Origin of the sequence: Micromonospora sp. NPDC007230, from assembly GCF_042869115.1 — a bacterium.
GTDB lineage: Bacteria > Actinomycetota > Actinomycetes > Mycobacteriales > Micromonosporaceae > Micromonospora.
Genome location: NZ_JBIAFE010000004.1, coordinates 43,835 through 100,208, shown reverse-complemented (window position 1 = coordinate 100,208; position 56,374 = coordinate 43,835). Strand labels below are relative to the sequence as shown.

Genomic DNA, 56,374 nt, shown 5'->3' with positions numbered 1-56,374 from the left:
GAGCGAGGAACTGCTCGGCCGCTGGCGCCGCAGCCGGGGCGTCGGCGCCGAGGTGTTCATCGCCACCAAGCTCGGCGCGCGGCCCCTGGCCCCGGGGACCAGCTATGTGGACAACCCGGAGGGGCTGTCGGCGAAGGTGATCCGCGAGTCGGCGGAGCGGAGCCGGGAGCGGCTCGGCGTGGACCGGCTCGACCTGCTCTACGCGCACATCGAGGACCGGACGGTGCCCTTGCGGGAGACCGTGGAGGGTTTCGCGGAGCTGGTCGGCGAGGGCAGCGTCGGGCTGCTGGGCGCGAGCAACCACCGCGCCTGGCGGGTGGAGCGGGCCCGGAGCATCGCCGCCGCGGCCGGCCTGCCCGGGTACGAGGTGCTCCAGTATCACCGCAGCTACCTGCCCCCGCGGCTGGACCTGCCCAGCGAGCTGGACCCGGACGGCGACGTCGGCTGGGCCGGCCCCGACCTGGCCAGCTATCTGCGGGCCGAGCCGCAGCTCGCCCTGGTCGCGTACTCGCCGCTGCTCAAGGGCGCGTACGCCCGGCCCGACCGGTTGGGCCTCGAGTACGACCTGCCGAGCACCCCGGCCCGGCTGGCCGCGCTGCGCGCCGTGGCGGCGGAGACCGGCGCCACGGTCAACCAGGTGGTCCTGGCCTGGCTGATGGGCGGGGACATTCCGGCGATCGCCCTGGTCGGCGCGTCCTCGGTGGCGCAACTGGACGAGAGCCTCGCCGCGGTCGACCTGGCGCTGACCGCGGAGCAGCGGGCGAGGCTGGACGCGGCCCGGTGACGGATGCCCACCGATCCACCGTTCGGCCGGGCCAGCCCGGCCGTCCGCGCGGCCCGGCCACCCTCACCGGCACGCCAGGGTCCGCCACCTGTGTGGGGCCGGGGCCGTACCGCCGGGGAAGCCGGCGACATGGGTCTGGCTGACGGGACAGTCAGGCAGCGAGATTGGTTCGTATTGCCGTGGGGTGCGGATCGCGATCGCCGAATACTGTAAGCGGCCGGAGGGCCGGCGCCTCGCGGCGGTAGGCAGCGGCGCCGATGGCGCGCGCACCAACAGGAACGGATACCTCGCATCCCATGAGCACCTACCGGCGGACCCCGGTCGCGGTGGCGCTGCCCGCGTACAACGAGGTGGCCAGGGGGAGGGCACGGGTCGCCCAGACCCGGCCGGTGGACCGGCCCATCGTGACGCCGAACAACCGCTCCAACGACGCCGCCGCCATCGCCGGCCGCGCCGCAACAGAGGTGTGGCACCGGCCCCACCCGATCCCGCACCGCCAGGGCCGGCACCGCCGGCCTGCCCGGGAGCGCCATCGTGGCGCCGGGCGGCGCGACGCGGGGCAGTCGGTGAGGAGAAACGCGGCTGCGGCCCGTGGTAGCGCCAAGGTGCCTGGGCGGCTCATCGTGCTGGTTCCTGCGCACAACGAAGCCCAGGGGATCAGCCAGGCGGTCACCGCGCTGTTGCGGCAGACGTACCAGCCCACACAGGTTGTGGTCATCGCCGACAACTGTCGGGACGAAACGGCGAGACTGGCCGCACAGGCCGGTGCACGCGTCTTCACGACGTACGAGAACCGACACAAAAAAGCGGGCGCGCTGAATCAGGTTCTGGCCCAACTGCTACCGCGGCTGGCGAGTGACGACTTCGTGATGGTGGTGGACGCTGATTCGGTCCTGGACCCGCACTTCCTGACACACGCGGTGGCGAAGCTCAGCGCCGACCGACGGCTGGGTGCCGTAGGCGGCGTGTTCCGGGGCAGCAGCGGCAGCGGGTTCGTCGGCCACCTGCAACGCAACGAGTACATGCGGTACGCCCGGGACCTGGCCCGATTGAACGGAAAGTGCCTGGTGGTCACCGGGACCGCTGCGGTCTTCCGGGCAGGCACCCTGAAGGAAATCTCCGCGGCGAGACTCAGTGGCAAGCTCCCCACGGGCGACGGAGTGGGCGGCGTCTACGACACCACCGTCCTGACCGAGGACAATGAGATGACCTTCGCCCTGCGCCATCTCGGCTACACGGTCCTCTCCCCCAAGGAATGTTCACTGGTCACCGAGGTCATGGGCACCTGGGGCGACCTCTGGAGGCAGCGCCTGCGCTGGAAGCGGGGGGCCGTCGAGAACTGCTTTCAGTACGGGCTCACGCGCGTGACGTGGCGGTACTGGGGCAGGCAGTTGATGACGCTCCTCGGGGTGCTCGTCACGTTCGCGTATCTGGGATCCCTCGTGTACACCGTGGTCGCCTACGGGGGAATCCACATCCAGCCGTTCTGGCTGGCAATTTCCAGCATCTTTGTCGTCGAGCGGGTGGTGACCGTCCGCTATCGCGGCTGGAAGTACATGCTCGCTTCGGCAACGATGTACGAGTTGGTCCTTGACCTCTTTCTGCAATTCGTCCACGCCAAGGCATACGCAGATGCCATTCTGCGCCGAGAAAGGAACTGGTAACCAGAGATGTACAACAACGTGACTGCCCCTGCGGCTGCTGGTGCAGCTACTTCTGGTGGGCTCGCCGTCACCGGAGCCAGCACCGTCTGGGTCGTGCTGGCGGGGTTCGCCATGGTGGCTGTCGGATCCGCGCTGATGCGGATCGCTCCGAAGCTTCGCCGGTCTCGGTGAAGCTACCGCGACACTGACCCGACCGGTCCGGCCGACCCCGGCGGCGCAACGACGCGTCGCCGGGGTCGCCGTCTCTCAGCCGCCGGCGCCGTCACTTCTCGGTCTTGCCGGTCAGGTCGATGCGCCAGTCGTTGGAGCGGATCAGGTGCCCCGGCGGGTATTCGAACTCGGTCTCGCCGACTAGCGTGAAACCGGCCTTGCGGCAGACCGCGTTCGACGCCGGGTTCTCGACCGACGGGTAGGCGTGCGCCCAGCGCCGGCTCCCCGCGGCGCGGGCCGCGTCCAGCGTCGCGAGCACCGCCGCGGTGGCCAGCCCTCTTCCCTGGTACGCCGGCAGCACCGCCCAGCCCAACTCCCAGACCTGCTCGCCGCGCCAGGCGCGCTCCCAGTAACCGACGCTGCCCACCTTGGTCCCGTCCGGCAGCCCGATGGTGAACATGCAACCGGCACCGGTGCCGCTCGACCGCGCGTAGCGGGCGTTGCGGCTCACGACCTGCTCGTCGGTCTCCGGCCCGCCCGTGTGCCGCCGCACCTCCGGCGAGTTGAGCTGCCGCAACAGGTCCAGGTCGCCCTCGATCCACGGCTGGATGCGCACGTCGGCCATGCCGCCCCCTCGTCTCCGGCGCCATTGAAGCAGCCGCCACCGACACTCCGGGCCGCGTTCGGCGGCTCCGCCAGATCCGATCTGGCGGCTGCCGGCCGGCGTCTCGCGCCTGACGGGTGAGGCCCGACGGAGCCGGGGAGGAAGCATGGCGCCGCTACAGCTCGCCGTGATCATCGGCAGTACCCGCGAGGGGCGGATGGGCGACCGGATCGGTCGCTGGTTCGTCGACCAGGCGCGGCAGCGCGACGACGTGGCGGTGTCCGTCGTCGACCTCGCCACGTACGACTTCCCCGCCAGCTATCCGGCTGAGCCGACGGCCACCATGCGGTCGTTCGTCGAGGAGGTGAGCCGGGCGGAGGCGTTCGTCGTGGTCACCCCCGAGTACAACCACAGCTTCCCGGCCTCGTTGAAACAGGCGATCGACTACGCGTACGACGAGTGGCAGGCCAAGGCGGTCGGCTTCGTGTCGTACGGCTGCCGTTCGGTCGGCCTGCACGCGGTCGACCAGCTCCGGACGGTCTTCACCGCCCTGCACGCCGTGACGGTGCGCGACTTCGTCGGTGTCGACCTGCTCGGTGGTGAGTCGACGCCGCAGGTCGAGGACCAGTTGCGCCAGGACGCCCGGGTGCTGCTCGACGAGCTCTGCTGGTGGGGGCTGGCGCTGCGCGACGGCCGGGCGGCGCGCCCGTACGTCTCCTGATTGTCGAAGGAAGGTAGTGATCATGAGTAAACGGAACACCGGTCTGGCTGTCGAGGCCGACGGGCTGGTCCGCTCGTTCGGCGCGACCCGCGCGCTCGACGGTCTGGACCTTCAGGTCCCGGCCGGCACCGTCTACGGGCTGCTCGGCCCGAACGGTGCCGGCAAGACCACGGCGGTGCGGGTGCTGGCGACGCTGTTGCGCCCCGACGGCGGGCGGGCGCGGGTGTTCGGCCACGACGTGGTGACCGAGGCCGACGCGGTGCGCGCCCGGGTCAGCCTGACCGGCCAGTACGCCTCGCTGGACGAGGACCTGACCGGATCGGAGAACCTGGTCCTGCTGGGCCGCCTGCTCGGGCTGCCCAAGCCGGCCGCCCGGGCGCGAGCGGAGAGCCTGCTCGCCGCGTTCGGCCTGACGGAGGCGGCGGGCCGGCAGGTGAAGAAGTACTCGGGCGGGATGCGGCGGCGGATCGACATCGCGGCGAGCATCCTGAGCACCCCGGACCTGCTCTTCCTGGACGAGCCGACGACGGGGCTGGACCCGCGAAGCCGCAACCAGGTGTGGGAGATCGTCCGGGCGGTGGTGGCGCACGGCACGACGGTGCTGCTGACCACGCAATACCTGGACGAGGCCGACCAGCTCGCCGGTCGGATCGCGGTGATCGACCACGGCAAGGTGATCGCCGAGGGCACCCCGGGTGAGCTGAAGTCGTCGGTCGGCTCCGGCACCATCCATCTGCGGCTGCGCGACGCGGGCCAGCGGCCGGAGGCCGAGAAGGTGCTCCAGGCGGCGCTCGGCGTGCCGGTGCAGCTCGAAGCGGATCCGGTGGCCATGACGGCCCGGGTCGGTGAGGAGGGCAGCGACCTCGAGGCCAGCGAGCAGGCCGCCCGGGCGCTCGGGGAGCTGGCCCGCGCCGGCATCGTCGTCGACGACTTCTCCCTCGGCCAGCCGAGCCTGGACGAGGTGTTCCTTGCCCTCACCGACCACCCCGCCGTCGCGGCCGACGAGCGGGACGACCAGCTGGAGGCAGCCCGATGAGCGACACCGCGACCACCACCGGGCGGGCGCCGTCCGTCTACGTGCCGTCCGCCGAGGCGTTGTCGACGGTCCTCGCGCCGGCAGCCCGGCCACCGCGGCCGAATGCCTTGTCGGCGTCGCTCACGTTCGGCTGGCGGGCGCTGCTGAAGATCAAGCACGTGCCGGAGCAACTGTTCGACGTGACCGCGTTCCCGATCATCATGGTGCTGATGTTCACGTACCTGTTCGGCGGCGCCCTCGCCGGCAGCCCGCGGGACTACCTGCAGTTCTTCCTGCCCGGCATCATGGTGACCAGCGTCGTGATGATCACCATGTACACCGGGGTCGGCCTCAACAACGACATCGAGAAGGGCGTGTTCGACCGGATCCGGACGCTGCCGGTCTGGCGGCCGGCCGCGCTGGTCGGCATGATCTTCGGGGACGTGCTGCGCTACATCCTCGCCGCGGTGGTCATCCTCGGCGTCGGGCTGGCGCTCGGCTTCCGGCCCGGCGGCGGGCCGCTCGGCGTGCTGGCGGGCATCGGCCTGCTGGTGGTCTTCTCGTTCGCGTTCTCCTGGGTCTGGACGTTCTTCGGCCTGGTGCTGCGCAGCGAGAAGTCGGTGATGGGGGTCAGCATGATGGTGCTGTTCCCGCTGACCTTTTTGAGCAACGTCTTCGTCAACCCGAGCACCATGCCGGGCTGGCTGCAGGCGTTCGTCAAGGTCAACCCGATCACCCACCTGGTGGCGTCGGTGCGCGCGGCGATGGCCGGCTCGTCCGACGCGGCGAACACCATGTGGCTGCTGCTGTGGAGCGTCGGGTTCGTGGTGGTCTTCGGCTCGCTGACCATGTACCGCTACAACCGCCGCTGATCTTCCGCTCGACGACGGGCGCCCAGGCTTCGGCCGGGGCGCCCGTCGTCCGTCCTTTGGGGAGTGTTCCCGGGTAGCCACGTTTTTGTGGGTACTTGGCGGCGGTCGACGGTGAAGCCAAGCTGGTCATGGGCGGTCGAGGGACCGCCAGGAACCGGAACGGGGCGGAGGCGGCGATGGTTCAGGACGCCGGTTGGGCGTTGGTGAGCTTCGCCAGGCGGCGGTGGCCCCAGTCGGAGAGGGGCGCCAACGCCTCGGAGAGTTCGCGGCCGAAGGTGGTCAGGGTGTCTTCGGTCTTCAGCGGCAGCCCTTCGTGCACCTCCCGGTGCACCAGCCCGTCGGCCTCCATCTCCCGGAGGGCTTGAGTCAGCACCTTCTCGGTGAGGCCGGGCAGGCTCCGGCGTAGCTCTCCGGGGCGGCGCGGGCCGGATTCGAGCAGCCAGAGGAGAATCGTCTTCCACTTGCCGTCGATCACGGCGATCGCGGCGGTCACTCCGCACACGTTCGGGTCCTGGGCACGACTGCGCGTCATCTCCGCCCCATTCGTTACTAGTTATTGGCATTTGCCGATGAGGAGTTGAGGTATGTCCGTGGACGAAAAGTCTGTCACCGTGCTCGGCCTGGGCCCGATGGGACGCTCTCTGGCCGGCGCGTTCCTGGCCGCCGGCCTGCCGACCACGATCTGGAACCGGACCCCGGGCCGAGGCCAGGCGTTGGTCGAGCGGGGCGCGGTCGCCGCCCGATCGGCGCAGGAGGCGGTCGCCGCGAGTGGGCTGACCGTGATCTGCGTGGTGAACTACGACGCCAGCGACGCCATCCTGCGGCAGGAGGCGGTCACCGCTGCGCTCAACGGGCGCACGGTGGTGAACCTGACGGCCGACACGCCGGACCGGGCCCGGGACGCCGCCGACTGGGCGGCCACCCACGGCATCGGCTACCTGGACGGCGCGATCATGACACCAACCACGACCATCGGAACGCCGGCGGGGGTCTTCATCCACAGCGGACCAGAGGCGCTCTACCAGCAGCACCGTCCGGTGCTGGACGCGCTGGGCGGCACCCACACCCACCTCGGCGAGGAGATCGGTCGGGCAGCGGCGTACGACATCGCGCTGCTCGACATCTTCTGGACCGCGATGGCGGGCTACGCGCACGCCCTGGCGGTGGCGAAGGCGGAGGGCGTCACCGCACGTGAGCTGGCGCCGTTCGCCAAGGGCATCGGCGCGATCATCCCGCCGATCTTCGAGCAGTTCGCCGAGGACGTGGCGAACGGGACCTACTCCGGCGAGGGCAACCCGATCACCTCGGCCGCGTCGTCGATGGCCCACATCGTCCACGCCTCCGAGGCCCACGGCATCGACGCCGGTGTGATGCGTGCGGCGGAGGGGATGGCCCGCCGCACGATCGGGCTGGGCCACGGCACGGACGGGTTCAGCCGGATCGCCGAGGTCCTGGGACGCCGCTGACGCGGACCGGGCCCGGGCCGACGCCGACGCCGTCTGGATGGCGGCCGAGGCGGCCCGCGCCAGAGCGCGACATCCCAACCACCCCAGGTCCCGGTTGTGCCGGGCCGGCCCGGCGACCGGGCCTAGAGGCGCCACGGCAGCGGCTGCGGGGGCAGGTAGCGGCAGGAACTGCCGGTGGAGACCGTGTCGCGTAGGTGGGCAGCCAGCGCGGGATGCCGGTCGTCGAGCCGGCGCAGGGTGTCGCGGATCCGGGCGGTGACCGCCTTGCGGGCCCGTTCGGCCTCGTCGCCGAGCCGGCGGCTGCGGCCGGCCAGCCCGGCTGCGGCGCGCAGCTCGTCCAGCAGCGCCGCGCGCTCGGCGTCGAGGGCGGCCACCTTCGCCTCGTCGCCGCGTGCGGCGGACCGGTCGATCTCGTCGTCGAGCCGTTGCAGGTGGCGCCGGTAGCGGGCCTTGGCCTCGTCGTCGAGGACCGGGTCACCACCGAGGCGTCGGGCGGCCACCAGCTCCGGCCCGGCGGCGGGGTCGAGCAGCTCGACGGCGGGCACGTCGATGCCCGGGCGGCTCAGCAGCAGGCGCAGGTCGTGCAGGCCTTTGGCGTCGGGCAGGTGCACCACCGTGCCGGAGTACGCGAGCCGCCACACGGCGCCGTCACGCCGGAACTCGTAGTCGGGAACCGGAGCCGGGCCGGGCGCTGCCCGTGTGGCGGCAACCGTGGCGGATGGCTGGTCGGGGCCGGGTGCCGCCAGCGCGGCGGACCGGTGCTCGGGTCCGGGTGCCGCCGGCACCAGGGCCTGCTCACTGAGGGGCCGGACCTCGGCCGCCGTCACCGGGGCGACGAAGCCGCCCGCGGGTGCGGGCACCTGGCCCGGTCCGGCCGACGCCCGGCCGTCCAGCTCGACGGGTGCCGCCGCCGGGACGCCCAGCCGGTGCAGGACCTGCGCCATGCCGAGCGCTCGCGCCTCGGCCGCGGTGGCGGCGCGCAGCTCGGCGGCGGCCTCCGCGTCGCCCGCGCGACCCCGCCCGGTCAGGGCGTCCACCAGAGCGGCGCGGCTGATCAGCGACCACGGTCGGGCGCCCATCCGGTCGGCGGCGGCGCGGGCCGCCTCGAACCCGGCGATCGCGTCGTCCCAGCGCTCCTGCGCGGCGTCGATGACGGCCAGCCAGTGGTCGACCGGGCCGCTGATGTCGCAGCCGAACAGGGCGGCCATCCACTGGCCGCGGTGCGGCGCGAGCGCCTGCCGGGCCTGCGCGCAGCGGTGCGGGTCGCGGGTCGCGGCGGCGGCCTGCGCGCGCAGGCGCAGCCACAGCGGGGACATCGGCCGGGCGTACGTGGTGCCGGCGGCTTCGATGCTGGCGGTCAGCATCGCGGCTGTCTCGCCGTCGCCGCGCTCGGCGGCGGTGATCGCCCTGACCAGCTCCAGGTGGGAGCGGTCGGTCGGATTCACCCCGTCGAGCAGGGTGTCGATCTCGTCGAACCGGCCCTGCAGCAGCAGCCGCGACCAGCGCAGTTGGTGGTTCATGAACCCGTGGTCGGCGTGCTCCCGTTCACTGAGGTCGGCCAGCTCGGCGAGGAACTCGTCGGCCTGGGCGAAGTTGCCCCGGAAGCCGGCGATGATGCCGCCGTCGATGGCCGCCGCCATCTTGTGGCGGGCGACGTCGCCGTCCCGGCCGGCCGTGACGAAGGCGGTGAGCTCCTGGTGGTAGCGCGGGTCGTTGAGTTCGAGCAGCGCGACCCAGCGCAGCGAGGTCGCCCACAGCTCGGTCTCCCGGTCGCCGGTCCGGCGGGCCACGTCGCGGATCTCGGCGGTGAGCGCGGCCCGGTCGGCGGCAGTGCCGAGCCCCCAGGTGGTGTCGTGGCGGGCCCACAGGCTGAAGGTGAGCGCCTCGTCGTCCTGGCCCCACCGGGCGAGCGTCTCCGTAGCGGTGATGAGGTCGGCGACGACGGTGCTGAGCGGCATGCTGCCGTCGGGTTCGCCGATGAATCGCCGGTACGCCTCGCGCAGCAACTCCTCGGCGTCGGCCAGGCGGCCGGTGAAGGTCTGGTGCCGGTGGACGCTGAGCGCGACCCGGGCCAGCACCGCCGGCTCGTCGAGGGTGAGCGCGAGCGCCGCGGCGTCGGCGAGCAGCCGCCGGGCCTCGTCACCGACGACGTGCAGCAGCAGCTGGGCGAGCTCCACCATGATCTTGACCCGCTGCGCCGGCTGCTCGGTCACCTCCAGGGCGCGGCGGAAGTGCAGCGCCGACTCCTCCACCGCCAGCCGGCCGCCCGCGTCCCGGGCGGCGGCGACGAGCAGGTCGGCGGCCCGGGACGGGTCGAGGTCGGTGCCGGCGAGCCAGGCGTGGCGGGCCAGGTCGGCGGGGATGAGCCGCTCGGCGAGCGCCGCCGAGTGGTCGACGGCCCGGACGACGGTGGCGTGCCGGGCGCGCCGGTCGTCGTCGGGCAGCCCGTCGTAGAGGGTTTCCCGGACCAGGTCGTGGGCGAAGGCGAACCGGCCGCCGCCGCGGGAGATCACGAGCCGGGCGGTCACCGCGCGGTCGAGCAGCCGGTCGACCTGCGCCGCCGGGGTGGGCACGCAGGCGGCGAGGACCTGGCGGTGGAAGTGGCGGCCGAGCACGGCGGCGACGGTGAGCGCCTCGACCACCGGGGCGGGCAGTTGGGCCAGCCGCCGCCGCACGGCCTCCCGGACGCCGGGAGCGATGGTGCTGACCTGGCCGTCGGCGCGCCACAGCCGGGCGGTCTGCTCGACGAAGAACGGGTTGCCGCCGGTGCGCCGGTGCACCTCGTCGACGAGGTCGGCGTCGGGCTCGGAACCCGCCGTGCGGGTCATCAGCGCGGCCACCTCGTCGCGGGACAGGCCGGTGAGGGTGATGGTGGTGGCCTTCGCGGTCAGCGGCATCAGCAGCGGGCGCAGCCGGTGGTCGCCGGACTCGACCTCCGCGTCGCGGTAGGTGCCGATCAGCAGCAGCCGTTCGAACCAGGTGTGCTGGGTGGCGAACTGCAGCAGCCGCATCGACGCGGCATCGGCCCAGTGCAGGTCGTCGAGGACGACCACGACCGGCCGGCGCTGGGAGGCCGCGACCAGGGCGGTGGTCACCGCGTCGTGCAGTGCGAACTCCTCCTGGTCCCCGTCGTCCCCGACGTCGCCGCCACGACCGCCGGGTGTCTCGCCGAGCAGCACCGCGAGCCCGGGCTCCGCGGCCTCCCGGGCCAGGGCCCACTCGTCGGGCGAGCGGCGCAGGCCGCGCAGCACCTGCACCCACGGCCAGTAGCCGGGTGCGCTGTCGGAATCCCAGCAGGCGGCACCGAGCACGAGCGCGCCGCGCCGCCGCGCCTCCTCCGCCGTCGCGGTCACCAGCGTGGTCTTGCCGATGCCGGGCTCGCCGGTGACCAGGACGAGGCCGCCGTGGCTCGCGGTCACCCGGTCGACTTCGGCGCGCAGCAGCCCGGCGGGGTGCTCCCGCCCGATGATCTCCTCGCCGAACCGCGGCTCCATGACGTTCCGACGGTAGCGGAAGCCTCCGACACCGGGAGGACACCCGGAGGATGACCGGGCAGCTTCGCCGCGGCGAATTTTCGTCGGACGGGTGACCCCGCCGACCCGGATGGGGCCGACGGGGTCAGCGCACGTGGCGACTACCGGTGGCAGGACGCCGAGCCGGAGTCGGTGAAGCCGCTGGTGCTGCCGGCGATCGGCACGAATCGCCAGTCGTAGCCGGTGGGCTTGAGGGTCAGCTCCAGCGCCCCGAACGTGTCGCCCTGCGCGACCTCCAGGTTGGGGACCTGGTCAGGGGTGCCGTGGAAGCCGACGCCGCCGGTGCCGACGATGAACTCCCGCGGTGCGTCGGGCCGGGGATTGCCGGCGACGTCCTGCGGCGCGAACCGCTGGTAGCTGTGGTCGTGCCCGTTGAGGATCACGTCCACGGCGTACCGGTCGGCAAGCTCGTAGAGCGAATTGCTGTCGGGGTTGCCGTAGATCCCGCCGCGGAAGGTGCCGGTGTGCACCGGCTTGTGCCAGAGGGCCAGCACGCACATGTTGTGGTGCCGTTGGAGGTCCTGCTCAAGCCAGGCGTACTGGGCCGAGCCGGGAGCGCAGGACACCACGCCGCACTCGCTGTTGAGCGCCACCACGTGCCAGCGGCCGATGTCGTACGAGTAGTAGCCCTTCTCCCGGTCGCCGGCCCGACCGTCCGGCGCGCCCACGCCGTTGAAGTAGTCGAAGTAGCCGTCGGCGCGGGCCCCCGGGTAGTAGGCCTGCCCGTACTCGTGGTTGCCGACGACCGGGTAGGTGATGTCCTTGACCGCGCCCCACGACTTGTCGTAGGAGGCGAGGAACGCGGGGAGGGTGCCGACGTCGTACTGGTTGTCGGCGAGGGTGAGCACGGCGTCGGGGTTCAGCGACCGCACCGTGTCGGCGACGGCGGCCTGCTGGCAGGTCGTGGGGGTGGTGCGGCTGGTCGCCGCGCAGGCGATGTCGCCCGCGGCCACGACGCGGGCCACGTCGGGACCGGCCATGGGGCGGTCGGGCCGGATCTGGCCGCGGTCGTAGGCGCCGGGTGCGATGGTCGGCGGTGGGGTCCGGAACGTGACGTTCTTCGTACTCGCGTTGCCGGCAGCGTCCGTGGCGGTGACGGCAAGGGTGTGCTCGCCGGCCGGGATGTTGCCGGTCGGGAAGGAGTTGGGCACGGGGATGGTGCGACCGTCCAGCTTGGCGGTCACCGAGGCGACGGCAGAGACGCTGTCGGTCGCCGACACGGTGACCTCGATGCGGTCCCCGGTGACGGTAGTGCCGTCCGCGGGAGTGGTGGCGGTGACGACCGGCCCGCTGTTGTCGGTCAGGAACCGGACGACGGTGGCGGTGCCGGCCGAGGTCACGGTGAGGGCGTGCGGTCCGTCGGGCAACGGGCGGGTGTCCACGCTCGCGGCGACGCCGTGCGCCTGAGCGTCGTCAAGGATGATGGCGAAGTCGGCGGTCACCTGCTCCTCGGTCGCGTTGCCGCCCGGGTAGCCGTCGCCGAGGGAAACCTTGCGGGTTGGCGGGACGGCGGGATCAGCGATGTCCGTACCGTCGAGCGTGGTGATTCGCACGTTGCGGACGGTGAAGTCGTCGTGGTTCGCGGTGAGGTCGGTGGGCGAGATCGAGCTGCCGGCGCGGATGGTGAGGGTGTTGGTTCCGGCGGTCAGGTAGCCGGCGGGAATCGGGATCTCGGCCGTGGCGTAGCCCAGGTAGTCCTTGTTGATCAGGGTCACGATCTTGCCGTTCACCCAGACCGAGTTCAGCAGTTTCTGGGATCCGCTCTGGATGCCCTCCCCCTCGAAGCGCAGGGTGGCGGGCAGGCTCGACACCCCGGTGGTGCTGAGCGGGCTGCCGTCCAGGTGCAGCGAGGGCGGGGGTGAGCCGGTGGCGTAGACGGTGGTGACGCCGCGGATGACGTCGCCGTCGTGGACGGAGGTGGCGGGCGTCGTGCCCGCTGCGTACGCCGGTCCGCCTAACGCGCCGAGGAGCAGTCCGGTGATGGCGAAGGCCGCCAACGCCCGGCCGTGGGGGCGTTGCAGGATCATGTGTCCCTCCAAGCTTCGATCCGGCAGGCCGTGCGCGTACGGGCACAGCCCCGGGCCTGGTCAGGCTAGGAATCGTGGCGATCTTGGAGGTGAACTCGGCGACAACACCGGTGGACGACCTGGATGCACGTCATCGGCAGCGCGGAGCTCGCCGCCGCCTGCTCGCCGCAGACCTGGTGGACGAGCTGCGGTTGATGGTCGACCCGGTACGCCTCGGCGGCGGCAAGCGGATCTGGCCGTCCGACGGGACGTCGCAGTCGTACGCCCTGACCCGCTGCACCCCGACCAGCACCGGGTCGCTGCTGCTGCACTGCGAGCGCGCCGCGGGCGGGCAGGACTAGCGGCGGGCGGAGCGGGTACGCCGCCCGCATGGGTAGCCACAAGCAGAACAAGCATGATCCGGGCGGCGAGTCGGCGCGCGCCGGGCGGAATCCGGGCAGCGGGGCACGGGGCCGGCAGGGCTCTGAGGTGGAGCACTCGCCGGACCGGCGGCACCTGCGGGCCGCGACCGGAACATCGGGCACGGAACGCGACCACGGCCGGGCGAGGGTCGAGGGCGGCGAGCGGGTCCAACGCCAGGGGACGCGCTGAGGCGGTGGCCGTCGGCCGCTGCCCGCCACATCGGGGAGTTGATGTCGAGGTGCCCAAGTTCCTGTTGCAGTCGACCTTCACCGCCGACGGGATCAAGGGGTTGGTTCACGACGGTGGTACGGGGCGCGCCGAGGTCGCCCGGAACACGATCGAGGCCATGGGCGGGAAGGTGGACTCGATCCACTTCTCGTTCGGCAAGTACGACACCTACGCGGTGTGTGAGCTGCCGGACCACAAGACGGCCGCCGCGCTGGCCGTCGCCATCCGGGCGGCCGGCGGCCTGGACACGCGGGTGACGTCGCTGCTGACGCCGGACGAGGTCGACGAGGCGGTGCGGGTGCAGCCCACCTATCAGGCACCCGGCCGGGTAGCCTGATTCGGCCGTCTATTGAGGACACTGTCCGCCGTGGTTTGACCGCTATGCGGGACATCTCCAGCCGACGCACGCAGCGTCATCGGGCGGTCCACTAACGTAGTGGGTTCGCCGGCCGACTGGGGAGCGTGTTGGGTGTTGCGCATCAGCGTGCTCGGCCCGGTGCAGGTGACGCGCGGACACCAGCCCGTCCGGCTCGGCCCGAAGCTGGTCGAGCTGCTGGTGATCCTGACGGTCGACGCGGGTTCGACGGTGCCGGCCGCCCGGGTGGTCGAGCTGCTCTGGGCCGGCTCGCCGCCGTCCGGGGCGCAGGCCACGCTGCGCAGTCACGTGTCGCACCTGCGCCGCGCGCTCGCCTCGCCGGGCGCGCCGGACGATCCGGTGGTGGTGACCGTCGGGTCGGGCGCCGGTGGGGCGTACCGGCTCGATGTGCCGCACGACGCTGTCGACGCGCACCGGTTCGAACGGTGGTGCGCGGAGGGTCGCCGACTGCTCTCCGCCGGCGACAACGACCTGACCGAGCGGGCCGCCGCGGTGCTGGAGCGGGCGCTCGGGCTGTGGCGCGGTCCGGCCTTCGCCGACGTGGCGGACCGTTCCTTCGTCTTGCCGAGGGTCGCCCAGCTCGACGCCGTGCGGCGCGACGCGCGCCGTGGCTACGCGGAGGCGCTCACCGCGCTCGGTCGGCACGCCGAGGCGATCCCCCAGCTCTCCGGTGCGGTGGTCGACGACCCCTACGACGAGGGCGTCCGGCGGCTGCTCGCCCTGGCGCTCTACGCCGAGCAGCGGGTGGACGAGGCGGCCGAGGTCTGCCGCGCCGGCGTGCATCTGCTGCGCGACCGCGGGCTCGACGCCCCCGAGCTGCAGGAACTCCAGCGGGACATCCTGCAGCGGCGGCTGCCGCCGGGCCTGTTGCCGGCGGACCGCGGCAAGCCACTGCGCCCCTGCCTGCTGCCACCGGACCCACCGCAGTTCGTCGGCCGGGTCGACGAGCTGGCCACCGGCCGCGACCTGCTGTCCTCCGCGTCGGGCGGGCCGCCGCTCGTGCTGGTCGGCGGGCCGGCCGGCATCGGCAAGTCCCTGTTCGTGCTGCGGCTGGCGCACACGGTGCTGGGTCACTTCCCGGACGGGCAGCTGTTCGTCAACATGCGCGGGTTCGATCCGACCGGCGCACCGATGGCGGCGGGTGAGGCACTGCTGGGCTTCCTCGACGCGCTCGGCGTACCGCCTGAGCGGTTGCCGGCCACGGTGGAGGCACAGGCCGGGCTCTACCGCGACCTGCTGCGCGACCGGCGGATCCTGGTGGTGCTCGACAACGTCCGCGACGCCGAGCAGGTCCGGCCGCTGCTGCCCGGCGCGCCCGGCTGCGCCACGGTGGTCGCCAGCCGCAACCAGCTGCCCGGCCTGGTGGTGGCCGAGGACGCCCGCCCACTGCGGCTCGATCTGCTCAGTCGCGGCGAGTCGCGGGAGCTGCTCGTGCGCCGGGTGGGCGCCGGCCGCCTGGCCGGTGAGCCGGCAGCGGTGGACCGGATCATCGACTCGTGCGGTCGGCTTCCGCTGGCCCTGGCCATCGTGGCCGCCCGCGCCGCCACCCACCCCGAGTTCCCGCTCGACGCGCTGGTCGAGGAACTGCGCCCGGGGCTAGACGCGTTCGCGGGCGGCGACGCCAGCACCGACGTACGGGATGTCTTCTCCTGGTCGTACCGGAATCTGAACCCGGCGGCGGCCCGGCTGTTCCGGCTGCTGGCGGCGCACCCGGGCCCGGACCTCACCGCCGCCGCGACGGCCAGTCTCGCCGGCCTGCCCGCCGACCGGGTCCGCCCCGCGTTGCGGGAACTCGTCACGGCGCAGCTGGTCGGGGAGCATCGTCCCGGCCGGTACGCGCTGCACGACCTGCTCCGCCTGTACGCCGCCGAGCTGGGCCGCGACGACGAGCAGTCGGCGGCACAGCAGCGGCTCCTGGACCACTACCTGCACACCGCGCTGGCCGCCGACGGGCTGCTGTGGCCGCACCGGGATCCGCTGGCGGCGCCACCGGTCGCCGCCGGGGTGACCGCCGAGGTGTTCGAGGACCGGCCGGCGGCGCTGGCATGGTTCACCGCGGAGCACGCGGTCCTGCTCGCCGTGGTGGACCAGGCGGCGCGCGGCGGGTTCGACGGGCACGTGTGGCGGTTGGCGTGGGCGGCCACGAATTTCTTCGCCCGGCGCGGGCACTGGCCGGATTGGGTACGCACGGGCCGGGCCGCGGTCGCCGCCGCGCGGCGGCAGGGCGACCACGCCGCCGAGGCGGAGGCGCACCGGATTCTGGGTGGCGCGCACGTGCGGCTGCGCCAGTTCGCCGTCGCCCGGGAGCACTACGGGCAGGCGCTGGAGTTGTTCGGCGTCCTCGGCGACCTGGTCGGGCAGGGTTTCACCTGCCGCAGCCTCGGCTGGCTGTGCGAGCAGCAGGGCGACATCGGTGCGGCGCTGGGCCACGACCAGCGGGCGCTGGAGCTGTTCCACCGCGCCGGCCACGAGCGGGGCGAGGCGAACACGCTCAACTCGGTGGGCTGGTGTCACGCCCTGCTCGGCGACCACGAGCAGGCGATCGTGCACTGCCGGCGGTCGCTGGCCCTGCTGGAGCGCCTCGGTGACCCGGTCGGGATGGCCGGCGCGTGGGACAGCCTCGGCTACGCGTACCGGCATGTGGACCTCGCTGAGGCGATCTCCTGCTATCGGCAGGCGCTGCTGCTGTACCAGGGGCTCGGCGACCGGCCGAACGAGGCGGTGACGCTTCGCCATCTCGGCGAGAGCCAGCACGCGTACGGTGACGCCGATGCGGCCCGGCGGTCCTGGCGGCAGGCGTTGGACATCCTCACCGAGATCGAGCACCCGGACGCCGGGCGGGTCCGGGCGCTGCTGGCCGCGGACGGGTAGACCGTGGCGGTGCCGTACCCCCCGTCATCGGTATGGCACCGCCACGGTGGATCGCATGGTCACCCTCGGTCGGCGCCCTCGGCGTCGGTCTCGTCCGAGGTCGCCGCGACGCCCGTCTGCGGGTTGTGGCGCAGGCTTTCGCGGTGGTGCGAGTCGAACCGCCGCTGGAACGGTGTGCTGAGCAGGTGGTTGCGCAGCGACAGGAGGTTCTCCTCGTGGTGGCGCAGCGCCCGGTAGGGCAGGTTATGGCTGGCGGTGTGGAGGGTCGATTCGCCGCCCTGGCGGATGGTCAGGAACTTGTTGTGCATGGGAATCCCCGCGCCCGGATGGAAGTCTGCTGGTGCCAACTGTGGCGGCGGTCTGTGGAAGCGCTGTGGAAGAAGCGTGAAAGCTGCTGCTGGGCCGGCCCTCGTCGTCGCCGCTCGACCGGTCCGGCGCGGCCGTCCCCGGTGGCGCGTGTTGGCGCGGTCTCACTCACCGGCCGGAGCGTGCCGGTAGGCCAGCCAGCCCATGGCCACGAACCAGGCGTGCACCTGCAGCACCAGAAGCCGCTGCACGAGTCCCGCGATGCCGTGCTCGGCGCCGTCGGCGGTTGGCTGGAACGTCGCGAAGAAGGCGACCAGGAGCATCAGGGTCAGCGGGCTGCCGAGCAGCAGCAGGGTGCCGAATCGCCGCCACTCGGGGACGCCGCGGAGGTAGCGCCCGGCGACGAGGAAGGCGGCGATCGGGGTCCCGACGGCGAGGGTGAAGCCGAGCGAGTGCGGCATCGCGGCTTCGAGGTTGAAGATCCCGCACACGACCTGGCCGATCCCGGTGCAGGCGAGCAGCGCGACCGACCAGCGCCGCAGGGCCGGCCGGGTGGGCGGCAGGGCGCGGAACACGCCGACCACGCCGACGGCCAGGACCAGCCCGGTGACGACGAAGGCGATGTTCATGTACGGGGCGGTCACGCCGAGGCCCAGCCCGCTGATCGGCTGGCTGATCGGCGAGTAGTCGGTGAACCGGTGACCGAAGAAGGTGTATCCGGGGCTCAGGATGCCGAGGACGAGCCAGGCGAGGGTGAACAGCACTGGCCCGACAACGGCTCCGAGGGCGAGCCGTCGAGTCGAGCGGGCGGTGTGGTGGCGAGGGAGGTTCATCGTCATAGTCATGAAGTGACTATACATTTTATGACTATGGGAGTGTCAAGCGTTAAGCTCGGCCGGTGACCTCACCACGCCGCTCCGTGCTCGCGCTGGCCGTGCTGTCGATGCTCACCGAGGAGCCGATGCACGCGTACCGGATGCAGCAGCTGATCAAGGAACGGCGCAAGGACGACGTGGTCAACGTCAGCCAGCGCAACAGCGTCTACCAGACGATCCAGCGGCTGGTCCGGGACGGCCTGGTGGCGGTGGAGTCCACCGAACGCGCCGAGAACCGGCCGGAACGCACGACGTACCGCATCACCGACGCCGGACGGGCGACCCTGGGAGAGTGGCTGCGCGCCATGCTCTCCGCCCCGGCCCCCGAGTATCCCGAGTTCCCGGCTGCCCTGTCCTTCCTGCCGAACCTCGCCCCGGCCGACGCCCTCGCCGCGCTGAACACCCGCGCCGCTCGGCTCGCGGAGCGGCTGACCGCGCTCGACGAGGAGATCACCGAGGTCGGCCGGTTCCTGCCCCGGCTGTTCGCGATCGAGTCGGAATACCAACGCCAGGTCATCGCCGCGGAGCTGGCGTACGTCCGCACCCTGATCGAGGACCTGCGCGCCGAGCGGATCACCTGGCCGTTCGTCGACGGTGCGCCGGTCTGGCCGGGCTGAGCAAGGGCCCGGTCACGCGGGGCCGTGCGTCACCGTGGGCAGCGTCCGCGCCGGCTGTGCCGGGACGACCGCGCCCAGCGGTGGCAGGGTAACCGTCACGACCAGCCCGCCACCGTTTCTGGGGTACGCGTGTACAGCGCCGCCGTGCGCCTGGGCCACCGCCCGCACGATCGACAGGCCGAGCCCGAACCCGCGTCCCGCGCCGGCCCGGTCGTCGGCGCCGCTCCGACCGGCGCTCGCCCTCGGGCCGGCCAGGCGGTCGTGGCGCAGCCGCCGGAACGGCTGGAAGATGGTTTCGATCTCGTAGCTGGGCACCACGGGGCCGGTGTTGACGACCACCAGGGTGACCCAGCCGTTGACCAGGCCGGTGCTCACGTCGACCTCGCCGCCGGCCGGCAGGTTGTGCCGGACCGCGTTCTCCACCAGGTTCTGCGTGAGCCGCTCGAGCAGCACCGGGTCACCGGCCGTGGCGGCGGACGCGAGCTGGCGGCGTACGGTCAGCTCCGGCGTGCCGGCGGCCTGGTCGAGGACGTGCCGGGCGATCTCGGCGAGGTCCACCGGGGTGCGGTCGACGACCTGCTGCTCCGAGTCGGCCAGGGTGAGCAGCCCGTCGATGAGCCGTTCGTGGCGTTCGTTGATCGCCAACAGCGTCTCGCCGAGCTGCCGCAGCTCGGCGGAGGCGCCCGGCCGGGACATCGCCACCTCCAGCAGCGACCGGTTGAGCGCGAGCGGGGTACGTAACTCGTGCGACGCGTTCGCAACGAACCGCCGCTGGCCGTCGAAGGACCGGTCGAGCCGCTCCAGCATCAGGTCGAACGTGTCGGCCAGTTCCTGCACCTCGTCCCGGGGCCCCCGCAACGCGATCCGCTCGTGCAGGCCCCGCCCGGCTGCGCCGGCCGCGGCGATCCGGCGGGCGGTGCCGGTGATCTGGTGCAGCGGCTGCAACGCCCGCCCGGCGATCAACCAGCCGAAGCCGAGGGCGATCGCCGAGATCAGCAACAGCGCCACCCCGCCCTGGGTGAGCAGCGATTCCAGCGCGGTCCGTTTCGCCTCGTCCTGAGCCTCCTGGATCAGGACCCGCACCTGGTCGGCCTCGCCCGGGCCGGGCAGCTTGCTGAACGGGTTGACCGTGGTGATCTGGGTCTTGACGCCGGCCAGCGGCTGGCGCATCCGCTGGTCGACCAGCACGTAGGTGACGCCGAGCAGGACCACGCCGGCGAGCAGCAGAAGGCCGCCGTGCACCAGGGTCAGGCGGGCCCGGATGGTCAGTCGCTTCACCTGATCTGATACCCCACTCCCGGCACCGTCTCGACCACCTGCGGGTCGCCGAGCTTGCGGCGCAGCTTCATCACGGTCACCCGTACCACGTTGGTGAACGGGTCAATGTGCTCGTCCCACGCCCGCTCCAGCAGCTCCTCGGCGGAGACCACCGCCCCGCCGGCCCGGACCAATTCGGCCAGCACCGCGAACTCCTTGCGGGACAGCGCGACGTACCGGCCGTCGCGGTAGACCTCGCGCCGGGCCGGGTCGACCACGATGCCGGCCCGGCTCAGCTTCGGCGGGGCGGCCGGGCGGGCCCGCCGGGCCAGCGCGTGCACCCGGGCGGAGAGTTCGACCAGCGCGAACGGTTTGACCAGGTAGTCGTCGGCGCCGAGGGCCAGGCCGGCCACCCGTTCCCGAACGGCCGCGGCGGCGGTCAGCATCAGCACCCGCGTCTCGCCGCCGCTGTCCACCACCGCCCGGCACACGTCGTCGCCGTGCACCACCGGCAGGTCCCGGTCGAGCACCACCACGTCGTAGTCGGTGACGCCGAGCCGTTCCAACGCCGCGTCCCCGTCGTAGGCGACGTCCACCGCGAACGCTTCCCGGCGCAGCCACTCCGCGATGGAGTCGGCCAGCAGCGTCTCGTCCTCGACCACAAGCACTCGCACCGTCCCATGGTGACGCGGCCACGGATAACCACGGCGTTAACACCGACGGTTACGCCCGGGATACCGCCGCTGCGGTCGACTCGTCCGTATCGGCCGGCGATCCGCGCCGGCACGGAGGAAGGAGTTGTCCATGCGCCGACGAATGTCGGGCACACTGCTCGTCCTGCCCCTGCTGCTCGGGCTCGCGGTCGCCGGCTGTGCGAAGGCCGGTTCGGACGGGGAGCAGGTGGCCACGGCCGGCGGCGGTGCGGCCAGTGCCTCGCCCAGCGCCAGCGTCGTCCCGGTCAGCGACGAGGACCGGCAGCGCGAGTTCGCCAAGTGCATGCGGGAGAACGGGCTGCCGGACTTCCCGGACCCCGAGATGGCCGACGGCAAGGTCCGCATCCGCATGCCGGACGGAGCTGACCGGGCGAAGGGAGAGGCGGCCATGGAGAAGTGCCGCAGCCTGATGCCCAATGGCGGCAAGGAGATCAAGCTCGACCCGGAGCAGGTGGAGAAGGTGCGGCAGCTCGCCCGGTGCATGCGGGAGAACGGGGTGCCGGACTTCCCGGACCCGGGCCCGGACGGCGCCATCGAACTCAACGGGGATGGTTTCGACCCGAAGAACCCGACGGTGCAGGCCGCCATGGAGAAGTGCCGGCAGGACGGCGCGCCGCTACTGATGAAGAGGACCCAGTGAGCGCGAGGAGTGAGCCGGGTTTGCGAGCCCCGCAGTCGCGAACAGAGACAAACTCCGCGAGCGCGAGGAATGGGCCGGATTTGCGAGCCCCGCAGTCGCAAGCGGAGATCGTCCCGGTGAGCGCCACCGCCACCGCGCCGGCCGCCGCACCCGCCGGGGGCGGCCGTCGCCGCCGCCGCGCGCATACCCCGATCGTGGTCGCCTCCGCGGTGGTGGTCGCCGCCGCCGCGGGCGTCGCGGCCGCCGTCGGGGCCGAGGGCCGCACCGGGGGTACGCCGGCCAGCAGCGGGCTGCCGCCAGCGACTGCCCAGGTCACCCGGCAGACCCTGGTGGACTCGGAGAGCTTCGACGGGGAACTCGGCTACGGCGCCGGTCACACCGCGACGCTGCGCACCGGCGGCACGATCACCTCGCTGGCCGCCACCGGCAGCCAGGTCAGCCGGGGCAAGCCGCTGTTCGCGGTCGACAACGCCAAGGTGCTGCTGCTGTACGGGCGGCTGCCGGCGTACCGGACGCTCGGGCCCGGCGTGTCCGGCGCCGACGTGCGGCAGTTCGAGGAGAACCTCAAGGCGCTCGGCTACTCCGGGTTCACCGTCGACGACGACTACACCTCGGCGACCGCGGACGCGGTGCGGCGGTGGCAGGACGACCTGGGCCTGCCCGAGACCGGCCGGGTCGAGTTGGGCCGGGTCGTCTACGCCGACGGCGCGGTGCGGGTGGACAGCCACGAGGCGGATCTCGGCGACCCGGCCCAGCCCGGCCAGGCGGTGCTGACCTACACCGGCACCGCCCGGGTGGTGACGGTGTCCCTCGACGTCGACGACGAGCGGCTGGCGAAGCGGGGCACCAAGGTGAGCGTCACCCTGCCCAACGGCAAGGACGTCACCGGCACGGTCGCGGCCACGGAGACGGTGATCGACACCGGCACCGGCGGCGGGGCGGGCGGCCAGGGCGACCCGGAGACCAAGATCGAGGTCACCGTGACCGTGGCCGACCCGAAGGCGCTGACCGGTTTCGAGCAGGCCTCGGCCAAGGTCGGGTTCACCGCCGCCGAGCGCCGGGACGTGCTGACCGTGCCGGTCGCCGCGCTGCTGGCGCTGGCCGAGGGCGGCTACGGCGTGCAACTGGTCGAGGGTGCCACCACGCGGATCGTCGCCGTGGAGACCGGGTTGTTCGCGTCCGGCCGGGTGGAGGTCTCCGGCGCGGGGCTCGCCGAGGGGGCGACCGTGGGGATGCCGACGTGACCGGCGACGCGGTCGTGGAGCTGGCCGAGGTGACCAAGGTGTACCCGGGCGGCGTACGGGCCCTCGACGGGGTGTCGCTGACCATCCGGTACGGCGAACTGGTGGCCATCGTCGGCCCCTCGGGGTCGGGCAAGTCCACCATGCTGCACCTGATCGGCACCCTGGACCGCCCCTCCACCGGCCGGGTCCGCATCGACGGGTACGACGTGGCCGCCCTCGCCGACCGGCAGCTCTCCGCCCTCCGGTCGTCCCGGATCGGCTTCGTCTTCCAGCAGTTCCACCTGGCGCCGAACGTGCCGGTGCGGGACAACGTCGCCGACGGGCTGCTCTACGCGGGCGTACCCCTGCGGGAGCGACGGCGGCGTGCGGAGGCCGCGCTGGACCGGGTGGGGCTGGGGCACCGGCTCGACCACCGGCCGCACGAGCTGTCCGGCGGCGAGCGGCAGCGGGTGGCGATCGCCCGCGCGGTGGTGGGTGCACCCAGGCTGCTGCTCGCGGACGAACCGACCGGCAACCTGGACTCCGCGTCCGGCGCCGGGGTGCTGGCGCTGCTGCGCGACCTGCACGCGGCCGGGACCACCATCGTGGTGATCACTCACGACCTGGAGATCGCGGCCGGCCTGCCCCGCCGGGTGCAGATGCGCGACGGCCTGATCGTCGCCGACCACCGTCCCGTGGCGGTGCCCGCATGAGCGAGCGCAGCGAGCGAATCAGCCAGCTCAGCGTAGTGGTGCCTCATGGCGTCGCCGAGCGAAGCGAGGCGACGACATGAGCGAACGCGTACGGCTGGCACCCGCCCGGCTGCGCCCACGGGACGTCCTGCGGGTCGGCGGGGTCGGGCTGCGCACCCGGCCGCTGCGGGCCTTCCTGTCCGCGCTGGGCATCGCGATCGGGATCGCCGCCATGGTCGCGGTGGTCGGGATCTCCGCGTCGTCCCGGGCGGAGCTGGACCGCACGCTCGCCCAGCTCGGCACCAACCTGCTCACCGTCAGCCCGGGCAACACCCTCTTCGGGGACGACGCCCAGCTGCCGACCGAATCGGTGGCGATGATCGGGCGGATCGGGCCGGTGCAGGCGGTGGCCGCCACCGCGCTGCTGGCCGACGCGAAGGTGTACCGGTCGGATCTGATCGCTCGGGGCGAGAGCGGCGGGATCGCCACCCGGGCGGCCAGCCTGGAGCTGCGGGACACGGTCGGGCTGGCGGTGGCGAGTGGCACCTGGCTGAACGCCGCCACCGCCCACTATCCGGCGGTGGTGCTCGGCGCCATTACGGCGCGGCGGCTCGGGATCGGCGCCGCCGGGCCGGACGTGCAGGTCCAGCTCGGTGGGCGCTGGTTCACCGTGGTGGGCATTCTGGCGCCCGCGCCGCTGGCCCCGGAGCTGGACCTGTCCGCGCTGGTCGGCTGGGACGCGGCGAAGTCCTATCTCGACTTCGACGGGCACCCGACCACCGTCTACACCCGCACCGCCGACACCGCTGTCGAGGCGGTACGCGCGGTGCTCGGCGCCACCGCGAACCCGGAGGCGCCGAACGAGGTGAAGGTGGCGCGGCCGTCCGACGCGCTCGCCGCGAAGCAGGCCACCGACGAGGCGTTCACCGGGCTGCTGCTCGGACTCGGCGCGGTCGCCCTCCTGGTGGGCGGCGTCGGGGTGGCGAACACGATGGTCATCTCGGTGCTGGAACGGCGCCCGGAGATCGGCCTGCGCCGTTCGCTCGGCGCCACCCGCGGCCAGGTACGCACCCAGTTCCTGGCCGAATCGCTGCTGCTGTCCGCCCTCGGCGGGGTCGGCGGGGTGCTGCTGGGCGCCGGGGTAACCGCCGGTTACGCCCTCTCCCAGGCGTGGCCGACGGTGGTGCCGGTCTGGGCGGTGGCCGGCGGGGTCGGTGCGACCCTGCTGATCGGCGCTCTCGCCGGGCTGTACCCGGCGATCCGCGCTGCCCGGCTCGCCCCGACCGAGGCGCTCGCCACCCCGTAACGGCGATCAGGGAGGAGTCCTGGCGGGTTGTGGTCGATTGCGGCCGCAACCCGCCAGGATCGTGCTCGTCGTCCACACCCTTGTCGCCGGCTCGTCCGCTGGGCCCGGGAGGAATTCTGTACACCTCCCACGTAGCTGTAGCGGATTTCTCCCGCATGGCGACCGGCGGCAATGCCTCAGCAGTTGGCCATGATGCCGGTCTGGGTCGTGGCCGACGGGCGACGCTGCTGCAGGTCCGCCTTCTCCTCGGCCCATCTGCTGGTACCGGCGGTGGTGGCGGTCGCCGCGATCGGCCTGCGCCGTGCACCCGACCGACGGCGAGCCGGCCCACGAGCTGTTTCTCATGTGCGACGACGTCGAGGCGACCATGGCCGAACTGACGGCGAAGGGCGTCGAGTTCACGATCCCGATCACCGAGGAGCGGTGGGGGCTGCGCACCGCGCTGCGGCTGCCCGGCGGCGGCGAACTCGGCCTCTACGAGCCGCGCCACCCGGTGACGATCTGAGGCCCCGGCATCCGCGCGGCGGCGGGTGCGGCGCCGTGTAGCAAGCGACCGCACCCGTGCTCGCGCAGGCCCACCCACCGGCCCGCAGCCGGTCAGCCGTGTCGCCGACCGCTGGTGGGGCACCGACCGTCAGGACCCGACGGTCTGGGGCTTGCGGGTCAGGCCCCGCCCCTTCATGACGTGCTGGAGCAGGGTGATGAGGACCTCCTTGCTGGACTCCCGCTTGCGGGCGTCGCACAGCATGACCGGCACGTCCGGGTCGAGGTTCAACGCCATCTGCACCTCTTCCAGGCTGTACTGCCGAGCGCCGTCAAAGCAGTTCACGGCGACGATGAACGGCAGGCCCTGGCCCTCGAAGTAGTCGATGGACGGGAAGCAGTCGGCCAGGCGGCGGGTGTCGGCGAGCACCACCGCGCCGAGGGCGCCGAGGGCCAACTCGTCCCAGAGGAACCAGAAGCGGTCCTGCCCCGGGGTCCCGAACAGGTAGAGCACGAGGTCTTCACCGAAGGTGATTCGGCCGAAGTCCATCGCCACCGTGGTGGTGGACTTCGCTTCGACCCCGGTGAGGTCGTCGACGCCGACGCCCCGCTCGGAGAGCACCTCCTCGGTGCGCAGCGGCTGGGTCTCGCTGACCGCTGCGACGAGGGTGGTCTTGCCGACGCCGAAGCCCCCCGCAATGAGGATCTTGAGGGCGGTGGGCAGGATCGTCCGATCCTCCCCGTCAGAGTTCTCGTAGTCCATGAATGAGCGCCTCGAATACGCTGTCGTCGGGAAGAGTGGCGGGCGGACGGGGTTCGGAGACCTGCACAAGCTGGCGGACGACCAGGTCGTCGAGCAGTACGCGGACCGTGCCGAGCGGCAGGTGGAGGTGCGCGGCGACCTCCGCCAACGCGAGAGGCCGCTGGCACAGCTCGATGATCCGGGCGTGCTCCGGCACCAGTCCGACGTCGAGGGGCGGTGCCGCCCGGGTTGCGGTCACGAGTGAGATCACGTTGAAGCCGTTCCTCGGTCTGGCTCGCCCGCGGGTCATGGCGTAGGGCCGGACCACCGGTCCGGCCTCGTCATCGACCCACATCGGCTCGGCGTCAGGCCTCGTCATGGGCGCCTCTACTTCCCGGACAGCTGGACGGTGGCTCGGGCGGGGGCGGCCAGGAACTTGCCGGCCCTCTGAACGATCATGGCCATCTCGTAGGCCACGAGACCGACGTCGGCGTCCTCGGCCGCGAGGACGGCCAGGCACGCGCCGTGACCGGCCGCCGTGACGAACAGGAACGATGACTGCATCTCGATGACGGTCTGCCGCACCGGTCCGCCGCCGAAGCGGCGTCCGGCACCCTTGGCGAGGCTCTGGATTCCGGAGGCGATCGCGGCCAGTTGCTCCGCGTCGTCCCGGCTGAGTCCGGCGGAGGACGCCATCAGCAGGCCGTCCACCGAGAGCACGACGGCATGCTGGGTCTGCTTGACACGTCCGACCAGGTCGTCGAGCAGCCAGGCCAGATCGGACCTCGAAGAGTTCTGATGCTGCACGTGCTGGTTCCTCTTTCTACCGATCGGTCCCGGCCGCCGGTGAATCGTCGGCGGCTGGGGGCTGTTCGTCTTCGTCGCCGAGCAGACGCGCGTCGTCGCGTCCACGGCGGGTGCCGCTCTGGTAGCGGCTCATCAGTTGGCGGATCTGTTCCGGCGACCTGCCCGGGTCCGCCTCGGCGGGCGCCTCGACGGCCGGTTCGGCGTCGGCCCGCAACTGCGGTGCGAGGCTCGCCTGCCGGACCCGCACCGGCAGGCCTTGCGGGGTCCGATCCGCGGCGGGCCGCGGGCGCGGCACGAGCGGGGCGCTCCCGCTGCCCGGCTCGGCAACGGGCGCGGCGTCCGCGACGGGCGCGGCCTTCTCAACAGGCGTGGCGTCCGCAACGGCCGGGCGCACCGGCTCCCGCATGCCGACGGCCGGCAGCTCCAGGGTGGGCTGGCGGGCCGGCGGGGCCTCGGTCAGCGCGACGGATCCCCGTCGTTCCACGGTGGGCAGGCCGTCGCGGAGGGACGCGGTGGGCTCGCCGGCGGACGGACCGCCGGCCTGGCCGGCCGCGGCAGTGAGGGCTTCGGCGCTGGTCACCAGCTCCATCGGGATGAGCACGACGGCGGTGGTGCCGCCGTACGGCGAGGTCTTGAGGTTGACGCTGAGGTCGTGCCGCTGGGCGAGGTGGCTCACCACGAACAGGCCCAGCTGGTTGGCATTGGCCAGGTTGAACTCGGTCGGGTTGGCGATGCGGTCGTTGGCTGCGGCGAGTTCCTCCTCGCTCATGCCCAGACCGCGGTCCTCGACCTCGATGACGAAGCCGCGCGCCACCAGCTGTCCCCGCACCTCCACCTCGGTGTTCGGCGGCGAGAAGGACAGTGCGTTCTCGACGAGCTCGGCGAGCAGGTGGATGACGTCACCGGCGGCCCGGCCGGTCAGGCCCACGGAGCCGAACGGCAGCACGTTCACCCGCGTGTAGTCCTCCACCTCCTGGGTCGCCGCGCGGGCCACGTCGATCATGGGCACGTCCCGGCGCCAGGCGCGGCCGGGCGCCGCGCCGGACAGAACGATGAGGTTCTCCGCGTTGCGCCGCATGCGGGTGGCGAGGTGGTCGACGCGGAACAGGTCCTCGAGCTCGTCGGCGTCGTGCTCACGGCGCTCCATCGCGTCGAGCAGGGTCACCTGGCGGTGGACGAGGCCCTGCGTACGCCGGGCGAGGCTGAGGAAGACGTCGCGCACGTTGCGCCGCAGCTCCGCCTGCTCGACTGCGGTGCGGATGGCCGTCTCCTGGACCCGGTTGAAGGCCTCACCGACCTGCCCGATCTCGTCGGAGCCGAAGTCCAGTGGCGGTGCTTCGACGGCGACGTCCACCTGCTCACCGTGGCCGAGCCGTTCGACCACATTGGGCAACCGCTCGTCAGCGAGGTCGTGGGCGGCCTTCCGCAGCCGCTCCAGCTGGGACACCAAGGCGCGGGCGGTCGTGATCGAGAGGATGATCGAGGCGATAACGGCGATCGTGCCGAGGCCGGCCGCGAGGAGAAGCCGGACGATGACCATGATGGCCACACCCGTGGCACCGCTCACGATCCCGTTGCCACCGGCAGTCACGACGCCTTGCAGCTCGCCCTGGGCGTCGTCCACCGCGCGGCGCCATTGGGCCGCCTCGACCGGAACCTTGGAGCGCGTGTTGGCGCTCTGGACAACCTGGTCTTCGATTGACCGGAGGCGGCTGAACGCGTCGCCGGCGAGCAGCTGTTCGTATCGGGCGCGGTCGTCGGGTGACAGCTTGGTCGAGGTCTCGGCCCCCGCGAATCGCTGGGCGCCGACGAGCTGTGCAAACTGTGCGTATTCGGCGCTGGTGAGCCGACCGCTGGCGAGGATGCCGTTCATCAGGGCGTCCTCTTGTGAGATCAGTTCCGACATCCGGTTGAGCTGGATGAGCGCTGCGGCGTAGCCCGCGATTTCCTTGTCGTCAAGGCTCGCGGTGGCGTGGTAGATGCTGAAGATCGAGTCGATTGCGTCGGCGAAAGACCGTCCCGCGCTGGTGCGGTCGATCGTCCGTGCGTTGACCGACTCGCGGGTAGCGGCGAGACCATCCAGGCTGGCGTAGGTGGCGTCGAGCCGTTGGCCCAGCTTGTCGCTGCCGGCAAGGTCGGTCTGCCAGCCCTGTGCGGACTCCTTGAAGCTCGCCGCGAGCTGCTCGGACTCTCGTCGTTGGGCCTCCAGGGCCGCTCGCGCCTGGCTGTCGTTCCCCGGCCCGCCCAGGTAGGCCAGCGTGAGTCGGCGCTCGTTCTGCAGTGCCTTCAGCAGCGGCGCGCTCGGCTCGTAGACGGTGCTGTTCAGCGTATTCACCCAGAGCAGGTTCAGGCCGTCCCGCAGGGTCACCCACGCCGCGAACGCCCACAGGGCGGTTAGCGACACGAGCATCGCGACCACTTTGGTACGTACATTGGTACTGCGAGAACGCATTACACCGTCCCAGTCAGCCGTTGAAGCATCTGGCATACAGCTTGGTGAATTGAGGTACCTGGGTGCGTGCGAGCCGTCGGCGCGCGACAACGGGGCACGCTAGCAGTGCCCGAACAATCCCTCAAGCGTCCCTGATCACCGGCTTGCCGGCAGCCTGTCCGGGTTTGGACGCGATTGCACTGGCCTCCACTGTGGCCAGGCTCGGGTGCTGCCGCGCGAGATGCAGTGCGGCGAGCACCGCGGCCCGGACGATCGCCCTCGGGTGGTAGAGCTCTTTGCCGTACCAGAGGGGAGGATCAGCGCTGCGGCCGGTTGCGTCGCGCAGGTACGCGTAGCCGCGCTGCACGGCCGTGCCAACTCCAGCAGCCTGCGGGCGGGTGGACAGCAGCACCTGCAGCGCGTACGCGGTCTCCTCGACGGTGCCGCCCCATCGTCCCCACGAGCCGTCGGACCGTTGGGTGGCCAGGACCCAGTCGACGGCCTTCACCACCGACTCGGCCGCCGTGGGCCCGCGGCCGAAGTCGTTGAGCGCCTGGGTGCAGCACGCGGTGGCGTAATACGGCGAGGCGTGCCATCGGTCGCGCCACTGTCCGTCGAGCTGCTGGTGTTCGCGCAGCAGGACCGTGAGCCGATCGATGGCCGTCACGTACCGTGGAGAGGGATTGCTGCCGTGCACGTACTGGCCGAAGGCGTCCAGGACGTGCGCGTTGGTGGTGACGGAAAAGCCGTCCTCACCCGGCCAGGTGCAGAAACCGTCCGCGGTTTCGTACGTCCACAGACCTCGGGGATCTGCCGGCTGGCCAAGCTTCCCGAGCGCATACAGCGCCACGGACGTGGTGTCCGCGTCAGCGGGAAGTCCGGGCCCGGTGGGGGTGCCGACTGGACCCATCGCGGCGGCGAGGCTCGCCAGCACGCCTGGACGCACCGCGGGCCTTATTCCGGCACGTGCCAGTCCGCTCACCACCCACGCCTGTTCGAAGACGGTGATGGGAAGCGGGCACGGTACGGGTCCACCGTCGGCTACGGTCGCCAGGTATACCCAGGCGGGGTCGTCGGGGGTGGCGGGGCCGCCGAACCAGGCAGCGGTCGCCGCCGGTGAGGCGCCGACCGTGCCGGGCAGCGTCGGGCGGATGCCCGCGGCGCGGCGTGCGGCGGGGCCCAGGACCTCCAGGAAATGCAGCAGCTTGCCGGGCAGCTCAGCACCGGCCGCCAAAGCGTGTCGGACCCGGGCGAGGCGGTTGTTGTCCATTCCCGCCGGCAGGCCCAGGCGCACGCCGCGCCAGCGTTCGATGCCCGTGGCTGGCGCGTCCTCAAGTCGGTCGAGGTGCTGATTGATCTCCGCCACGAGCGAGGGCACGATGACGTCCGCTGCCGGCGTGTCCGGCACCAGCAGATCCCCCCGTAGCCAATTGGTGAGCGCCTGGAGGCCGTGGCTGGCGGCGGCGGCCAACCGTGCCTGCCCATGATCCCGTTGCGCTCCGGATCCGATCGCCCGGATGGTCGCGAGCAGCGCCTCGGTGGCGCTCAGCGTGGGTACCAGCGCATAACCCTCTGGCGGGCCCCACGCGCCGTCCACCCGCTGGCTCTCGAGCAGGTACGCGATGCGCTCACCATGCCCGCCGAGCCACGGAGACAGCGCCACGAGCCGGGCGGTCTCGTACACCGATGGAGCAACCTGACCCCACGGCTCCGCCTCCAGACTGGAGATCAGATCACGTACGGCGAGGTCAAGGTTGTCCACAGCGGGGGTGGGCGTGGGGATGCCGTGGCTGGTCACAGGCTGCCCCAGAAGTCTGAGACCTGGTAGAAGCCGCTGGTGAACGCGATCTGGCGTTTCAGGTAGGTGGCCTGCCGGGGGCACGTTGGCTCCAGCGGCCGGATCAGGTCGTGGCAGCCCTCGATGAGCGTGGTGAGCCTGGCGGTCACCTCGGTCGAGTCGTTGACGAGCATGAGCGCGTTGAGGTCCCCCCATTGGAGGTCGCGCCGATACGTAGCGAGGTCGTTGACCAGCCGCAGTGCGCGCTGCACCGCGCGGCTGGCGACTCTGAGTTCGGCGATGTGGTCGAGGCAGTCCTGGTCGCCGACGTAGGTCCAGTGCGCCATGTTGACCAGCACACAGGCGAGGTTGTCGGCGTTGCCGAGGTATTCATCGAGCGTCGGAGCAGCAGTGCTCGGCTCCGACGCGGCCTCGGGCGTGGTCTTCCAGGTCCATTCCTGCTCGACCGCCGCGAACATCCGCCCGAGTTCTTCCCGCCACATCGGCTGCATGACCGCGAAAGCAGGCGCCGCCGCCAGATCGTCGCCGATCTCGGCCAACAGCCGGGCCAGTGGGTGCCTGCCGGGGGGCGGGCTGCCGTCCGCGACCGCGAGGCAGTCGGCGACGACCGCCCGCACGTCGTCGGCAGTCCTCGCCAGATAGTCGATCTGCCAGTCGGCCGCGAATACCCACAGCAGGGTCCGAGCCGTCACCCGCAGTTGCTCGGCCGGGTATTCGGGTGCGGTGACGGCAATCGACATCGCGATGCTGCTGACCAGGGCTGGGTCGAACGGCCGGCCGGTAAACAGATCCTGGTGGCGGGATACCACCTCGTGCAGGTCACGTTCGAGTCGGACGGCCAGCGCGCAGATCCGTCCGTGCTCCGCCACGGTGAGCAGGTCGGCTGCGGTGAGCGGCACGTGCGGGCCCGACGTCACGAGACCGAGGCGCGTTCGCGCGGTAGCAGAGTGACCGTGTTCGGCCGGGGCCGCAGCGAGGCGCCGAGCCGCGGCTTGAGATCGGCCGGCTGCCCGAGCCGGAACCGGAACCGGCTCAGGAGCGTGGCCATGATGATGGGCGCTTCGAGCAGGAACAGGTACTGGCCGATGCACTGGTGCGGGCCGCCCCCGAACGGGAAATAGCTGTAGCGGTACTGCCGCTTCGGCCGGTCGGCAGCGAACCGCTCCGGGTCGAACTCGTCCGGGCGATCCCAGAACGCCTCCATCCGCTGGGTCGCGTACGGGCTCACCAGGATCGTCGCCCCGGCCTCGATCCGGACGCCGCCCAGGATCTGCTCCCCTACCGCCGTACGCGGGATGGTCCAGCCCGCGGGCCAGAGCCGCAGCATCTCGTCCAGGACCATCCGGGTGTAGCGCAGCTGCGGGATGTGCGTCCGCTGCACCGACCCATGCCCGACAACCTCGTCGATCTCGGCGTAGAGCCGGGCGGCCACCTCGGGATGCGTCTCGAGGACCGGCCACAGCCAGGACAGGACGCCGATCGTGGTCTCGTTGGCCGTGGAGAACATGGCGACCACATCGCTGCGGATCTGCTCCTCGCTGGCCTGCGACCCGTCAGCCCGTGGACGGCACAGCGTCGCGATGATGTCGTCGCCGTCGCCCGGGGCTGCCCGCTCCTTCCGGATGATCGGCAGGACCAACGAGTCGATGCCTGCCACTGCGTTACGGAAGGCGCGGTCGCCTGGCAGGGGAATCCAGTAGGGCATCCCGGGGGCGATCAGGCGAGACACCATCGTCCGCGTGATCGTGTCCAGGTGCGCGTAGATCTGGAGCGCGTCAGGCAACGGGATCTTCTTGCCGAAGAGCACCCGCGTGGTGGCCTGGCATACAACCCGCGACATCAGGGTGATGGCGTCGACGGCCTGGCCCGCTCGTGCGGGCTCGTCCAGAGCGTCGACCGCCTCGCGGATCGCCACCGCCATCCGGTCGATCAGCATCTCGGCGCGCTTGGCGGTGAACAACGGTTGCAAGGTGTCCCGGCTGGACTCCCACAGCTCGCCCTCGGTGACGAGGATCGCGTCGCCGACCACCCGCCGGACCCCCCGCCAGAGCATGCTCTCGGGGTCGCGGATGTAGTTGGTCCGGTCGCGCAGGATCTGCTGCAGGTGCTCTGGATGAGTGACCAGGTACGGCCGGAAGGTGCCGAGGTTGAGCCGCACGACCTCGCCACCGGCCTGGTTGCCGAAGTGGACAAGCGCCCCCAACGGGTCCCGGACCAGGTGCGGCAGTGCGCGGCGCAGGGGAACGGGTCTGGCCTGGCCGGCGGCGACCTGCGCCTCGGACATGAGCACCTCCACGATCTGTCGTACAACCGAGCCCATGGCGGCGGCCAGGTAGGTCTCGTGAAAGCAGGGCCCTTGATGATCATCGCACGCATCGCCCCGCAAGGCCAGATATGTCCACCGTCCTCACCGGACTTTCGGGCGATGGGGGTGCGTCCATCAGGTTGACTGAGCGGTCAACCCGTGGGGTGGCATGTTGCCTGACCGGTCAACCCGTGCGGCGGCCTGGACGCATCCACGCCGGAGCCGGTCACCCACGCTCCGCCGGCACCGTCACCGGCCCCTTCGACCAGGCGCTCCCTGGCCGAGTCGAGGCGCCGCAGCGGACATCACCTTGCCGTTACCACTCCTGTCGCTGGGAGCCCCTCATATGTAACATCCCTCGACTGGACCGATGGCAGGGTGGAGGTGACCGGGTGCTCCCTACCGAGATTCTCGATACGTCCCTACTTCCGCCAGCTGACCGCTTTGCCTGTTGGTACGAGATCGTCTCGCAGGAGGCCGCCCCGACCCACGTCAGATGCCCGCACATCGAGAACTTCACGGCCGTGGCCAAGCGAGTGGACCTGGGCAGCGTCCGGCTGGCGGAGCTGCACTACCCAACCCTGGAAACCATCCGATCGCCGCGCCTGGTGCGCAGATCGCAACCCGACACGTACCAGTTGGTGCTGATGACTACCGGGTCGAGCGTCGCCATCCAGGACCGCACCGAGTCGCCCCTGGAGCCGTCGTCGTTCACCCTGCTTGACAACAGCCGGCCGTTCACCGGCTCGCACTTCTCGGACGGGCCGGTGCTCGCGGGCTCCATCTCCCTTCTCATCTCGCGTCGGTCGTTGCCCCTGCATCCCGACCGGGTGCGCCGATTGCTCGCCACCTCGATCCCCTCCGATACAGGTATGGCGGCCCTGCTCGCTCAGTTCGTTCAGCGCCTGGTGACGTACCCCGAGCAGTTTGCCGCGAGTGATGCGCCGCGGCTCGGCATGATGGCGCTGGACCTCGCCGCCGGCGCCCTGGCGCAGCAGCTGGAGGTGCAAGGGACACTCCCGGTCGACGTCCGGGAACGCACGCTGCGTGCGGAGATCCGCGCTTTCATCGAGAAGAACCTTGGCGACAGTGAACTCAACCCCAGCTCGGTCGCCGCGGCCCACCACATCTCGCTGCGCACCCTGCACCGCCTCTTCGAGCAGGAGGACCGCACCGTGGCGGGATTGATCCGCCAACGACGCCTGGACCGGTGCCAACGAGATCTGATCGATCCCCGGTTGGCCCACCAAGCGATCCAGAGAATCGCCGCCCGCTGGGGGTTCGCCGACAAGGCGCACTTCAGTCGGCTCTTCAAGGCGTGTTACGGCATGTCGCCACAGGAGTACCGCGACCAGCACCGCCAGCCTTGAGCTCCCATTGGCGCTCCCGGTCGTCAGCCGTGCGTCGAGGAGGACCGGGCGATGGCGGCCAGTTGGGCTCGGGAGGTGACACCGAGTTTGGGGAACGCCTTGTAGAGGTGGTAGCCGACGGTGCGCGGGCTGAGGAAGAGCTGCGCGGCGATGTCGCGGTTGGAGGCACCACCGGCGGCCAGCCGTACGACCTGCCGTTCCTGGGGAGTGAGCACGCTGAGCGGATCGCCCGCCTGGCGCGGCGCCGCCGGCACGTCCCCGGTCGCGCGCAGCTCGGCGCGAGCGCGGTCTGCCCACAGCTGCGAACCGAGTCGGTCGAAGATCTCCAGCGCGCCGCGCAACTGTGCGCGGGCGTCCGACCGCCGCCGCGCCCGGCGCAGCCACTCGCCGTAGGCGAGCCGCGTCCTCGCCAGCTCGTACGGCTGCGCGTCGTCATGGCGCTGCACGGCCCGCGCGAAGTGCGCTTCGTTCTCCTCGACGAGCGCCTGGCAGCGCATCGCGATCGCGTCCGCCGACGGCTGACGGACGTGCCGCGCCCAGGCCAGGTAGCGGGCGAGCGGCTCCGCTGCCTGCCCCGGCTGGCCGCTGCGGACAGCTGCCTCGACCTGGTCCGGGGCGGACAGGACGGCGATGCTGCTGACGGGGATGGCCTGCAGCTGCTGGAGGGCGGCGTCCGGGCGGCCCAGGCCGAGGTCGAGCAGGCCCAGGGCCCAACGCCCGATGGCCGCCGCGAGCACCATGCCCTGCTGGTCGGCTCGCGCCACGCCCGCTTCGGCCTTCGCCCGGCACTCCTGCGCGTCGGCGAGGTGCGCGAGCACCCAGGCGAGCGAGCACGTGAGGTGGCTGACCGGGTGCTCGTGGCCCAGGTCCGTCGCCAGCCGTAACCCCGCGTTGAGGGTCGCGGTGGCCTCGCCGTACCGGCCGCGCCAACCCTGCGCGAGTCCGTGGTCGAGGAGCGCGTTGGCGAGCCAGCCGATCATCCCGTTCCGCTGGCAGTCCGCCACGACTCCGGCGGTGATCTCCTCGCCGAGGGCGGCTCGGCCCAGCGCGAAACACAGCGAGGCGGTGAAGGTCAGTCCGGGCACCCCCAGCCCGGTGCGGTGGGGTTCGTCCACCGCCTGACCCATGAGGGTGATCCCATCGCCGATGTCACCGCCCATCAGGCGGGTCAGCCCGAGCGCACCGGTGACCAGCGGCGGGTCGATCGCGGGGAGCGCGCGGAGGCTGGCGGCCGCCTCCTCCGCCAGTTGGGTGTCGCCGGCGAACCACGCACAGCGGATGGCCTCCACCAGCAGCCAGGTGGCCCGCTCGGTGGACCGGGCTGCCAGCCGCGGGACGCCGGCCATGATGATCCGGCCCGCCGCGAGCGGTGCGCCCAGCTCGAATTCGCGATGGGCGCGTACCTGGATCAGCGCAGCGATCATGTCCGGGTCGTCCACATCGGGTGTGGCGCGGTCGGCGAGGGCGGCGGCTCGATCCATCAGTCCGGCGTCACTCGCCGCCAGCGCGGCGGCCGCGAGTCGTCCGGATCGTCGTACCGGATCGGCGGTGAGTTCGGCGGCCCGCTCGTAGGCCGCGGCGATCGCGGCGTGGCCGCCGCGGGTGCGTGCCCGTTCCGCGGCTTCCGCCAACTCCCGGGCGATTTCCTCGTCGGGACCGAGCGCGGCGGCGGCCAGGTGCCACGCTCGCCGGTCGGCCGCGTCGACGGCCGGCGAGCGGGTGAGGGCGTCGGCAAGGGCACGGTGTACGGCGAGGCGGCGGGTGGCCGGCGCGCCCTGGTAGGCGGCAGCCCGGATCAGGGGGTGGCGGAAACCGACGATGGTCCCCTTGACCTCGATCAGCCGGCTCCGCTCGGCCGCGCCCAGCGCGTCGAGGGTGGCGCCCGCGGCTACCAGCGTCCCCAGCTCACCGGAGCCGTCCGCCGCCGCGATCAGCAGCGCGGTTCGCGCGGTCTCGGGCAGCGCGGCTATCTGTGCCTGGAACGCTTCCTGGACCCGATCGGCGACGGGCATGGCACCCACCGGTGAGAGTCGTCCCGCCCGCTGCTCGGCGCTGAGTGCGGCGGGCAGTTCGATGAGCGCCAGCGGGTTGCCGTCCGATTCGTCGATGAGGCGCTGTCGTACCTGCGGTGGGAGGTCGGCCGGGAGCAGGGCGGCGGCGGCTGCCCGGTCCAGCCCGCCGAGCCGGAGCTCGGGCAGCCCCACGGCGGGAAAGCCAGCGCGGGCGGCGAAGAGGATGACGACGCCTTCCGCCTCGAGGCGGCGGGCAGCGAACATCAGTGCGTCGATGGACGCCTGGTCGAACCACTGCGCGTCGTCGACGAGGCAGAGCAGCGCGCCGTCCCCGGCCAGCTCGGTGAGCAGGCTCAGCGTGGCCAGCCCGACCAGGAACCGGCTCTCCGGAGCGGTGTCGCCCAGTCCCAGAGCGGCGTTGAGCGCGGTGGCCTGCGCGGCGGGCAGCGTGTGGATCCGGTCGAGCCCGGTGCGCAGGAGCAGGTGGAGTGCGGCGAACGGCAACATCGCCTCGGACTCGACACCGACTCCGCGCAACACCCGCATGCCCTCGGCCCGCCCGGCGGCGTGCTCCAGGAGCGCGGACTTGCCGATCCCCACCGGGCCCCGGATGACCAGGCTTCCGCTCCGGCCGCTCCTGGCCGCGGCCAGGAGCCGCTCGATCGTCGCCTGCTCCCCCACTCGTCCGTGCAGCACGGTCAGGAAGCTACCGTCACGATGACTGATTCGGCGTGGCCTGGCCCTCCGTAGCTTCGTGATCATCCGCACGGACGTACTACGAAGGGACCCCGGGATGACCACCGTCGCCAGCACCGTCCACCCCGCCGCCGACACCAAGCTGCTCCGCTTCGCCCTCAAGCAGGACGCGCTGGGCTCGGGCGCCAACGGAGTCGTCTACGTCGTCGTCGCGGCGATCTTCGGGGAGCTGTTCGGCCTGCCCGCCGCCCTCCTCTACCCGATCGGTGTCTTCCTGGTCGCGTGGGCCGCCGCGCTGTTCTTCCTCGCCGCGCGGCCGACGGTGAGCCGGGCCGCGGTGGGTGTGGTGATGGCGGTCAACATCGTCTGGGTGGTCGCGAGCGTCGAACTGCTCGTCGCGGGTTGGTTCCCGTTGACCGGCCTCGGCACCGCATTGGTGATCGTTCAGGCGGTGGCGGTCGCCGGCTTCACCGTCCTGCAGTTCGCCGGCCTCCGCAAGGCCGGGTGAGCCGCGAGCCCTCGGCGCCCGCCCTGGTAGGGGCGGGCGCCGAGGCACGTCGGCCGCGCTCACGACGATTCACCAGGTGCCGGGGTCGGCGATCGTGGCGGCCGGCCGGTAGCCGCCCAGGACGCTCAATCCATCCGGCTCCGTATAGCCGTGGCCCCACCCGTCGAGGAACAGTTCCACCTGGCAGGGCTTGACCCACATCTCCAGCGCGTCGCTGCCCTGTCGGCGTACGCGGTAGGGCCCGGCTGTCAGCTCACCGGCCTCGGTGCCGACGGGCACCGCCGGGCGTTGAGCTCGAACGGTGAGCCAGCGACCGGAGGGGTCACCCACCACTAGTGATCCTTCGGAGAAGGGATCCGAGCGGTCCAGGCTCAGCTGGACGGAACATTCCAGCAGGCGGGCACCGGCGGGCAGCGATTGCAGGCGGAACGGCACCGCGCAGCGGCGGGCGCCGTCGAAACGCACGCGGCCTGCCGCGCCAACCGCCTCGTCGCGGTCGTCCGCGTGGATCTCGAGTCGAGCCCAGAGGCCGTCGACCGGTTGCCAGCGCACGAACCACAGACCCGGCCCGCCCGACGGTGCCGGATCCATCCAGGCGGTTCCCGGCCGCTCGCCGACGCGAACGTCCGCCGGTGGCCGGGGCCGGCCCGACGACGACAACGTCTGCCGGACACCGTCCAGCGTCGCCGCGCTGCCTGCCAGCACGAATCGTGCCGGGCCGGTCCCGCCCTGGAACTCGACGCTTTCGACGCCACGGCCCGTGGTCCAGGTGGCGTACCGAGCGCCGGAGACCAGGTTGTCGGCCGTGAAATGAACGACGGCAGGATCGGTGCCGACGAGGTCGGGCCGCTCGGCGGCGCCGGGCTGGTTCGGCGACGCCGGCAGCAGAAGCGCTGTCTGCCGGGCGGTCTGGCCGAGCGGCACCACCATAAATACGGCTGCCACCACCGCACAGGCTGCCGCCACGCACGAGCTGACCAGCCCCCGACGCCGTCGCCGCAGGTGGCGCCCGCGAAGAACGGCCTGTGCCACGATCGGCGCCGGGTCGACGTCGGCTCCCGCATGGGCGTCGAGCATCACGGCGAGGCGCTGGTCGAGGTCGGACGACATCAGAACACTCCCATCGGTTCGGCGGCGTCTCGGCCCAGCCGCTCGCGCAGTGCCGCCAGGGCGCGCTTCGCGTGCGTACGGACCGTGCCCGTGGAGCAGTCCAGGATCTCGGCGATCGTCCAGTCGTCGAGATCTTCGTAGTACCGCAGGACGATCACGGTGCGTTGTCGCGCAGGCAGGGCGCGGACAAGCTGCCACAGGGCGTCCCGCTCGGCGACCTCCGCGGTCTCGTCGCTCGTACCCGGGCGCTCGGTCACCGCGGTGACCAGGACCTCCCGGCTGCTGCGCCGACGCCACCACGAGTGGTGGGCGTTGACCAGCATCCGGCGTACGTACAGGTCAGGTTGCTCCATCCGGGAGATGCGCCCCCACCGGGCGTACGCCCTGGCGAGGGTGTCCTGAAGGAGGTCTCGGCCCGGTGCTCGTCACCGGTGAGCAGGCGGGCGAGTCGCAGAAGCGCCGAAGCCCGGGCGAAGGCGTACTCCTCGAACGTCACGCCCTATTGAACGCAGTGGGACTCCCGTTCCGTAGACAATGGCCCGGCACTTCGTACCCGTCCGGTAGCGACAGACCATGCTCGTCTGGCGGCCGCAGACGCCGTCGGGCAGTGTCGAGCGTCGTGGATGCCATGACAATCGCCGCCGCTCAACCGTTGGTGACCTGCGATCCGGTCGAGAACGGAGGCGTGGTGCGCGCGCTCATGCGCGAGGCGCATGAGCGGGGAGCACGCCTGGTGCAGTTTCCCGAGGGAGCTCTCACCGGCTATGTCGGACAGGCGAAGCGGCACTTCGCCGGCTGGAACATCGACTGGGCGCCGGTCCGGGCGCAACTCGACGAGACCGCCGCGCTCGCGGGCGAGCTCGACCTGTGGGTGGTGCTGGGCGGCAACCACCGCCTGACCGGCCCCCACCGGCCGCACAACAGCTTGTACGTGATCTCCAATCGGGGTGAGATCGTCGACCGGTACGACAAGCGGTACCTCTCCCACACGGAGGTGACCGGCTACTACTCGCCCGGCTTCGAGCCGGTGGTGGTCGACGTGTCCGGATTCCGTTTCGGCCTGGCCCTCTGCATCGAAATCAACTTTGCGGAGGTGTTCCTCGACTACCTGCACCACGGCGTGGATTGCGTGCTGTTCTCGTCCTTTTCCCAGGACCCGGTGTTCGGTGTGATCGCCCAGGGCTATGCCGCCGCCAACTGCCAGTGGTTCAGCGTTTCGGTTCCCGCCCAGTGCAGCCCAGCAATGCCGAGCGGAGTGATCGGCCCACACGGCGCCTGGCTGGGGCGGTGTGCCACCGACGGCCACAGTGGACTGGTGTGCGTCGACCTCGACCGGCAGGCCTCGGAGCTGAAGATGGCTCTGCACGTCGCCCGGCCGTGGCGCGCCACCGCCCGTGCCGGCACGATCTACACACAACGCAGCGTGGAGGATCCTCGCAGCAGCGATCGCATGGCGCCGTAATTGCTGGACCGCTACACCCCGCCCCGTTGCATATCCCGGCCGGCGCAGGCGAGCCGGCGTGCGAGGTAGTCGCCGAGCGACGTGGCTTCCGGCACCTCGGGGTCGCCGGTCGGGCCGGCGGGGGCGTAGCGGGTGTGCCGCAGTTCCGCCACGAACTCGGACACGGGCGCGCCAGCGTGTAGTCCGGTGGTGATCGCGGTCGACAGGGCGTCGGTCAGGCCGGCCAGGGTGGAGCCGTGCTTGCCGACGTGCAGCTCGACGTGGGTGAGCCGGTCAGCTGCGGCAGCGGTGACGAGGTGACCGGGGGTGCCATCCAGAACGAACTCGGCCGTGGTGCCTGCCGTCCGGCGAGGTACCGGAATGCGAGTTCGCCCAAGGTCCGTCATCGTCGGGTGCTCCTTCGCGCTCGCGCCTCGCCCGTGCCGTCGAGGACCTCGACACGGTAGGCAGCCGGACGGGCCGGCACCAGCGCGACACGCTACCCATTCGCACAGGTGAACGAAGACGAGCTCAGGAAGGCAGACAGCACCGCGTAAGCCGGTGTTGCCCGTCCACGGGAGCGGCCAGCGTCCGGGTGGAGGTGGCCAGTCCGTGCACTGCCCGCCACGGGGTCGCGCGTATCGCGTATCGGGTGATAAGCACACTTCATGACCTGGTCCAAGGCGCGGCCAACCCACCCGTCGGCCTCAACCTCGCACGTCATCACCGGCACCGCTGTCATGCTGGCGTGGTTCGCTGCTGCCGCGGCCGGGACGGTCTATTGGGTGGCGCACCAGTCGAACAGGGCAGGCGCCTGCGACAGCTTCTGTGTGTCGGACCGGGTCGAGGCCTTCGTCGTGGCGTTCTTCGTCGGCATCCCAGTCGGCGTTGTCGGCCTGTTCGCCGGTGCGGTCCTCCTCGCGTTACTCGGACGGCGGATCCGTTCAGGGTGGCTCGTTGGCAGTCTCGCCGGCGTTGGTGGCCTGGTCATCGGTCTGGTCGTCGTGGTCGGCGGGCTGCAGGTCTGGACCCGGGTCACCGAGGCCGCCGGATGGTGACGGGTCGGGCACGGAACGGCGAGCCCCAAACATGCCCTCCACCATGCCGGCTGTAACGGCGGACAACGGATCGACGCTCACCTACAAGGGACGGCCGCAAAGCATGGCCAGACCCTTCGCCGGGCGGGGCGGTCGGCCCACACCTCCCCCGCAGTCCCGTCCGGCCTCCACAGTCCGACCCGCAACAGCGACCCCTGACGCTGCCGGAGGCCCCGTGATCGTCGAATCAACCACCCGCACACCGCCGCCCCGTTGGCCGGCCATCAACAGCCGGTCGGCGCCCGCCGTGCGGAATCAGCCAACTCAGCCGGTACCGGAGCCGCGCGACTGGTTGCCGTACGTGGCGTTGGCCGTCACGACCGTGATGATCGGATGCTTCGCCACAATCGTGGTTGTGCTGGCTCGATAGCCGGCCCTGCCTCAGCTGAACCACGAACGCCCCCACCGCCTCGCGTGGGGGCGCTTCGTGTCCGCCCGGCTGTCAGCGGCGGTGTCGGCGGCTACCGGTAACGCCGCCGGCGGGCTTCGCTATCGGGTGCCAGTCGGGAGAGTGCGGAAGGAACCCGCCGGCGGTGTTACCGTCTTCGGCGTGATGTCCGGGTGGACCCCGGCGCTGCGTCGGTCGCACGAGACCAGGGAGGACTGCGACGCGCACCGTCGCCGCCCCGAATCACCCCGATGATCGAGAGGGGGTGAGACTCTATGACCACCCCGATGCAAGCCGGCGATGTCGTCGCCGTAACCGTGACCAAGGTCCTGCCGTTCGGCGTGCTCGTCGAGACTCCGGCAGGCGTGCCCGGGCTCGTGCGCAGCGCCAAGGCCGAGGTCGGCACGGTCGTAAACGTTCGCGTCCGCGAGTTCGACGGCCAGCGGTTCGGCGCCAGCCTGGTGTGAGTGAGGTGGCCGGGTGCGGCATGGAAAGCGCACCCGGCCCCGACATTCCCCGCGGAACGGTCGCCGCCCGTCACGACGAAGCCACAGGACCAGAGCGACGGCTTATCGCCTTCGGCTACCAGCACCAGCGGGGACGGTCAGGAGGACCAGGCCCAGGGCGAGGACGACCATCCCGGACCACGATGCGGCCGGCAGGCGTTCATCGAGGACGGCGACACCCAGGACCGCTGCCACGGCAGGCTCGGCCAGGGTCAGCGACGTGGCCGCCGACGCGGGAGTACGGCGCAGCCCGTGCCCGAAGAGCCGGTAGGCCAGGTAGACGGTGAACAGGGCAAGGTACAGCGCCACCGCCGCGCCGCGGGTGGTGGCGAGCCAGTGCGGGTTGGTGAACAGCACGAGCGGCAGGACGAGCAGCCCGGCTGCGCCGAACAGCACGCCCATCACCGCATCGGATGGGTGTTCGCGGGTGATCAGTTTCCCGCCGATCAGCGAGTAGGCGGCGTACGACAGGCCGGCGCACCCGGCGAGTGCGACGCCGGTCAGGTCCATGGGCGCGGCATGTCCGGTGAGCCCGGGGCCGAGCACCAGAAGGGTGCAACCCAGCACGGCGGCCGCGGTGGCGCCGCTCCAGCGTGCGGTCGGCCGGGCCTGCGAGGTGATCCAGGACAGCAGGCCGGCGAAGACCGGCGCGCTGCCCAGGGCAACCACGGTGGCCACCGCCACGCCGGTCCGGGCAACGGCGGGGTAGAAGGTGACCGGATACCCGGCCACCGCCAGCGCACCCAGGACGAGCAGCCACCGCTCGGGGCGGGTGCAGCTGGCGGGCAGCGAGCGGGCGCGGCGTGAGGTGAGGAACAGCAGGGTGCCGCCGAGGGTGAGACCGGCGCCGCCGATCGCCGCCGCCGGTGCACCGGCGGGTGCCAGGGAGCTGGCGGTCCCGGTCGTACCCCAGAGAACGGCTGCGGTGAGGATGGGCGCGGGGCCGCCCAGGGAACCGGTGCGGGAGGGGCGTTGGCCGGTGGCCGGGTAGGTGGGAGCTTGAGGTGAAATGTGGTTCGGCACAGTAGTGGTCTTCCGTCGTCGAATGCGTCTGGGACTCGATCCGAAACGGGCGCACCACAGGAACCTGAACCGCCGCAGTCGACGGGGTCAGGGGTTCACACCATCAGTGTCTGCGCCCGATCAGGCGCAGAGCGGCGGCAGAACGACGTGCCAGTAGGAGTTCACCCGGCGATGGTAGCTGCCTGGGACCGGTGGCTGAGGAAAGGCTCTGTCCCGGCTGGTGATGAAGTGGCCAAGATCGATCAGGAATCAAGAAGTGCAGGCCACGGAGCCGCGCCTAGCATGATCGTCATGGACATCACCATTCACACGAGCTTCCTTCCGCATGTCGACCCGGACGCCTCCGTGGCCTTCTACCGGGACGTCCTCGGCTTCGAGGTCCGCACCGACGTCGGCCAGGGCAAGATGCGTTGGATCACCGTCGGCCCGGTCAACCAGCCCGACACGTCCATTCTCCTGGCGCCGGCGGCCGCCGACCCCGGGATCACCGAGGACGAACGCCGCACCATCGCCGAAATGATGGCCAAGGGCACCTATGGCTGGATCCTGCTGGCCACCCGGGACCTCGACGGCACCTTCGAGAAGGTGCAGGCCGGCGACGCCGAGGTCGTCCAGGAGCCGACCGAGCAGCCGTACGGCATCCGCGACTGCGCCTTCCGCGATCCCGCCGGCAACCTGGTCCGCATCCAGGAGCTTCGCTGAACCGACCGGTCACTCGGCCGTGCTGGCCGGTGCCACGACCACCCGCGGGAACGGAGCGGTCGGCCCTTCCCGGCCGCCGCCCTCGCCCACACCCCTCGGCGGGCCGCTCCATGCTCGCGGGCATCGATGAAAGGAGCTCTCTCATGTGTCACCCCTCGTGGGGGCGCGCGCTCACCGCGGCGCACCGCCTCACCGACCTCGCTCGACTGCGCCGCGTCCGCGACCGGATCGACCGGGAGTACGCGCAGCCGCTGAACGTCGAGGCGCTGGCCCGTGGCGTGAACATGTCGGCCGGGCACCTCAGCCGCCAGTTCCGGCTGGCCTACGGCGAGTCGCCGTACGCGTACCTGATGACGCGGCGCATCGAGCGGGCGGCGGCGCTGCTGCGGCGTGGCGACCTCAACGTCACCGAGGTCTGCTTCGCGGTCGGGTGCTCCTCGCTGGGCACCTTCAGCACCCGCTTCACCGAGCTGGTCGGCATGTCGCCCAGCGCCTACCGGCGCCGCGCGACCAGCGCTGCGGCGGGGATGCCGTCGTGTGTGGCGAAGCAGGTGACCAGACCGGTCAGGAATCGAGAAGCCCTGGTCGCCGAGCCGCAACTAGCGTGATTGTCATGACATCCATCGAATCCGTCACCCTCGACGTGGCCGACCCGGCGGCCGCCAGCCGCTTCTACACCGCCGCCTTCGGTTTGGACACGCAGATCCGCCTGCGGGCCTCGGAGGCACCGACGACCGGTTTCCGTGGGTTCACGCTGGCGCTCACGGTGTCCCAGCCGGCCACCGTCAACGGCTTCATCGGCGCCGCCCTGGACGCCGGTGCCACGACGCTGAAGCCGGCCGCGAAGTCGCTCTGGGGCTACGGCGGTGTCGTGCAGGCCCCGGACGGGACGATCTGGAAGGTTGCGACCTCGGCGAAGAAGGACACCGGCCCGGCGACCCGGCAGATCGACGAGTTGGTGCTCCTGCTGGGTGTCGCGGACGTGGCAGCGAGCAAGCGGTTCTACGTCGAGCGCGGCCTGGCCGTGGCGAGGAGCTTCGGCCGCATGTACGTCGAGTTCGCCGCTGGGTCGAGCCCGGTCAAGCTGGCGCTGTACCGGCGCCGTGCGCTTGCCAAGGACGTCGGCGTCGCTCCCGAGGGCACCGGCTCGCACCGGCTCATGATCGGCGGCGATGTCGGGGCTTTCACCGACCCGGACGGGTTTGCCTGGGAGGCCGCCTCGCTGGCCCCCACGTCCTGATTCAGGGGTGCTCGCTCGGCCCTTGCCCGGCGAGCCCTGGTCACGGCACTACTTCGGGGTCGGGTCGGCGGGGAACTGCTCGTGTCCGAGCACGGCAAGCAGTTGCAGCTTCTCGTAACCCTCGCTGCGCGGTGGCGCGGTGAGCACGAGCAGTGCCTGGGACTGGTCCTCGGTGATCAGCGCCTGGCAGTCCAGTTCGATCGCGCCGAGCTGGGGGTGGATGAGCGTCTTGTGGTCCTCGAAGCGCTTGGCCACCTCGTGTCGTTCCCACAGCTCGGCAAACTCCGCGCTCGCCTTCTGCAGGGCCCGCACGATCTCGCCGGCCCGTGACTGCGGGCCCATCGACCCGTACGCGGCGCGCAGGTTGGCGACCTGGGCGCGACTCTGCCGGTCGCGGTCCTCCTCGGGGTAGCGCAGCCGCTCCGCGGGCTCGATGAACCACCGGTAGATCTCGCTGCGGGCGAGGCCGGTGTGGCCCGATCTGTCGCCGAACAGGGCTTCGGCCATCCGGTTCTGCACGAGGGTCTCGCCGAGGTTGGACAGGATGAGCGCCGGGGTGTCGTCGAGCCGGTCCAGCACGCGCAGCAGCGCCGGGGCGACGTGCGTCGCCGCGGACACCGAGGCCGGGGCGTTCTGCCCCGCCACCCGGAAGAGGTAGTCGCGTTCGTCGCCGGTCAGCCGCAGCGCCCGGGCGAGCGACGCCAGCATCTGCGGGCTCGGCTGCGGGCCGCGCTGCTGTTCCAGTCGGGTGTAGTAGTCGGTCGACATGGCGGCGAGGGCAGCGACCTCCTCACGCCGCAGGCCGGGTGCGCGCCGGCGGGCGCCGGCAGCCAGCCCGACGTCCCCGGGCTGCAGTGCCTCTCTGCGGCGGCGCAGGAAGTCGGCCAGGGCTGCACGGTCCATGATCCCAGTATCCGCAGGCGGCGGGAGCCAACCAGGGATTGCCGATCCCCCGATAACCGGTCTCTTAATCCGCCCTCGAGGAACGGCGAGGCTCGGGGCATGAACATCTCCGGAAACACGATCTTCATTCCCGGCGCCACGAGCGGTATCGGCCTGGCCCTCGCCGTCGAGTTGCGGGCCAGGGGCAACACGGTCGTCGTCGGCGGCCGGCGTATCGACCTGCTCGACAAGATCGCCGCGGAACATCCGGGCATCGACACCGTACGGATCGACACGACGGACCCGGCGAGCATCACCGCCGCCGCGAAGGAGGTGCTGGCGAAGCACCCGGACCTCAACGTCCTCGTCACGATGGCCGGCATCATGCGCGTCGAGGACTGGCACCAGCCCGAATCGTTCCTCGCCTCGGCCGAGGCGGTGGTGACGACCAACGTGCTCGGCCCGATCCGGCTCATCGCCGCGTTCATCGAGCACCTGCGGGCGCAGCCGGACGCCACCATCGTCACCGTCTCCTCGGGCCTGGCGTTCGCGCCGCTGAAGGTCACCCCGAGCTACAACGCGTCGAAGGCCGCGATCCACATGCTCAGCGAGTCGATCCGGCTGCAGCTCGCCGACACGACCGTGAAGGTGGTGGAGCTCGAACCGCCGGCCGTCCGTACCTCGTTGCTGCCCGGGCAGGAGGACAGCGAGTTCGCGATGCCGCTGGACGAGTTCGTGGCGGAGGTCGTCGCGCTGCTGGAGTCACAGACCGAGGCCAGGGAGATCCAGGTCGAGCGCGTGAAGTTCCTCCGGTACGGCGAAGCGCGCGGCGACTACGACCAGGTCGTCGCGACGCTCAACGCGTCCGACCCGCACGGAAAATAGGGCTCAGAATCCCGCCGGGAAGCTTCCCGGCAATGCGTAACGGTGGTCACGATCATGGCGCTCCATCTATGGGACGCCGACGATCCCGAGGACCGGGCGACCGGCCCGGCCGATCCCTCCGACGTTAGGACCTGATGTCCGTTCACTCCCGCTCCACCCGTCATCACCTGCTCCGAAGCGGCCTCGCAGTCGGCACATTGGCCGCGCTCTGCACCGCCCTGCTGCCCGCCGCCCCGGCCGGCGCCGCTCCCGCCCGAGCCGACCTCGTCGTTACCACCTCAGTCGACCCCGTCGAGGTCCCCGCCAGCGGCGGCTGGTCGACCCTCACCGTCGACGTGCGGAACTCCGGCACGAAGGCCAGCCAGGACGTGACCGTGGCGTTCACGCTTCCGACGGACGCCTGGTTCGCCGCCGACGGATTCGTGGTACCGCCGAGCTGGCACTGTGACCTCCTGGGCACCGCGACCTGCACCCGCGCCCCGCTGGCCGCTGGCGAGGTCGCCGACACGCTGGCCATCCCGTTCGGGCTCTCGGCCGGGACCGCCGGCGACGTGCTGACGATCAGCGCCACAGCGAGGACCGGTGCGGAATCGTCGACCGCCAACAACACCGGCCAGGCAAGTGTGCGCTACATCCCCAGCACGGTGGATCTCGACGTCGTACCCGCCGCCACGACCCAGCAGCTGCTCACGAATGAGTATGTGAATGCTTCCACGTCGGTCCGGAACACCGGAAACACGCCCTCGGGCGAGGTGACCGTCACCATCCCCGTGCCGGCCGGGATGCGGGGCGCGGAGACGTCGAGCGAGGGGTGGGACTGCGCGTTCGGCGACGGCGTGGCCGACGGCCAGACCGGCTGGCGGTGCCTCCACCGCACGCTGCGGCCGGGCGAGACGAGCGAGCCGCTGTACTACGGCGGGATCCTCACCGCCACCACGGTCGGCGACGTCGTGACGCTGGAGGCGACCGCGGCGACGACGTCGCCGGAAACGACCCTGGAGAACAACACGGCGCGGCACACCATCACGGTCGAGCAGGGCGCGATCGTCCGCGGCACCGTCTGGGTGGACGGCAACAACAACCGCGTGTGGGACTCGTGCGAGGTGGGCGCCCCGGTCGGCAGCGAGGGGATCGACCGCATCGACGTGGTGCCGGCCCCTGGCCAGGGCTCCGGCGGGCTGACCACCGTCAACCCCGACGGCACCTTCACCGCGTACGTCCGCTCGGGCACCTACCGCGTGCAGTTCCACGTGCACTACCCGCACGACTTCATCGACTCGGTCGACTCGGATCTGATCTACTACTGGAACGAGACCGGTGGCGCCAACTACGGCTACACCGACTGGGTCACCGTAGCTGCGGGTGACGAGGTGACGCTGGACGCGGGCGTGCGGTCCCGCTTCATCCAGTCCTGTTGACACTCCTCGGCGCCATGCCGGCAACACCCGGGCGGTCCGGCCTCCGCGGCCGGGCCGCCCGATTCGTTCGCGGGCACCGAGTGGCTCCCGGCGCGGCCACGCCGCACTCCGGGCGCTGATCTCGGCTACGAAAGTCCCCGACCTTGCCATGGTCGGGGGCTTTTCCGCGCTCGTCCCTCACGACCTCCGCGGGTCGGGTGCCGTCTATCGCAGGACGACGACGCCGTCGATGATGACGGTGCGGCTACTGGTGGACTTTATGACCATGGTGCCGGACATTCGGGCTCGTGTGGGAAGCCAGAACAGGGCCTGACCCGTGGTGGATCGCCTGAGGTTGACCTTACCGATTGTCGCGCTGCCAACGGATACGGTGACCTCACCGCAGTCGGGACAGGTACGGGCGACGATGCCGAATCGACTTCCAGTCACCGCATGCGAGGCTGTGCCGTTGGGCGCCAGCTTCGTGTAGGTGCCGCGGTAGTAGGAGCTGCCAGTGCCGCGGACGCTGCCGGCCGATACGGCGAGCCACCGGTCGTCGTAGGGGGTCGCGGTGCAGGTTTCAGCTGACCAGGCAGAGATCCGGTTGGCGTGGTCCCGAGCCCGGGCCGAGAAACAGTACTGGACGCCGGCCGTGGCAGCGAGGGTCGTCCGCATCGCTGATGTGCGCTGAAGTGCCGCCGGGTAGACGTATCCACTCGATCCGCTGCTGGCGGAGCTGGTGCGGTAGCGCACGTCGTAGCTGGCCACCGCGACGTTGTCGACCCCGGTCCAGGACACACCGACCGAGTTCGCCAGTTGCACGGCAGCGGGCACGCTCACGGACGCCACGGTGGTTGCGGTGAAGTCGACCACGAAGCGCACGTCGGGCGGCACGATCGTCCGGCCCCGCACCGTGGCGGTGACCCGGAGCGTGTGCAACCCCGGAGGCACCTCGCCGGAAGCGAGGTTGCCCCACCACAGCGACCTGGTGCCGCTGACCTTGAGGGGGCTGCTGAACCGAACCGGTATCTGGTTGTCGACGGTCGCAGTCACGGCATCGACCGGACCGGGGTTGTCCACGGTGACGCCGAACGACATGACCGACCCCGAGTCGAAAACCTGCCCGGCTGTCGGGGTGGTCACCTGAACCGAGGGAGTCAGGGCGACCTGGATGTCCACCGTCGCAAGCCCCGGGGGACAGTCCACCGTCATCATGCAGTCCGGGCCTACGGCGATCCGGTGCGATCCGTTGGACAGATGACGCGTGGGGATTGAAAAACTGAACTTGCCGTCCTCGCCCACACGAGCGACCGACAGGCTGATGCCCCCGTCGATGTTGGCCATCAGGTAGGTGCCGGGCTGCAGTGATCGGCCGACGCCTGGGACGTGACCGGTGAACTGGACCCCCTCCGTACCCGGGGCGCTGATGGTGGCGCCGCTGGCTGGGGTGTCGATGACGATGTCGTCGGCCACCTGGTCGACGTAGACCACCCTCAACGCCGTGGCCTGGCCGCCGAAGCTGCTCGGCACGGTGGCGGAGAACTGGTAGAGGCCGTCAGGCAACCCTGCGGTGTCGACGCTGACCGACCAGCGCCCGTCCGGGCCGGGGGACGCAGTCCACTCCTGACCGGGGCGGCCGGTGAAGGACACCGACACCTTGTCACCCGGATCCATGCGTTCGAGCCGCCCAGCCACCAGCACCGGGCCAGGAGCTATGCGGGCACCCAGGACCGGCGAGTCGAGCCAGATGACCTCGGCGGCCGCCGCCGGCATCGAGGTCGCGGTCAGAAGACCCAACACCATCGCCAATGCGGCGATCGCACCCACCATTCGTCGGCCTGCACGCACCGCCCGCTCCCCCGTGATCAAGGGCGGGCAGGAAACCCGCCGCACAATTCGAACTACTGTGCGCGACAGCGGCAACAATGTCCACCACCGAACGGATGGACCGAGTCCCCGACTTGCCGGCGAGAGAACCTTCCAAATGACTGCCATTGCTGGCTGTGCCTACGTCCTCGGCGAAGGCGCAGCGCCGACCGCATCTCGGCGGGCTCTCCTTGGTCGTGCCGGCATGCGATCCTGTTCGCGGGTGAGCAACGGCACCTGTCCATCATGGGGGAGACTGCATGGGTACACCTTCGCGCGCTCGTCAGCGGACGATCGCGCTGCTCACGGTGTCGGCGCTCGGCGCCGGAGCTGCGATAGGGCTCACGGCCGCCCCGGCCGCGGCAGCCGTGGCGGCACCGACTGATCTCAAGACTGCGGGCCAGCCGTGTGCCACCAGCGAGCCCGGGCCGTATCTGAGCCCGACCAGGCTCAACGATGCACACGCCGTCGTGCTGCGGGGCACCTTCGACCGGACGGGGCAGGGCACCGGGCTGCAGGCTGACTTCCAGGTATGGGACGTCGCCGACCCGGAGCACCCGCAGCAGTGGCTCCGTGGCATCGGCGAGCAGAGCAACGAGGTGTACGTCCAGCTCGAGGACGAGGCAAAGCAGCTCGACGGCGTCACGTACGCCTGGCGGGTGCGGGTCCTCGACGGCGCTGATGCCTCCCGTTGGAGCGGCACGTGCTATTTCACCGTGGACCGCAGCGGCGGCCCGGCACCGACCGTCACATCCCCCGAATATCCCGCCGGCAGCTGGGACAACGCCAACGGCGCGATTGGCGTCCCCGGCGTGTTCACGCTGACCTCGGCCTCCGACGACACCGTCAGCTACCGCTACCGGTTCTACTCCAGCGAGTTGTACAACGAGTATGTGGAGTCGATGGTGGACGCGTCGGAGCTCGGCGGTCCGGCGACCGTCGGGTGGACTCCTCGCGCGGCCGGATACCACTCACTCACCGTTTACGCCGTCGACCGCGCGGGAAACTCGTCCCAGGCTGTTCACTATGAGTTCCACGTCAAGGAAACCCGGCCGTCGATCTTCTCGTCCGCGTACCCGGACTGGGACTCGAACCTGGCCTACAACGTCGGCGTACCCGGCGCGTTCGAGTTCAGGGCCAGCGTCGCTGACACGGCGTCGTTCGCGTGGCGCATCGACGGGGACGGGCCGTCGGGTTCAGTTCCGGCGGGCGTCGACGGGAAGGCAACCGCGATGATCGCCCCAATCCGCGCCGGCCGACAGACCCTTTACGTCCACAGCGTCACCCGCGACGGCGCGACGCACCCCGACCGCGCCTACACATTTGTCGTCGACAACGGCCCCAAGCTCACCGGTGACACGGACCGGGGCGTTGTGATCGGGTCCTCTCTCACGTTCCACCTAGCGCCCCGAGCGCCGGGCGTCGAGGCTTACCTTTATTGGCCGAGGTATCTCGGCCTGGAGGAAAGGCCGATCGAGAAGACTGCTCTCCCGGCTCGCGCGGACGGCACCGCCGACCTCACCTGGACGGCCACCGACACCCGCGTCGACGGCCTGTGGGTGCAGAGCCGAAGTGCCGACGGCACCCTGTCCGAGCCACGCTTCACCTCCGTCTGGGTCGATGGGGCGAGCCCGACCGTGACCCGCACCGGCGGCGTCGACCTGGGCACACCGGCGACCTTCACGGCCCGTACCCGGATGGTGAACGCGGTGGAGTACGTGGCCGTGTTCAACGGGGACGAGGCGACGAAGCAGGTGCTCAAGGCGGCGGCGGACGGCAGTGTCACCTTCGGTTTCACCTCGACGAAGCGCGGCCAGAACTACGTGGTCGTCGTCGCACGTAACGTCGCCGGGGTGGCGACGGAAGGGGGTGTCGCGGGGTGGACCGTCACCGACCGTCCCCGCGTCACCTCTACTGAGTTTCCTGAGGACGGCACCGGCACGCTCGCCCCGGGCACCTTCACCTTCACCCCGCGCCTGCCCCGCACGGCCGCATACGAGTACTCGGTCAACGATTCGACGTACACCACCATCGCCGCCCGGGCCGACGGCACCGCGACGCTCACCTGGACGCCGCCGGCCACCGGGATGTACCTGCTGAACGTCCGCGGCGTCACGGCCGACGGCATCCGGTCCATAAGCACCTCGTACGGCTTTAAGGTCGAGGACCTTGGCCCGCCGGCAGTGTCGAACTTCAAGGCGACTGGTGGTGTCGGCTCGGCCGCGCTGTCGTGGACCTTGCCCGCGATCACCGATCTGGACCAGGTCATCGTGCGAAGGGCCATGGGTACGGCGCCGCCTTCGTCGCCCACCGCGGGTACGGCGGTGTATGCGGGAACCGGTAGCAGTGCCACGGCGACGGGATTGGAGTCGGGTACGCCGTACACCTTCCGGGTGTGGGTCAAGGACCGCAGCGGCAGGTACAGCGCCACCGCGCCGGCGGTTACGCTGATCGGCAGCGAAACCACGATCAGCAGCAACCTGACCGCGCTCACCTACGGCTCGGCGGTGACGGTCACGGGGACGGTGGTGCGCGCCGACACCCGCGCCGCGATCACCGGCGCACCGGTGCTCCTGTATGGCCGGCGCGCCGGCACCACGACCTGGACGCTGATCGCCACTGCGACCAGCGACAGCTCCGGCAAACTGTCCTACAGTCACACGCCGTCGTGGAGCCTCGACTACAAGTGGATTTACGGCAACTCCACCGCCTACGGGGGCTCGGAGAGCAGCCTCCACGCGCTGGGGGTCAGGACCAACGTCTCGGCCAAGTTGTCGAAGACGTCCTTCACCCTCGGCGGGTCGGTCACGCTAGTGGGCAACGTCTCCCCGACCCACGCCGGGAAAACCGTGCACCTGCAGCGCTACGTCAACGGCAGCTGGTCCACAGTGACCAGCAAGGCTTTGTCGCCGAGCAGCACCTACCGGTTCATCATCCAGCCCTCCTCGAAGGGCACCTACTCCTACCGCATCTACCAGCCCGCCGACACCGACCACCTGGCCGGCTACAGCGGCACCCACAGCTTCAAGGTCAACTGACCAACGCGGCCCCTCTGCTTTCAACAAGCAAGAGGGGCCGCGCCGCAGTCTGTGGCAGTCCTGTTGGTGCTCGCCTCTTCGCCAGCTGACCGCAGTCGCAGGCCAGGTGCAGCTTGGTCCAGCCACCCCGCGACCGACCCAGAGCGTGATCAGCCGGCTCGTCCTCGACCCCGCCCGGTGGTTCCTTCTGCAGCTCGGCCTGGGGCAAATCCGGCCCATTCCCGCAGGTCAGGAAGTCATCTCCGTCACACCCAACCGCGGCGGCCGGCGTGGACGCCGGCCTGGAATCGACTGGCTGCGCCCAGCCGCTCGGTCAGGGATGTCATCATGCGCTGGACGCTCCGCAGAGAGATCGCGAGCTTGCGGGCCGCCGATTCGTCGGTGTGGCCGGACGAGAGTAGTAGTAACAGCTCCCGTTCCTGGGGAGTGAGACCATGCGTGTCGGGCGCGGTCTGCTCGCCGAAGGGTGTCGCGGCGCGCCAGACCTGCTCGAACAGCGCGACGAGTCCGGCGATGACCCCGGGGCTGTGTAGTTCCAGCGCTCCCTGCCCGGAGTTGTCGGGGTCGATGGGTACGAGCGCGGTTTCCCGATCGACGATGACCAGGCGCATCGGCAGGGTGGGTGTGGTGCGCGACTGGCCGCCCAGGCTTGCCATCCAGCGGGCGTGCGCGAGGGTGGCGGGGTCGTTGCGGAAGCTGTCCTGATACACGTTGCGAATGCGGATACCTCGCTGCAGCGCGACCTGGTTGAGCGGTCGCTCGGCCTCCATCGTGTCCGAGGTCTGCGCGCCGCCGGTGGTGAAGGAAAGGCACTCGGTACGGGTGGTGTGCGCAAGCTCGGCCAATCGTTCCCGGACGCTGTCGACACCTTCGAGGATCCTGCCCTCCGCTGCCTGGTGGCGGTCGTCGTGGGCGGTGGCGATGGCGGCGATGGCAGCCCTGGTCGCCTCGACCTGTCGTTGTCGGACAGCGACGTCCGCCTCCACCTTCGCCAGGAGCGCCATCAGCCCGGCCTGAGGACGCACTACCCGGGCATGCTCGCCTTGCGGATCCAGCCGGATCAGGGCGAGGTCGGCCAGCACGTCCAGCGCTTCGCGTACCTGGTCACCGGATACGGCCAGATGTTCGGCCAAGCCGGCGATGTTCAGGTCGGGACGTTGCAGCATGGCCCGGTAGATCATCTCGTGCTGCGTTGACAGGCCCAGCAGGTCGAACATAGCCCCTCCCCCGAGTAAGAGCCCTGCGCCCAGCATTCTGCCCTGCAGTGATCGTCTTCGTTGCCCCGCTCGCCGCTGGCGTGATCCCGCCGGGCGGGCTCACGCCAGGTCAGAACCGGTGACATCGCCGGTCGTGCCCGCGATGCTTTTCTCAGCGCGGCGAAAGTTACTACAAGGCCCCGCAAAACCCATCAAAACCGTGTATAGGCTTTCGCGAGGGAGATGATCGATATGTTTACCTACATCAATGTTAATCGCCGTCTGGTGATGATTGCGTCTCTCGCCCTGGTTCTCGCGGCAACACTGGTCGCCGGCCAGGACGCCCTGGCGGCGCTTGCCGAGGGGTACGGCTGGGGTGCCCCGCCGCCCGCTTCTCCGGTGACCCAGGTTGTGGCCGACGGATACGGCTGGGGCGCCCCGCTGCCGGCGAGTCCGCACACGGGGGCGTAATGGTCGCCACACACATCCGCATCGCACCGCTGGCTGCGACGACCACCGTCGACTCGTCGGTGCTGCGGGACCTGATCTACGCGCAGGCCGCGCCAGGGCACGGGGTGGAGCACATACGCGTCCGCGCCGGTCCGCATGGCGCCGACATCCTGGCATTCATCGACAGCGACGACCCGAAGGAGGCCGCCGACACCCTGCACCGGATCGTCGACAAAGCGATCAGCAGCAATCCGCTGCTTCAGCCGTGGCGAATCATCTAGCACCCGGCATCGGCTCCTGAGAATCCCCGCCCGATCCGCCGCCGCACATGGCCCGGCGGCCGGACCAACCTGTCCCGAAACAGTCAAGGATCGTGAAAGGAAAACCAATGGAAAACAGTGCGATTCGACGCCTGACCACGATGGCGCTCGGTGTGGCCCTCGCTGCCGGCGTCGGCCTCTCCGGTGGCGTCGCCACCGTTGTCACCAGCGCCCCGCAGGCCGCCTACGCCGCCTCCAGCGTGGGCGGACAGATCACGCCGGACGAAGTGCTCAGCCGCGCCAAGTATTGGTATGACAACCGCGCGAATATCGATTACAGCCAGTCGGGTTACTACCCCGACCAGGACGGCAGGCCCTACCGCAGAGACTGCTCCGGCTTCGTCTCCATGGCGTGGCACCTTTCGACTTCGAAGACGACCCGCAACCTCTACACGGTGTCGGCTCAGATCAGCAAGAGCGCCCTTCAGCCGGGCGACGTCCTGAACTCGGCGGACGAACACGTCATCCTTTTCAAGCGCTGGATCGACCAGTCGACGGGCACGTTCGAGTACTACGCCTTCGGCTCGAAGCCGGTGAAGATGGCGACGGAAACCCTCACCGGCGGCTCCGACGGCCTCATCGACTCGCACCCGGCGAGCAACTACGTCGCACGCCGCTACAACAACATCACGACCACCGGACTGCCCCCGGTGAAGGATCCCGGGATCGCCGACGTGACCGGTGACGGTTACCACGACGTGGTGGCCACCAAGACCGACGGCACGATGTGGCTGTACTCCAACAACTTCGAACGCGACAACGGTATGCCGTACGGCGACGTGCGTCAGATCGGCAGTGGCTGGGGCGACTTCACCCATGTCATCAACGCCGATGCCACCGGCGACGGCTTCGCCGACCTGCTCGGCGTGAAGCCGGACGGCACCATGCTGCTGTACTCGAACAACATCGGCCGCGACAACGGCAAGCCGTACGGCGACGTGCGTGAGATCGGCCATGGCTGGAACAGCTTCGTCAAGATCATCCCGGCGGACGCCACCGGGGACGGCTTCACCGACCTGCTCGGCGTGAAGGCCGACGGCACGATGTGGCTGTACTCGAACAACTTTGTCCGCGACAACGGTATGCCGTACGGAGACGTGCGCCAGGTCGGCAGCGGGTGGAACAACTTCGCCAGCATCATCCCGGCGGACGCCACCGGAGACGGCTTCACCGACCTGCTCGGCGTGAAGGCCGACGGCACGATGTGGCTGTACTCGAACAACTTCGTCCGCGACAACGGCAAGCCGTACGGAGACGTGCGCCAGGTCGGCAGCGGGTGGAACAACTTCGCCAGCATCATCCCGGCGGACGCCACCGGAGACGGCTTCACCGACCTGCT

The 56,374-nt window shown here is 71.1% G+C and carries 52 protein-coding genes and 2 pseudogenes (1 of these 54 only partly in view); 30 read left to right on the top strand and 24 right to left on the bottom strand.

Features of this window, described 5'->3' with window-relative positions:
* Positions 1-784: the 3' portion of an aldo/keto reductase gene (locus tag ACFYML_RS07580; RefSeq protein WP_387419807.1), read on the top strand. Its footprint begins 200 nt before the window's first position; only the last 784 of its 984 coding nucleotides appear in the window; its start codon lies beyond the left edge, outside the window; its stop codon occupies positions 782-784.
* A 296-nt stretch (positions 785-1,080) separates the two neighbouring features.
* Complete coding sequence (locus ACFYML_RS07575) at positions 1,081-2,448, top strand: glycosyltransferase family 2 protein (RefSeq protein WP_387419806.1); 1,368 nt, start codon at positions 1,081-1,083, stop codon at positions 2,446-2,448.
* A gap of 262 nt (positions 2,449-2,710) precedes the next feature.
* Here ACFYML_RS07575 and ACFYML_RS07570 read toward each other — a convergent pair whose 3' ends face one another.
* Positions 2,711-3,223 (bottom strand): GNAT family N-acetyltransferase, encoded by a 513-nt coding sequence (locus tag ACFYML_RS07570; protein ID WP_387419805.1) that lies wholly within the window; start codon positions 3,221-3,223, stop codon positions 2,711-2,713.
* A gap of 145 nt (positions 3,224-3,368) precedes the next feature.
* Here ACFYML_RS07570 and ACFYML_RS07565 point away from each other — a divergent pair, with 145 nt between their 5' ends.
* Genes ACFYML_RS07565 through ACFYML_RS07555 form a run of 3 tightly spaced genes read left to right on the top strand, consistent with a single transcriptional unit; the run spans position 3,369 to position 5,810 of the window.
* Positions 3,369-3,923: an NADPH-dependent FMN reductase gene (locus ACFYML_RS07565; protein ID WP_387419804.1), complete on the top strand. Its 555-nt coding sequence runs from the start codon at positions 3,369-3,371 to the stop codon at positions 3,921-3,923.
* Positions 3,924-3,945: 22 nt separating this feature from the next.
* Positions 3,946-4,959 carry an ATP-binding cassette domain-containing protein gene (locus ACFYML_RS07560; protein ID WP_387419803.1) on the top strand — a complete coding sequence of 338 codons (1,014 nt, stop codon included), beginning with the start codon at positions 3,946-3,948 and terminating at the stop codon, positions 4,957-4,959.
* Positions 4,956-5,810, top strand: a complete 855-nt coding sequence (locus tag ACFYML_RS07555; RefSeq protein WP_387419802.1) for an ABC transporter permease — start codon at positions 4,956-4,958, stop codon at positions 5,808-5,810. The genes ACFYML_RS07560 and ACFYML_RS07555 overlap by 4 nt, the downstream gene beginning before the upstream one ends.
* Positions 5,811-5,991: 181 nt before the next feature.
* Here the strand turns inward: ACFYML_RS07555 and ACFYML_RS07550 are convergent, their stop codons facing one another.
* Positions 5,992-6,342 (bottom strand): winged helix-turn-helix transcriptional regulator, encoded by a 351-nt coding sequence (locus ACFYML_RS07550; protein ID WP_387419801.1) that lies wholly within the window; start codon positions 6,340-6,342, stop codon positions 5,992-5,994.
* A 52-nt stretch (positions 6,343-6,394) separates the two neighbouring features.
* On the opposite strand from ACFYML_RS07550, the gene ACFYML_RS07545 reads away from it, so the two are divergent.
* Positions 6,395-7,276, top strand: coding sequence for an NAD(P)-dependent oxidoreductase (locus ACFYML_RS07545; RefSeq protein WP_387419800.1), 882 nt, complete (start codon positions 6,395-6,397; stop codon positions 7,274-7,276).
* A gap of 122 nt (positions 7,277-7,398) precedes the next feature.
* Here ACFYML_RS07545 and ACFYML_RS07540 read toward each other — a convergent pair whose 3' ends face one another.
* On the bottom strand, positions 7,399-10,770 hold the full coding sequence (locus ACFYML_RS07540) for an AAA family ATPase (RefSeq protein WP_387419799.1): 3,372 nt from the start codon (positions 10,768-10,770) through the stop codon (positions 7,399-7,401).
* A 140-nt stretch (positions 10,771-10,910) separates the two neighbouring features.
* Positions 10,911-12,836: a metallophosphoesterase gene (locus tag ACFYML_RS07535; protein WP_387419798.1), complete on the bottom strand. Its 1,926-nt coding sequence runs from the start codon at positions 12,834-12,836 to the stop codon at positions 10,911-10,913.
* Positions 12,837-12,910: 74 nt separating this feature from the next.
* Between ACFYML_RS07535 and ACFYML_RS07530 the strand changes: the two genes are divergently transcribed.
* The 4 genes from ACFYML_RS07530 (at position 12,911) to ACFYML_RS07515 (ending at position 16,713) form a co-directional block, all read left to right on the top strand.
* Positions 12,911-13,177 carry a hypothetical protein gene (locus ACFYML_RS07530; RefSeq protein WP_387419797.1) on the top strand — a complete coding sequence of 89 codons (267 nt, stop codon included), beginning with the start codon at positions 12,911-12,913 and terminating at the stop codon, positions 13,175-13,177.
* A gap of 28 nt (positions 13,178-13,205) precedes the next feature.
* Positions 13,206-13,427, top strand: a complete 222-nt coding sequence (locus ACFYML_RS07525) for a hypothetical protein (RefSeq protein ID WP_357434187.1) — start codon at positions 13,206-13,208, stop codon at positions 13,425-13,427.
* A gap of 49 nt (positions 13,428-13,476) precedes the next feature.
* Positions 13,477-13,803, top strand: coding sequence for a GYD domain-containing protein (locus tag ACFYML_RS07520; RefSeq protein ID WP_387419795.1), 327 nt, complete (start codon positions 13,477-13,479; stop codon positions 13,801-13,803).
* Positions 13,804-13,935: 132 nt separating this feature from the next.
* Positions 13,936-16,713, top strand: coding sequence for a BTAD domain-containing putative transcriptional regulator (locus ACFYML_RS07515; RefSeq protein WP_387419794.1), 2,778 nt, complete (start codon positions 13,936-13,938; stop codon positions 16,711-16,713).
* Positions 16,714-16,772: 59 nt separating this feature from the next.
* Here the strand turns inward: ACFYML_RS07515 and ACFYML_RS07510 are convergent, their stop codons facing one another.
* Together ACFYML_RS07510 and ACFYML_RS07505 are read right to left on the bottom strand one after the other, a co-directional pair.
* The gene (locus ACFYML_RS07510; protein ID WP_387419793.1) at positions 16,773-17,021 is read right to left on the bottom strand and encodes a hypothetical protein; all 249 of its coding nucleotides are present in this window, start codon (positions 17,019-17,021) and stop codon (positions 16,773-16,775) included.
* 162 nt (positions 17,022-17,183) lie between these two features.
* Positions 17,184-17,864, bottom strand: coding sequence for a DUF998 domain-containing protein (locus ACFYML_RS07505; RefSeq protein ID WP_387419792.1), 681 nt, complete (start codon positions 17,862-17,864; stop codon positions 17,184-17,186).
* Positions 17,865-17,917: 53 nt separating this feature from the next.
* Between ACFYML_RS07505 and ACFYML_RS07500 the strand changes: the two genes are divergently transcribed.
* Entirely contained in the window at positions 17,918-18,511 is a 594-nt protein-coding gene (locus ACFYML_RS07500; protein ID WP_387419791.1) for a PadR family transcriptional regulator, read from the top strand.
* Positions 18,512-18,523: 12 nt separating this feature from the next.
* Here ACFYML_RS07500 and ACFYML_RS07495 read toward each other — a convergent pair whose 3' ends face one another.
* Positions 18,524-19,789, bottom strand: coding sequence for a sensor histidine kinase (locus ACFYML_RS07495; RefSeq protein ID WP_387419790.1), 1,266 nt, complete (start codon positions 19,787-19,789; stop codon positions 18,524-18,526).
* Positions 19,786-20,442, bottom strand: a complete 657-nt coding sequence (locus ACFYML_RS07490; protein ID WP_198940137.1) for a response regulator transcription factor — start codon at positions 20,440-20,442, stop codon at positions 19,786-19,788. The genes ACFYML_RS07495 and ACFYML_RS07490 overlap by 4 nt, the downstream gene beginning before the upstream one ends.
* Positions 20,443-20,572: 130 nt before the next feature.
* Here ACFYML_RS07490 and ACFYML_RS07485 point away from each other — a divergent pair, with 130 nt between their 5' ends.
* The 5 genes from ACFYML_RS07485 (at position 20,573) to ACFYML_RS07465 (ending at position 24,847) form a co-directional block, all read left to right on the top strand.
* Positions 20,573-21,121: a hypothetical protein gene (locus ACFYML_RS07485; RefSeq protein ID WP_387419789.1), complete on the top strand. Its 549-nt coding sequence runs from the start codon at positions 20,573-20,575 to the stop codon at positions 21,119-21,121.
* 191 nt (positions 21,122-21,312) lie between these two features.
* The gene (locus ACFYML_RS07480) at positions 21,313-22,365 is read left to right on the top strand and encodes an efflux RND transporter periplasmic adaptor subunit (protein WP_387420007.1); all 1,053 of its coding nucleotides are present in this window, start codon (positions 21,313-21,315) and stop codon (positions 22,363-22,365) included.
* Positions 22,362-23,057 carry an ABC transporter ATP-binding protein gene (locus tag ACFYML_RS07475; protein WP_387419788.1) on the top strand — a complete coding sequence of 232 codons (696 nt, stop codon included), beginning with the start codon at positions 22,362-22,364 and terminating at the stop codon, positions 23,055-23,057. The genes ACFYML_RS07480 and ACFYML_RS07475 overlap by 4 nt, the downstream gene beginning before the upstream one ends.
* A 76-nt stretch (positions 23,058-23,133) precedes the next feature.
* Positions 23,134-24,342 (top strand): ABC transporter permease, encoded by a 1,209-nt coding sequence (locus ACFYML_RS07470; protein WP_387419787.1) that lies wholly within the window; start codon positions 23,134-23,136, stop codon positions 24,340-24,342.
* 301 nt (positions 24,343-24,643) lie between these two features.
* A complete protein-coding gene (locus ACFYML_RS07465) occupies positions 24,644-24,847 on the top strand; it encodes a VOC family protein (RefSeq protein WP_387419786.1) in 204 nt (67 codons plus the stop codon).
* Positions 24,848-24,976: 129 nt separating this feature from the next.
* On the opposite strand, the gene ACFYML_RS07460 is transcribed toward ACFYML_RS07465, so the two are convergent.
* The 7 genes from ACFYML_RS07460 to ACFYML_RS07430 form a co-directional block, all read right to left on the bottom strand.
* Positions 24,977-25,588, bottom strand: coding sequence for an ATP/GTP-binding protein (locus tag ACFYML_RS07460; RefSeq protein WP_387419785.1), 612 nt, complete (start codon positions 25,586-25,588; stop codon positions 24,977-24,979).
* A complete protein-coding gene (locus tag ACFYML_RS07455; RefSeq protein WP_387419784.1) occupies positions 25,569-25,946 on the bottom strand; it encodes a DUF742 domain-containing protein in 378 nt (125 codons plus the stop codon). Before ACFYML_RS07455 ends, ACFYML_RS07460 begins: the two co-directional genes overlap by 20 nt.
* Positions 25,947-25,954: 8 nt before the next feature.
* A complete protein-coding gene (locus tag ACFYML_RS07450; RefSeq protein ID WP_357434221.1) occupies positions 25,955-26,374 on the bottom strand; it encodes a roadblock/LC7 domain-containing protein in 420 nt (139 codons plus the stop codon).
* Between the two features lie 16 nt (positions 26,375-26,390).
* Complete coding sequence (locus ACFYML_RS07445; RefSeq protein WP_387420006.1) at positions 26,391-28,826, bottom strand: nitrate- and nitrite sensing domain-containing protein; 2,436 nt, start codon at positions 28,824-28,826, stop codon at positions 26,391-26,393.
* 121 nt (positions 28,827-28,947) lie between these two features.
* Positions 28,948-30,603: a prenyltransferase/squalene oxidase repeat-containing protein gene (locus tag ACFYML_RS07440; protein ID WP_387419783.1), complete on the bottom strand. Its 1,656-nt coding sequence runs from the start codon at positions 30,601-30,603 to the stop codon at positions 28,948-28,950.
* Complete coding sequence (locus ACFYML_RS07435) at positions 30,600-31,520, bottom strand: terpene synthase family protein (RefSeq protein ID WP_387419782.1); 921 nt, start codon at positions 31,518-31,520, stop codon at positions 30,600-30,602. The genes ACFYML_RS07440 and ACFYML_RS07435 overlap by 4 nt, the downstream gene beginning before the upstream one ends.
* Complete coding sequence (locus tag ACFYML_RS07430; protein ID WP_387419781.1) at positions 31,517-32,887, bottom strand: cytochrome P450; 1,371 nt, start codon at positions 32,885-32,887, stop codon at positions 31,517-31,519. The genes ACFYML_RS07435 and ACFYML_RS07430 overlap by 4 nt, the downstream gene beginning before the upstream one ends.
* A 413-nt stretch (positions 32,888-33,300) precedes the next feature.
* On the opposite strand from ACFYML_RS07430, the gene ACFYML_RS07425 reads away from it, so the two are divergent.
* Positions 33,301-34,278, top strand: coding sequence for a helix-turn-helix domain-containing protein (locus ACFYML_RS07425; protein WP_387419780.1), 978 nt, complete (start codon positions 33,301-33,303; stop codon positions 34,276-34,278).
* A gap of 23 nt (positions 34,279-34,301) precedes the next feature.
* On the opposite strand, the gene ACFYML_RS07420 is transcribed toward ACFYML_RS07425, so the two are convergent.
* Positions 34,302-36,986 (bottom strand): LuxR C-terminal-related transcriptional regulator, encoded by a 2,685-nt coding sequence (locus tag ACFYML_RS07420; protein ID WP_387419779.1) that lies wholly within the window; start codon positions 36,984-36,986, stop codon positions 34,302-34,304.
* Between the two features lie 97 nt (positions 36,987-37,083).
* Here ACFYML_RS07420 and ACFYML_RS07415 point away from each other — a divergent pair, with 97 nt between their 5' ends.
* A complete protein-coding gene (locus ACFYML_RS07415) occupies positions 37,084-37,494 on the top strand; it encodes a hypothetical protein (protein WP_387419778.1) in 411 nt (136 codons plus the stop codon).
* 69 nt (positions 37,495-37,563) lie between these two features.
* On the opposite strand, the gene ACFYML_RS07410 is transcribed toward ACFYML_RS07415, so the two are convergent.
* Complete coding sequence (locus ACFYML_RS07410; RefSeq protein WP_387419777.1) at positions 37,564-38,604, bottom strand: hypothetical protein; 1,041 nt, start codon at positions 38,602-38,604, stop codon at positions 37,564-37,566.
* A pseudogene (locus ACFYML_RS07405) lies at positions 38,604-39,100 on the bottom strand (SigE family RNA polymerase sigma factor). The gene ACFYML_RS07410 and the pseudogene ACFYML_RS07405 overlap by 1 nt, the downstream one beginning before the upstream one ends.
* Before the next feature lie 111 nt (positions 39,101-39,211).
* On the opposite strand from ACFYML_RS07405, the gene ACFYML_RS07400 reads away from it, so the two are divergent.
* Entirely contained in the window at positions 39,212-40,066 is an 855-nt protein-coding gene (locus ACFYML_RS07400; protein ID WP_387419776.1) for a carbon-nitrogen hydrolase family protein, read from the top strand.
* Between the two features lie 11 nt (positions 40,067-40,077).
* On the opposite strand, the gene ACFYML_RS07395 is transcribed toward ACFYML_RS07400, so the two are convergent.
* Entirely contained in the window at positions 40,078-40,452 is a 375-nt protein-coding gene (locus ACFYML_RS07395; RefSeq protein WP_387419775.1) for a hypothetical protein, read from the bottom strand.
* Positions 40,453-40,713: 261 nt separating this feature from the next.
* Between ACFYML_RS07395 and ACFYML_RS07390 the strand changes: the two genes are divergently transcribed.
* Both ACFYML_RS07390 and ACFYML_RS07385 read left to right on the top strand, forming a co-directional pair.
* A complete protein-coding gene (locus ACFYML_RS07390) occupies positions 40,714-41,103 on the top strand; it encodes a hypothetical protein (RefSeq protein ID WP_387419774.1) in 390 nt (129 codons plus the stop codon).
* Between the two features lie 702 nt (positions 41,104-41,805).
* Positions 41,806-41,997 (top strand): hypothetical protein, encoded by a 192-nt coding sequence (locus tag ACFYML_RS07385; RefSeq protein WP_387419773.1) that lies wholly within the window; start codon positions 41,806-41,808, stop codon positions 41,995-41,997.
* A 102-nt stretch (positions 41,998-42,099) separates the two neighbouring features.
* Here the strand turns inward: ACFYML_RS07385 and ACFYML_RS07380 are convergent, their stop codons facing one another.
* Entirely contained in the window at positions 42,100-43,059 is a 960-nt protein-coding gene (locus ACFYML_RS07380) for a DMT family transporter (RefSeq protein ID WP_387419772.1), read from the bottom strand.
* Positions 43,060-43,350: 291 nt separating this feature from the next.
* Here ACFYML_RS07380 and ACFYML_RS07375 point away from each other — a divergent pair, with 291 nt between their 5' ends.
* From ACFYML_RS07375 to ACFYML_RS07365, 3 genes are all read left to right on the top strand, one after another.
* Complete coding sequence (locus ACFYML_RS07375; RefSeq protein ID WP_357434254.1) at positions 43,351-43,761, top strand: VOC family protein; 411 nt, start codon at positions 43,351-43,353, stop codon at positions 43,759-43,761.
* A gap of 143 nt (positions 43,762-43,904) precedes the next feature.
* Positions 43,905-44,369 (top strand): helix-turn-helix transcriptional regulator, encoded by a 465-nt coding sequence (locus tag ACFYML_RS07370; protein ID WP_387419771.1) that lies wholly within the window; start codon positions 43,905-43,907, stop codon positions 44,367-44,369.
* A gap of 5 nt (positions 44,370-44,374) precedes the next feature.
* Positions 44,375-45,001: a glyoxalase gene (locus ACFYML_RS07365; protein ID WP_387419770.1), complete on the top strand. Its 627-nt coding sequence runs from the start codon at positions 44,375-44,377 to the stop codon at positions 44,999-45,001.
* A gap of 48 nt (positions 45,002-45,049) precedes the next feature.
* Here ACFYML_RS07365 and ACFYML_RS07360 read toward each other — a convergent pair whose 3' ends face one another.
* A complete protein-coding gene (locus tag ACFYML_RS07360) occupies positions 45,050-45,904 on the bottom strand; it encodes a helix-turn-helix transcriptional regulator (RefSeq protein ID WP_387419769.1) in 855 nt (284 codons plus the stop codon).
* A 99-nt stretch (positions 45,905-46,003) separates the two neighbouring features.
* On the opposite strand from ACFYML_RS07360, the gene ACFYML_RS07355 reads away from it, so the two are divergent.
* Complete coding sequence (locus tag ACFYML_RS07355) at positions 46,004-46,768, top strand: SDR family oxidoreductase (RefSeq protein WP_387419768.1); 765 nt, start codon at positions 46,004-46,006, stop codon at positions 46,766-46,768.
* A gap of 134 nt (positions 46,769-46,902) precedes the next feature.
* Positions 46,903-48,186, top strand: coding sequence for a hypothetical protein (locus ACFYML_RS07350; protein ID WP_387419767.1), 1,284 nt, complete (start codon positions 46,903-46,905; stop codon positions 48,184-48,186).
* Between the two features lie 204 nt (positions 48,187-48,390).
* Here ACFYML_RS07350 and ACFYML_RS07345 read toward each other — a convergent pair whose 3' ends face one another.
* Complete coding sequence (locus tag ACFYML_RS07345; protein ID WP_387419766.1) at positions 48,391-49,638, bottom strand: hypothetical protein; 1,248 nt, start codon at positions 49,636-49,638, stop codon at positions 48,391-48,393.
* Positions 49,639-50,291: 653 nt separating this feature from the next.
* Between ACFYML_RS07345 and ACFYML_RS07340 the strand changes: the two genes are divergently transcribed.
* Positions 50,292-53,069: a hypothetical protein gene (locus ACFYML_RS07340; protein ID WP_387419764.1), complete on the top strand. Its 2,778-nt coding sequence runs from the start codon at positions 50,292-50,294 to the stop codon at positions 53,067-53,069.
* Positions 53,070-53,154: 85 nt separating this feature from the next.
* Here the strand turns inward: ACFYML_RS07340 and ACFYML_RS07335 are convergent.
* Positions 53,155-53,262, bottom strand: a pseudogene (locus ACFYML_RS07335) (IS5/IS1182 family transposase); the annotation flags it as partial.
* 52 nt (positions 53,263-53,314) lie between these two features.
* On the bottom strand, positions 53,315-54,286 hold the full coding sequence (locus ACFYML_RS07330) for a LuxR C-terminal-related transcriptional regulator (protein ID WP_387419763.1): 972 nt from the start codon (positions 54,284-54,286) through the stop codon (positions 53,315-53,317).
* A gap of 222 nt (positions 54,287-54,508) precedes the next feature.
* On the opposite strand from ACFYML_RS07330, the gene ACFYML_RS07325 reads away from it, so the two are divergent.
* The 3 genes from ACFYML_RS07325 to ACFYML_RS07315 form a co-directional block, all read left to right on the top strand.
* Complete coding sequence (locus ACFYML_RS07325; protein ID WP_387419762.1) at positions 54,509-54,736, top strand: hypothetical protein; 228 nt, start codon at positions 54,509-54,511, stop codon at positions 54,734-54,736.
* Positions 54,736-54,996 (top strand): hypothetical protein, encoded by a 261-nt coding sequence (locus ACFYML_RS07320; RefSeq protein ID WP_387419761.1) that lies wholly within the window; start codon positions 54,736-54,738, stop codon positions 54,994-54,996. Before ACFYML_RS07325 ends, ACFYML_RS07320 begins: the two co-directional genes overlap by 1 nt.
* A gap of 47 nt (positions 54,997-55,043) precedes the next feature.
* A partial coding sequence (locus ACFYML_RS07315) for a hypothetical protein (RefSeq protein ID WP_387419760.1) occupies positions 55,044-56,374 on the top strand: 1,331 nt, incomplete at its 3' end.

Coding starts and splice junctions, on each gene's coding strand:
- ACFYML_RS07445 (WP_387420006.1), bottom strand. CDS start 28,826: ATGCGTTCTCGCAGTACCAATGTACGTACCAAAGTGGTCGCGATGCTC.
- ACFYML_RS07550 (WP_387419801.1), bottom strand. CDS start 6,342: ATGACGCGCAGTCGTGCCCAGGACCCGAACGTGTGCGGAGTGACCGCC.
- ACFYML_RS07340 (WP_387419764.1), top strand. CDS start 50,292: ATGGGTACACCTTCGCGCGCTCGTCAGCGGACGATCGCGCTGCTCACG.
- ACFYML_RS07570 (WP_387419805.1), bottom strand. CDS start 3,223: ATGGCCGACGTGCGCATCCAGCCGTGGATCGAGGGCGACCTGGACCTG.
- ACFYML_RS07470 (WP_387419787.1), top strand. CDS start 23,134: ATGAGCGAACGCGTACGGCTGGCACCCGCCCGGCTGCGCCCACGGGAC.
- ACFYML_RS07460 (WP_387419785.1), bottom strand. CDS start 25,588: ATGGACTACGAGAACTCTGACGGGGAGGATCGGACGATCCTGCCCACC.
- ACFYML_RS07350 (WP_387419767.1), top strand. CDS start 46,903: ATGTCCGTTCACTCCCGCTCCACCCGTCATCACCTGCTCCGAAGCGGC.
- ACFYML_RS07455 (WP_387419784.1), bottom strand. CDS start 25,946: ATGACGAGGCCTGACGCCGAGCCGATGTGGGTCGATGACGAGGCCGGA.
- ACFYML_RS07330 (WP_387419763.1), bottom strand. CDS start 54,286: ATGTTCGACCTGCTGGGCCTGTCAACGCAGCACGAGATGATCTACCGG.
- ACFYML_RS07355 (WP_387419768.1), top strand. CDS start 46,004: ATGAACATCTCCGGAAACACGATCTTCATTCCCGGCGCCACGAGCGGT.
- ACFYML_RS07430 (WP_387419781.1), bottom strand. CDS start 32,887: ATGTCCGAGGCGCAGGTCGCCGCCGGCCAGGCCAGACCCGTTCCCCTG.
- ACFYML_RS07360 (WP_387419769.1), bottom strand. CDS start 45,904: ATGGACCGTGCAGCCCTGGCCGACTTCCTGCGCCGCCGCAGAGAGGCA.
- ACFYML_RS07375 (WP_357434254.1), top strand. CDS start 43,351: ATGGACATCACCATTCACACGAGCTTCCTTCCGCATGTCGACCCGGAC.
- ACFYML_RS07370 (WP_387419771.1), top strand. CDS start 43,905: ATGTGTCACCCCTCGTGGGGGCGCGCGCTCACCGCGGCGCACCGCCTC.
- ACFYML_RS07565 (WP_387419804.1), top strand. CDS start 3,369: ATGGCGCCGCTACAGCTCGCCGTGATCATCGGCAGTACCCGCGAGGGG.
- ACFYML_RS07505 (WP_387419792.1), bottom strand. CDS start 17,864: ATGACTATGACGATGAACCTCCCTCGCCACCACACCGCCCGCTCGACT.
- ACFYML_RS07415 (WP_387419778.1), top strand. CDS start 37,084: ATGACCACCGTCGCCAGCACCGTCCACCCCGCCGCCGACACCAAGCTG.
- ACFYML_RS07410 (WP_387419777.1), bottom strand. CDS start 38,604: ATGTCGTCCGACCTCGACCAGCGCCTCGCCGTGATGCTCGACGCCCAT.
- ACFYML_RS07510 (WP_387419793.1), bottom strand. CDS start 17,021: ATGCACAACAAGTTCCTGACCATCCGCCAGGGCGGCGAATCGACCCTC.
- ACFYML_RS07365 (WP_387419770.1), top strand. CDS start 44,375: ATGACATCCATCGAATCCGTCACCCTCGACGTGGCCGACCCGGCGGCC.
- ACFYML_RS07575 (WP_387419806.1), top strand. CDS start 1,081: ATGAGCACCTACCGGCGGACCCCGGTCGCGGTGGCGCTGCCCGCGTAC.
- ACFYML_RS07390 (WP_387419774.1), top strand. CDS start 40,714: ATGACCTGGTCCAAGGCGCGGCCAACCCACCCGTCGGCCTCAACCTCG.
- ACFYML_RS07545 (WP_387419800.1), top strand. CDS start 6,395: ATGTCCGTGGACGAAAAGTCTGTCACCGTGCTCGGCCTGGGCCCGATG.
- ACFYML_RS07560 (WP_387419803.1), top strand. CDS start 3,946: ATGAGTAAACGGAACACCGGTCTGGCTGTCGAGGCCGACGGGCTGGTC.
- ACFYML_RS07395 (WP_387419775.1), bottom strand. CDS start 40,452: ATGACGGACCTTGGGCGAACTCGCATTCCGGTACCTCGCCGGACGGCA.
- ACFYML_RS07555 (WP_387419802.1), top strand. CDS start 4,956: ATGAGCGACACCGCGACCACCACCGGGCGGGCGCCGTCCGTCTACGTG.
- ACFYML_RS07535 (WP_387419798.1), bottom strand. CDS start 12,836: ATGATCCTGCAACGCCCCCACGGCCGGGCGTTGGCGGCCTTCGCCATC.
- ACFYML_RS07325 (WP_387419762.1), top strand. CDS start 54,509: ATGATCGATATGTTTACCTACATCAATGTTAATCGCCGTCTGGTGATG.
- ACFYML_RS07540 (WP_387419799.1), bottom strand. CDS start 10,770: ATGGAGCCGCGGTTCGGCGAGGAGATCATCGGGCGGGAGCACCCCGCC.
- ACFYML_RS07525 (WP_357434187.1), top strand. CDS start 13,206: ATGGGTAGCCACAAGCAGAACAAGCATGATCCGGGCGGCGAGTCGGCG.
- ACFYML_RS07385 (WP_387419773.1), top strand. CDS start 41,806: ATGACCACCCCGATGCAAGCCGGCGATGTCGTCGCCGTAACCGTGACC.
- ACFYML_RS07320 (WP_387419761.1), top strand. CDS start 54,736: ATGGTCGCCACACACATCCGCATCGCACCGCTGGCTGCGACGACCACC.
- ACFYML_RS07485 (WP_387419789.1), top strand. CDS start 20,573: ATGCGCCGACGAATGTCGGGCACACTGCTCGTCCTGCCCCTGCTGCTC.